The 48,293-nt window shown below is 69.6% G+C and carries 45 protein-coding genes and 7 tRNA genes (1 of these 52 only partly in view); 18 read left to right on the top strand and 34 right to left on the bottom strand.

Annotated elements, in window-relative coordinates; genetic code table 11:
• On the top strand, window positions 1-1,221 hold a 1,221-nt coding region (locus tag Q9R47_RS10855; RefSeq protein ID WP_311233215.1), incomplete at its 5' end, for a hypothetical protein.
• 36 nt (window positions 1,222-1,257) lie between these two features.
• Window positions 1,258-2,472 (top strand): DUF72 domain-containing protein, encoded by a 1,215-nt coding sequence (locus tag Q9R47_RS10850; RefSeq protein WP_311233214.1) that lies wholly within the window; start codon window positions 1,258-1,260, stop codon window positions 2,470-2,472.
• A 22-nt stretch (window positions 2,473-2,494) separates the two neighbouring features.
• On the opposite strand, the gene Q9R47_RS10845 is transcribed toward Q9R47_RS10850, so the two are convergent.
• The 15 genes from Q9R47_RS10845 to folC form a co-directional block, all read right to left on the bottom strand.
• A complete protein-coding gene (locus tag Q9R47_RS10845; RefSeq protein WP_311233213.1) occupies window positions 2,495-4,009 on the bottom strand; it encodes an MFS transporter in 1,515 nt (504 codons plus the stop codon).
• Entirely contained in the window at window positions 4,006-5,226 is a 1,221-nt protein-coding gene (locus Q9R47_RS10840) for a multidrug effflux MFS transporter (RefSeq protein WP_311233212.1), read from the bottom strand. The genes Q9R47_RS10845 and Q9R47_RS10840 overlap by 4 nt, the downstream gene beginning before the upstream one ends.
• A 75-nt stretch (window positions 5,227-5,301) precedes the next feature.
• Window positions 5,302-6,495 (bottom strand): heparan-alpha-glucosaminide N-acetyltransferase domain-containing protein, encoded by a 1,194-nt coding sequence (locus tag Q9R47_RS10835; RefSeq protein WP_311233211.1) that lies wholly within the window; start codon window positions 6,493-6,495, stop codon window positions 5,302-5,304.
• A gap of 103 nt (window positions 6,496-6,598) precedes the next feature.
• Window positions 6,599-6,675: transfer RNA gene (locus Q9R47_RS10830), tRNA-Asp, on the bottom strand.
• A gap of 51 nt (window positions 6,676-6,726) precedes the next feature.
• A tRNA-Glu gene (locus Q9R47_RS10825) sits at window positions 6,727-6,802 on the bottom strand.
• A gap of 33 nt (window positions 6,803-6,835) precedes the next feature.
• Window positions 6,836-6,911, bottom strand: a tRNA-Ala gene (locus tag Q9R47_RS10820).
• 72 nt (window positions 6,912-6,983) lie between these two features.
• Window positions 6,984-7,060: transfer RNA gene (locus Q9R47_RS10815), tRNA-Asp, on the bottom strand.
• A 52-nt stretch (window positions 7,061-7,112) separates the two neighbouring features.
• Window positions 7,113-7,188: transfer RNA gene (locus tag Q9R47_RS10810), tRNA-Glu, on the bottom strand.
• Between the two features lie 32 nt (window positions 7,189-7,220).
• Window positions 7,221-7,296 (bottom strand) — tRNA-Ala (locus Q9R47_RS10805).
• A gap of 66 nt (window positions 7,297-7,362) precedes the next feature.
• Window positions 7,363-8,811, bottom strand: coding sequence for a glutamate--tRNA ligase (gene gltX / locus Q9R47_RS10800; protein WP_311233210.1), 1,449 nt, complete (start codon window positions 8,809-8,811; stop codon window positions 7,363-7,365).
• A complete protein-coding gene (locus Q9R47_RS10795) occupies window positions 8,808-10,043 on the bottom strand; it encodes an O-succinylhomoserine sulfhydrylase (protein WP_311233209.1) in 1,236 nt (411 codons plus the stop codon). The genes gltX and Q9R47_RS10795 overlap by 4 nt, the downstream gene beginning before the upstream one ends.
• A gap of 15 nt (window positions 10,044-10,058) precedes the next feature.
• Window positions 10,059-11,567, bottom strand: coding sequence for an amidophosphoribosyltransferase (purF, locus tag Q9R47_RS10790; protein WP_311233208.1), 1,509 nt, complete (start codon window positions 11,565-11,567; stop codon window positions 10,059-10,061).
• A gap of 100 nt (window positions 11,568-11,667) precedes the next feature.
• Entirely contained in the window at window positions 11,668-12,156 is a 489-nt protein-coding gene (locus Q9R47_RS10785; protein ID WP_311233207.1) for a CvpA family protein, read from the bottom strand.
• Window positions 12,157-12,183: 27 nt separating this feature from the next.
• Window positions 12,184-13,101, bottom strand: coding sequence for an SPOR domain-containing protein (locus Q9R47_RS10780; protein ID WP_311233206.1), 918 nt, complete (start codon window positions 13,099-13,101; stop codon window positions 12,184-12,186).
• Window positions 13,102-13,134: 33 nt separating this feature from the next.
• Window positions 13,135-14,460: a bifunctional tetrahydrofolate synthase/dihydrofolate synthase gene (gene folC / locus Q9R47_RS10775; RefSeq protein ID WP_311233205.1), complete on the bottom strand. Its 1,326-nt coding sequence runs from the start codon at window positions 14,458-14,460 to the stop codon at window positions 13,135-13,137.
• A gap of 47 nt (window positions 14,461-14,507) precedes the next feature.
• Here folC and Q9R47_RS10770 point away from each other — a divergent pair, with 47 nt between their 5' ends.
• The 4 genes from Q9R47_RS10770 to argG all read left to right on the top strand — a co-directional run bounded on the left by Q9R47_RS10770 (window position 14,508) and on the right by argG (window position 17,612).
• On the top strand, window positions 14,508-14,894 hold the full coding sequence (locus Q9R47_RS10770) for an arsenate reductase (RefSeq protein WP_311233204.1): 387 nt from the start codon (window positions 14,508-14,510) through the stop codon (window positions 14,892-14,894).
• A gap of 132 nt (window positions 14,895-15,026) precedes the next feature.
• The gene (locus Q9R47_RS10765) at window positions 15,027-15,680 is read left to right on the top strand and encodes a glycine zipper 2TM domain-containing protein (RefSeq protein ID WP_311233203.1); all 654 of its coding nucleotides are present in this window, start codon (window positions 15,027-15,029) and stop codon (window positions 15,678-15,680) included.
• Between the two features lie 202 nt (window positions 15,681-15,882).
• Window positions 15,883-16,200, top strand: coding sequence for a pyrimidine/purine nucleoside phosphorylase (locus tag Q9R47_RS10760; RefSeq protein WP_311233202.1), 318 nt, complete (start codon window positions 15,883-15,885; stop codon window positions 16,198-16,200).
• A 68-nt stretch (window positions 16,201-16,268) separates the two neighbouring features.
• A complete protein-coding gene (gene argG / locus Q9R47_RS10755) occupies window positions 16,269-17,612 on the top strand; it encodes an argininosuccinate synthase (RefSeq protein ID WP_311233201.1) in 1,344 nt (447 codons plus the stop codon).
• Between the two features lie 108 nt (window positions 17,613-17,720).
• Here the strand turns inward: argG and murB are convergent, their stop codons facing one another.
• Window positions 17,721-18,800, bottom strand: coding sequence for a UDP-N-acetylmuramate dehydrogenase (murB, locus tag Q9R47_RS10750; RefSeq protein WP_311233200.1), 1,080 nt, complete (start codon window positions 18,798-18,800; stop codon window positions 17,721-17,723).
• Window positions 18,801-18,865: 65 nt separating this feature from the next.
• Between murB and Q9R47_RS10745 the strand changes: the two genes are divergently transcribed.
• The 3 genes from Q9R47_RS10745 to Q9R47_RS10735 are packed head-to-tail and all read left to right on the top strand — an operon-like array spanning window position 18,866 to window position 21,118.
• Window positions 18,866-19,351 carry a YajQ family cyclic di-GMP-binding protein gene (locus Q9R47_RS10745; RefSeq protein ID WP_311233199.1) on the top strand — a complete coding sequence of 162 codons (486 nt, stop codon included), beginning with the start codon at window positions 18,866-18,868 and terminating at the stop codon, window positions 19,349-19,351.
• Window positions 19,352-19,386: 35 nt separating this feature from the next.
• Window positions 19,387-20,067, top strand: coding sequence for a TIGR02281 family clan AA aspartic protease (locus tag Q9R47_RS10740; RefSeq protein ID WP_311233198.1), 681 nt, complete (start codon window positions 19,387-19,389; stop codon window positions 20,065-20,067).
• Between the two features lie 4 nt (window positions 20,068-20,071).
• On the top strand, window positions 20,072-21,118 hold the full coding sequence (locus Q9R47_RS10735) for an HD domain-containing phosphohydrolase (protein ID WP_311233197.1): 1,047 nt from the start codon (window positions 20,072-20,074) through the stop codon (window positions 21,116-21,118).
• On the opposite strand, the gene plsY is transcribed toward Q9R47_RS10735, so the two are convergent.
• The 3 genes from plsY to Q9R47_RS10720 form a co-directional block, all read right to left on the bottom strand.
• Window positions 21,119-21,754, bottom strand: a complete 636-nt coding sequence (plsY, locus tag Q9R47_RS10730) for a glycerol-3-phosphate 1-O-acyltransferase PlsY (RefSeq protein WP_311233196.1) — start codon at window positions 21,752-21,754, stop codon at window positions 21,119-21,121.
• A gap of 81 nt (window positions 21,755-21,835) precedes the next feature.
• Complete coding sequence (ybaK, locus tag Q9R47_RS10725; protein WP_311233195.1) at window positions 21,836-22,339, bottom strand: Cys-tRNA(Pro) deacylase; 504 nt, start codon at window positions 22,337-22,339, stop codon at window positions 21,836-21,838.
• Window positions 22,336-23,397 carry an aldo/keto reductase gene (locus tag Q9R47_RS10720; protein WP_311233194.1) on the bottom strand — a complete coding sequence of 354 codons (1,062 nt, stop codon included), beginning with the start codon at window positions 23,395-23,397 and terminating at the stop codon, window positions 22,336-22,338. The genes ybaK and Q9R47_RS10720 overlap by 4 nt, the downstream gene beginning before the upstream one ends.
• A gap of 74 nt (window positions 23,398-23,471) precedes the next feature.
• Here Q9R47_RS10720 and Q9R47_RS10715 point away from each other — a divergent pair, with 74 nt between their 5' ends.
• The 6 genes from Q9R47_RS10715 (at window position 23,472) to Q9R47_RS10690 (ending at window position 30,374) form a co-directional block, all read left to right on the top strand.
• Window positions 23,472-24,221: a DNA-formamidopyrimidine glycosylase family protein gene (locus tag Q9R47_RS10715; protein ID WP_311233193.1), complete on the top strand. Its 750-nt coding sequence runs from the start codon at window positions 23,472-23,474 to the stop codon at window positions 24,219-24,221.
• Window positions 24,222-24,300: 79 nt separating this feature from the next.
• Window positions 24,301-25,230: an alpha/beta hydrolase gene (locus Q9R47_RS10710; protein WP_311233192.1), complete on the top strand. Its 930-nt coding sequence runs from the start codon at window positions 24,301-24,303 to the stop codon at window positions 25,228-25,230.
• Window positions 25,231-25,365: 135 nt separating this feature from the next.
• Window positions 25,366-26,470, top strand: a protein-coding gene (prfB, locus tag Q9R47_RS10705) for a peptide chain release factor 2 (RefSeq protein ID WP_311233191.1) whose coding sequence is annotated in 2 segments (ribosomal slippage) — window positions 25,366-25,446 and window positions 25,448-26,470 — 1,104 coding nt in all. Because the reading frame shifts where the segments join, the coding sequence is not laid out codon by codon here.
• A 27-nt stretch (window positions 26,471-26,497) separates the two neighbouring features.
• Window positions 26,498-29,209, top strand: coding sequence for an aminopeptidase N (gene pepN / locus Q9R47_RS10700; RefSeq protein WP_311233224.1), 2,712 nt, complete (start codon window positions 26,498-26,500; stop codon window positions 29,207-29,209).
• A gap of 70 nt (window positions 29,210-29,279) precedes the next feature.
• On the top strand, window positions 29,280-30,287 hold the full coding sequence (locus Q9R47_RS10695) for a class 1 fructose-bisphosphatase (RefSeq protein ID WP_311233190.1): 1,008 nt from the start codon (window positions 29,280-29,282) through the stop codon (window positions 30,285-30,287).
• Window positions 30,288-30,298: 11 nt separating this feature from the next.
• A tRNA-Thr gene (locus Q9R47_RS10690) sits at window positions 30,299-30,374 on the top strand.
• Between the two features lie 62 nt (window positions 30,375-30,436).
• Here the strand turns inward: Q9R47_RS10690 and Q9R47_RS10685 are convergent.
• On the bottom strand, window positions 30,437-31,348 hold the full coding sequence (locus Q9R47_RS10685; RefSeq protein ID WP_311233189.1) for a LysR family transcriptional regulator: 912 nt from the start codon (window positions 31,346-31,348) through the stop codon (window positions 30,437-30,439).
• Between the two features lie 99 nt (window positions 31,349-31,447).
• Between Q9R47_RS10685 and Q9R47_RS10680 the strand changes: the two genes are divergently transcribed.
• From Q9R47_RS10680 to Q9R47_RS10670, 3 genes are read left to right on the top strand one after another with little or no spacing between them, the layout of a single operon-like run.
• Window positions 31,448-33,166: an acyl-CoA dehydrogenase family protein gene (locus tag Q9R47_RS10680; RefSeq protein WP_311233188.1), complete on the top strand. Its 1,719-nt coding sequence runs from the start codon at window positions 31,448-31,450 to the stop codon at window positions 33,164-33,166.
• Window positions 33,167-33,204: 38 nt separating this feature from the next.
• Window positions 33,205-34,185 carry a tripartite tricarboxylate transporter substrate binding protein gene (locus Q9R47_RS10675; protein ID WP_311233187.1) on the top strand — a complete coding sequence of 327 codons (981 nt, stop codon included), beginning with the start codon at window positions 33,205-33,207 and terminating at the stop codon, window positions 34,183-34,185.
• Window positions 34,178-35,311, top strand: a complete 1,134-nt coding sequence (locus tag Q9R47_RS10670) for a CoA transferase (protein WP_311233186.1) — start codon at window positions 34,178-34,180, stop codon at window positions 35,309-35,311. Before Q9R47_RS10675 ends, Q9R47_RS10670 begins: the two co-directional genes overlap by 8 nt.
• 27 nt (window positions 35,312-35,338) lie before the next feature.
• On the opposite strand, the gene Q9R47_RS10665 is transcribed toward Q9R47_RS10670, so the two are convergent.
• The 14 genes in view from Q9R47_RS10665 to pyrH are tightly spaced (at most 52 nt apart) and all read right to left on the bottom strand, a layout consistent with a single transcriptional unit that may run on beyond the window.
• A complete protein-coding gene (locus Q9R47_RS10665) occupies window positions 35,339-36,184 on the bottom strand; it encodes an RNA methyltransferase (RefSeq protein ID WP_311233185.1) in 846 nt (281 codons plus the stop codon).
• Window positions 36,181-36,918: a ribonuclease HII gene (gene rnhB, locus Q9R47_RS10660; RefSeq protein ID WP_311233184.1), complete on the bottom strand. Its 738-nt coding sequence runs from the start codon at window positions 36,916-36,918 to the stop codon at window positions 36,181-36,183. The genes Q9R47_RS10665 and rnhB overlap by 4 nt, the downstream gene beginning before the upstream one ends.
• On the bottom strand, window positions 36,887-38,068 hold the full coding sequence (lpxB, locus tag Q9R47_RS10655; RefSeq protein WP_311233223.1) for a lipid-A-disaccharide synthase: 1,182 nt from the start codon (window positions 38,066-38,068) through the stop codon (window positions 36,887-36,889). Before lpxB ends, rnhB begins: the two co-directional genes overlap by 32 nt.
• 52 nt (window positions 38,069-38,120) lie before the next feature.
• Window positions 38,121-38,948, bottom strand: a complete 828-nt coding sequence (gene lpxA, locus Q9R47_RS10650) for an acyl-ACP--UDP-N-acetylglucosamine O-acyltransferase (RefSeq protein ID WP_311233183.1) — start codon at window positions 38,946-38,948, stop codon at window positions 38,121-38,123.
• 50 nt (window positions 38,949-38,998) lie between these two features.
• The gene (gene fabZ, locus Q9R47_RS10645) at window positions 38,999-39,439 is read right to left on the bottom strand and encodes a 3-hydroxyacyl-ACP dehydratase FabZ (protein ID WP_311233182.1); all 441 of its coding nucleotides are present in this window, start codon (window positions 39,437-39,439) and stop codon (window positions 38,999-39,001) included.
• Window positions 39,436-40,437, bottom strand: coding sequence for a UDP-3-O-(3-hydroxymyristoyl)glucosamine N-acyltransferase (gene lpxD / locus Q9R47_RS10640; protein WP_311233181.1), 1,002 nt, complete (start codon window positions 40,435-40,437; stop codon window positions 39,436-39,438). Before lpxD ends, fabZ begins: the two co-directional genes overlap by 4 nt.
• A gap of 39 nt (window positions 40,438-40,476) precedes the next feature.
• Window positions 40,477-41,004, bottom strand: a complete 528-nt coding sequence (locus Q9R47_RS10635; protein WP_311233180.1) for an OmpH family outer membrane protein — start codon at window positions 41,002-41,004, stop codon at window positions 40,477-40,479.
• Window positions 41,004-43,301, bottom strand: a complete 2,298-nt coding sequence (gene bamA / locus Q9R47_RS10630) for an outer membrane protein assembly factor BamA (protein ID WP_311233179.1) — start codon at window positions 43,299-43,301, stop codon at window positions 41,004-41,006. The genes Q9R47_RS10635 and bamA overlap by 1 nt, the downstream gene beginning before the upstream one ends.
• 44 nt (window positions 43,302-43,345) lie before the next feature.
• Complete coding sequence (gene rseP, locus Q9R47_RS10625; RefSeq protein ID WP_311233178.1) at window positions 43,346-44,713, bottom strand: RIP metalloprotease RseP; 1,368 nt, start codon at window positions 44,711-44,713, stop codon at window positions 43,346-43,348.
• A gap of 36 nt (window positions 44,714-44,749) precedes the next feature.
• Window positions 44,750-45,928 carry a 1-deoxy-D-xylulose-5-phosphate reductoisomerase gene (gene ispC, locus Q9R47_RS10620; protein WP_311233177.1) on the bottom strand — a complete coding sequence of 393 codons (1,179 nt, stop codon included), beginning with the start codon at window positions 45,926-45,928 and terminating at the stop codon, window positions 44,750-44,752.
• 44 nt (window positions 45,929-45,972) lie between these two features.
• Entirely contained in the window at window positions 45,973-46,827 is an 855-nt protein-coding gene (locus tag Q9R47_RS10615; protein WP_311233176.1) for a phosphatidate cytidylyltransferase, read from the bottom strand.
• Between the two features lie 10 nt (window positions 46,828-46,837).
• On the bottom strand, window positions 46,838-47,572 hold the full coding sequence (uppS, locus tag Q9R47_RS10610) for a polyprenyl diphosphate synthase (RefSeq protein WP_311233175.1): 735 nt from the start codon (window positions 47,570-47,572) through the stop codon (window positions 46,838-46,840).
• A 39-nt stretch (window positions 47,573-47,611) separates the two neighbouring features.
• Window positions 47,612-48,172 (bottom strand): ribosome recycling factor, encoded by a 561-nt coding sequence (frr, locus tag Q9R47_RS10605; protein ID WP_311233174.1) that lies wholly within the window; start codon window positions 48,170-48,172, stop codon window positions 47,612-47,614.
• Between the two features lie 23 nt (window positions 48,173-48,195).
• Window positions 48,196-48,293 carry the 3' end of a UMP kinase gene (gene pyrH / locus Q9R47_RS10600; RefSeq protein WP_311233173.1) on the bottom strand. 625 nt of this gene lie beyond the right edge of the window, so the window shows 98 of its 723 coding nt (coding positions 626-723); its start codon lies beyond the right edge, outside the window; its stop codon occupies window positions 48,196-48,198.

The raw sequence follows: 48,293 nt of genomic DNA, 5'->3' as shown, positions 1-48,293 counted from the left end.
ATCCTGCCTACGTGGAACACGTTGAAAGTGCGCAAGACTTCTGACATGGACGCTGCAGCCGCCAAATCCTACGTGTCGCTGATCACACGACTTGTCTTGACGCTAGCGGTCACAGCATCGTTCGGGGCATGCTCCCGCGCCACCGATGCACCGGAACCTCAGACTATGCCCTCCGCGCAGGCTCCGACGTCCATGGTGATCCCGAACACGGCCCCCCCAGGCATTGCGCCGGAGTCCGCAGAGTCTCCCACGGACAGCGCTCTCGACAGTCAATCGTATTACCGCTACCTCTATGCGGTGTACTGCAACGGAGTAGTCGATCGCATCGATCTTGAACAACGTAAAAAAGTAGCGTCCTTCCACCTTGCTGAGCGGAGCGGCACTCCAGCCGCGGTAGCAGCCGAATCTTCGCCAGGCGCACGTCCAGACAGCTGCCTTGCGCGTCCGGTATCCCAGCAAAACACCAGCGAGGTGGCCACCAGACGCGCATACGTGGTTGCGACGGATCAGTTTTATCGCGTGGGCGACGAATCCAAAAAGCGCTACCAGCTGCTGACATTTTTGTTACCCAAATGGCAACTGGAAAAAGCCGTCGATCTGGGTCTGTTCGACGTGTTGAACAGCACTCCGCCACGCGTCGTCAGCGACAGTCGGGGTGGCTGGGTTGTGCTGCCGCAAGGCCAAAGCAATGGCCCGGTGGAAGCGAACCTCAAAAACTACCTGAGCATGGACAACGTCACGTCGCCGCGGATCACAGAATGGTCGGCGTCCACTGCTCTGGTTGAATTCGCAAATACTCGGGGCCAACAACTTCCGCAAGCGGGATTGGCCGATCTGACCACGCATCGCTTCACACGTCTTGATGCCCCTCCTAACGATCTGAGCGCTGATGTGCGGCTAGCCCCGGGTGGACACTATGCCCTGCGCCGTATCGAACGCATGGAAAAACAAAACACGGGTGGCGGGCAAGTAACAGGAACGGGTGAGTTGCGCCTCTATGGAGCCGATGGCAAGACCGTAGCTACTTTCAATGAAAAGGGCATTGCCGGTCTCTGGCACACCGTAGCCCTCACGCCTCAAGGCTTAGCGGTCTACACTAATGGTTCTGGTGACTATCAATTCGTCCCTCTTGGGCGAAAATTCGAACCGGAGCCGGTTGCCAATGAGTGGACCGACGATCTTGAAGGGACCCGTCCTGGCGTGGTTTACAGCGACCGCTGACCATATGCGCGGGCTTCGATAAGATCGGCAAGGTCCATGCAAGACTCCCTCTTCGACGACCTTCCGCCCCCTCCGTCACCACCCGCGCCCGCAGCGGCCCGGTCATCGGCCATCGAAGAAAACGCCCCCGCCAAGCCCCGCCGCCCAGCCCGCTCCGGCGGCGGCGTCCATCCCATCGAGCCCGATGCAGGTCTGCTGGCCCTGGCCGCCGCCCTGCCCCCGCACTTGCGGTTCGGCGGCTCGTCCTGGAGCTACCCTGGCTGGAAGGGCCTGGTCTGGCAAGGCGAGCACTCCGAATCCACGCTCGCGCGCCAGGGCCTGGCCGCCTATGCGCGGCATCCGCTGCTGCGCACCGTGAGCATCGACCGCGGTTTCTACAAGCCGCTCACCGTGAGCCAGTACGCGGACTACGCCTCGCAGGTGCCCGACGATTTCCGCTTCATCGTGAAGGCGCCGAGCCTCGTGACCGATGCGCTGGTGCGTGCCGAGGATGGACGCGGGCGCGCGCCGAACCCGGCCTTTCTCGATCCAGCGCTGGCGCTGCAGGAATTCGTGGCGCCCGCGCTGGAAGGCCTGGGCGCCAAGATCGGGGCGCTGGTGTTCCAGCTCAGCCCCCTGCCGATGCCGCAGTTGCACCGCCTCGAAGGCACCATCGACCGACTGGGCGCCCTGCTGCGCGCGATGCCGCCGCTCGCGCCCACCGCGCCGGACGGCGTGCTGGCCGTGGAGGTGCGCGATCCCGAGTGGCTGTCGCCGGAATACGAGCCGCTGTTCGCCGAAGCCCTGCTCTCGGCCCGCGCGACCTACTGCCTGGGGCTGCACGCCAAGATGCCGCCGCTCGAAGAGCAATTGCGGCTGCTGCGCCGGCTCTGGCCGGGCCCGCTGGTGTGCCGCTGGAACCTCAACCCCGTGCACGGCGCCTACGGCTACGAAGAGGCCGAGGCGCTCTACAGCCCATTCGACCGCATCGTCCATCCCGCACCCGAGGTGCATGCGCTGCTGGCACGCACGCTGGCGGGCATCACCGCCAAGGGCCAGAACGCGTTCGTCGCGATCAGCAACCATGCGGAAGGCTGCGCGCCGATCACCATCCGCACCCTGGCGGGCGAAGTGGCCGCATTGCAGGGCCACCGTCCGCCGGCCGATACCGGCTCGGAAAGCGACGCGGACGGGAACGACGCGCAAGCAGCGGCGGAAGAAGCGGCGCAAGCACGGACCGGCAACGGATCCGGCGACGGCCCCGCGGCCTGACGGCGCGGTGCCCGACGCAGCCTCAGTGCCCTGATCCCCGCAAGCCGGCAGCCTTCGCGGGCCCCAGGCGCAGCACACTGCACACGCCCGCCACCACCGCAGCGCCCGCGGCGAGCCAGAACGCCACCGTCTCCGCATGGCCGCCATGCGTGCCCTGCATGGCGAAGATCACCGCGAGCAGCACGGCGCCCAGCGTCTGGCCCGTGAGCCGTGCCGTGCTCAGCATGCCGCCCGCGGCGCCCGAGCGCTGCAGCGGCGCGGACGTGACGATGGTGTGGTTGTTGGGCGACTGGAACAGCGCGAAGCCCACGCCGCACAGTGCCATGCGCCACACCACGCCGAAGGCGCCCGCGTCCTGCGGCATGGCGGCCAGCGCCGCCAGCCCCAGCGCCAGCACGGCCATGCCGATGCCGCCCAGCAGCCCGTCCGGCACACGCCCGATCAGCCGCCCCGCGAGCGGAGCGACGGCCACGATCGCCAGCGGCCAGGGCGTGATCAGCAGACCGGCCTCCGCATGCGAGCGGCCGTGCGCCTCCAGCAGCAGGAACGGCAGCGCGAGGAAGGCGAGCATCTGCGCGCAGAAGGCCGCGATCGATGCCCCCATCGACAGCGAGAACACCGGAATGCGCAGCAGATCCACCGGGAAGAGCGGTGTCTCGCCACGGCAGTCGGCAAGCACCTGCCTGCGGACGAACACCACCCCCACCGCCAGGCCCGCCAGCAGCGTCAATGCAGGGCCGAGCGGCAGGCCGCCCGCTCCACCGTGCACGCCCAGCTGGTCGCCGCCGATGAACACCAGCGCGAACATCAGCACGTTGAGCGCCACGTCGATCACCGAGAACCGCGCGCCGGCTTTCGCTGGGTGCGCGGGCGGCGCGGGCGGCGCGGGATTGAACGGCAGCGCGCGCCGGCCGAGCCAGAGCGTCGCCAGCCCGAGCGGCAGGTTGATCGCGAACAGCATCGGCCAGGAGGACACCGAGAGGATCGCGGCCGCCACCGAGGGCCCGGCCACCGACGAGGCCGCGACGACCAGCGAATTCAGCGCCAGGCCCTGCCCCAGCCGCGCGCGCGGATAGATCATGCGCACCAGCGCCGCGTTCACGCTCATGATGCCCGCCGCGCCCAGACCCTGCACGGCCCGCGCCGCGATCAGCATCTCCAGCGACGACGCCAGCATCGCGCCGAGCGACGACACGGCGAACAGGGACATGCCCAGCAGGTACACGCGCCGGTAGCCGATGCGCTCCCCCAGAGCGGCCAGGGGCAGCAGCATGCCGAGCGTGGCGATCTGGTAGGCGTTCACCACCCAGATGGCCTGCGGCGCGCTGGACTGCAGATCGCGCGCGATGGTGGGCAGCGCGAGGTTCATGATGCTGCCGTCGAGCACCGCGACGGCGATGCCGAGGATGATCACCAGCATCGCCCGCCCGCGCTCCGGCGGCTCCAGCCCGTCCCGCGGTGCGGCGCCCTGGCCAGCGGCGGCCGGCTGCGCGCCGGATGTCCCGCCAGGGTGCTTGTCCGGTGCCGCGCCGCTCATGCGCGTGCTCCCCGGCGGCGCTGGCCGGGCGCCGCGCGGGCGCGGCCCAGCGTGGTCCAGCACAGCGCCGTGCCGAGAAAGGCCCCCGTCGCCATGCCCGCCACCATCGGCAGCGGCCGGCCGTCGGCGAACAGCCCCACCAGCGCCATCGCCACGGCGCCCGTGAGCATCTGCAGCGTGCCCATCAGCGCGGACGCCGTGCCCGCGATCTCGCCGTGCTCCTCCAGCGCCAGCACCGAGGTGGTCGGAATCACCAGGCCCATGAGCGCGCTCGCGATGAAGTACAGGCCGATCAGCACCGCGAGCCGGTCACCGCCCAGCAGGTAGTAGCCGAGCATCGCGGCCATCACCGCCGACGATGCCGTGGCCGCCACCTTCACGATCGGCTCCAGCCCGAAGCGGGCGGCCAGCATGCCGTTGAACTGCGCCATCGCGAAGAACGCCGCGGCGTTGAATGAGAACGCCAGGCTGTACTGCGTGGGCGTGAGCCCGTAGTGGTTGATGAGCACGAAGGGCGAGCCCGCCAGGTACACGAAGAAACCCGCCATCGCGCAGCCGCCGATGAACACCAGGCCCAGGTAGTGCGAATCGCGCAGCAGCAGGCCGTAGCCACGCAGCGCACTGCCCAGGTTGCTGTGCGTCCGGTCCGTGGCAGGCCGCGTCTCGGCAAGTGCGAAGCGCACCAGCAGCAGCCCGGCCAGCGCAGCGATCGCCACGGCCCAGAACACGCCACGCCAGCCCGCGAGGGCGATCACGCCGCTGCCCGCGAGCGGCGCCAGCAGGGGCGACACGCTGAACACCAGCATCAGCAGCGACATCAGCCGCGCGGCCTCGTGGCCGGTGTGCAGATCGCGCACCACGGCACGCGGCACCACCATGCCCGCGGCCGCGCCCAGCCCCTGCAGGAAGCGCAGCACGAGCAGGGCCTCGATGCTGGTCGCCAGCGCGCAGCCCACGCTCGCCACGGTGAACAGCACCAGCCCGAAATAAAGCGGCGGCTTGCGCCCCGCCATGTCCGACAGCGGTCCGTAGAGCAATTGCCCCACGCCGAGCGAGAGGAAGAAGGCCGTCAGGCTCCACTGCACCGCGCCCACCGGCGCGCCCAGGCCGTGCCCGATCTCGGGCAGCGCAGGCAGGTACATGTCGATCGCGAAGGGGCCGATGGCGGAAAGCAGGCCCAGGACCAGGGCCATGCGCAGGAAAGGCGAAGAAGGCATCCGGCATTGTCGCCAGGATCGAAGCCCCGCGCAGGCCGTGCCGATGCACGCCCGGCCGACGCACCACGCGCTGCGCTACAGGAACCGCAGCCAGGCCAGGTCTTTGCGCCGCGCCTTGAATGCCCCGAACGCGCGCACAGGCCCATAGAGCAGCGCCGCCAGCACGGCCGTGCCGAGCCACACCTGCCACACCGCGTCGAACCCGAAGTAGCGGCCCTGGTTGAGGCCCCAGAACGCCGCGCTGCCGATGTAGAGCACCCGCAGCACGTACAGGTGCAGCACGTAGAAGAACATCGGCGCGGCACCGAAGACCAGCAGCACCCGCAGCCAGCCCGCCCGCGCCGGCACGCGCTCGAAAGCCGCGAGCAGCGCGAGGCCGATGCCCAGCGTCAGCGCCACGAAGAGCAGCGAGGGCGGGTACTTCGTCACGTTGAGGAAGCCCATCACGGTCTCCAGCGGCGTGGCGCCCGCGGCCCAGGGCCGATCGCCATAAACGTTCAGCCAGCGCAGCAGCACGAACAGCACCAGCGCCCCCGCCGACCAGGCCATCAGCCGGCGGCGCCGCTGCCCCACGTCCGCCCCGGAGGTGAACCAGGGGCCCGCGGCATACCCCAGCGCGATCACGCCGATCCACGGCAGCAGCGGATAGGACGTGCGCATCCGCAGGCCCTCGCCCACGGCGAGCCATCCCCGGTCGTGCAGGATGGCCCACGGCACATGCAGCACGTGCCCCGCGGGGAAGTGCACGCCGTCGAGCAGGTTGTGGCCCGCCACCAGCAGCAGGCCCACCACCACGAGCACGCCGCGCGGCAGCCACAGCAGCAGGGCCAGCGCCAGCATGCTGAGGCCGATCACCCAGATCACCTGCAGGTACACGACCTGCGGCGGCCACTGGAAGGTCCACGCGAAATTCACCACCGTGAGCTCCAGCACCACCAGGAAAAGCCCGCGCTGCACGAGGAACACGGTGGCGGCCCGGCGGCCGTCCGGCTGGCGACTGCCGTAGAGGAAGGCGGACAACCCCGCAAGGAAGATGAATACCGGCGCGCACAAATGCGCGAGCACGCGGTTGAAGAACAGGGCCGTCGGCGTGTCCGCCAGCACCAGCGGATCCATGACCGGGTGGTGCATGAAGAACGTCTCGCGCACGTGGTCCAGCAGCATGAAGAGGATCACCAGCCCGCGCAGTGCGTCGATGGAGACGAGGCGGGGCGTGGCGGATGCCACGGGCGCTGCGGACGGCGCGGAGAACAGCGGAGGAGCGGGCACGGGCGACACTGGGCAGGACGGGTCAGGAACAAGAAAAAAGCCGCAACGATGGCTCGCTGCGGCTTCTATTCATTCAGGCGCGGCACAGGCCGACCCGGTTGACTGGCGGAGTGGACGGGACTCGAACCCGCGACCCCCGGCGTGACAGGCCGGTATTCTAACCAACTGAACTACCACTCCTGGCAGACAGCGTTTCGCCCGCAACTGCATGCGGGCCAAGTGCCGTGAACTTGGCGACCCTACGGGGATTCGAACCCCGGTACTCACCGTGAAAGGGTGATGTCCTAGGCCTCTAGACGATAGGGTCAAAACCTGGGAACTTCCGTTCTCAAAAATGGTTTGGTGGAGGTAAACGGGATCGAACCGATGACCTCTTGCATGCCATGCAAGCGCTCTCCCAGCTGAGCTATACCCCCGAATCCTGGCAACGCCATGCGGCATTGTCAAAATGTCGGCCTTTGCGCGAACCACCTGCAAAGGCATGAATCTGGCGGAGTGGACGGGACTCGAACCCGCGACCCCCGGCGTGACAGGCCGGTATTCTAACCAACTGAACTACCACTCCTGGCAGGCGGCTGTTGTGCTTGCACATACGTGCAAGCCAAGTGCCACAAACTTGGCGACCCTACGGGGATTCGAACCCCGGTACTCACCGTGAAAGGGTGATGTCCTAGGCCTCTAGACGATAGGGTCAAAACCTGGGAACTTCCGTTCTCTGACTTCAGTGGTGGAGGTAAACGGGATCGAACCGATGACCTCTTGCATGCCATGCAAGCGCTCTCCCAGCTGAGCTATACCCCCACTTTCGATGCCGCCGATAATTACTTATCGTTGTCATCATCAGAGCCTCGAATTATAGACAGGTTTTCAGGCCTCTCGCAATCTCGCTGCAATTTTTTCGCGTCCGAGCAGTTCGAGCACCGCATCGACCGACGGCGTGTGCGCCGTGCCCACGGTGAGCACGCGCACCGGCATGGCCAGCTGCGGCATCTTGAGCCCCTGGGCGGCGAGCACTTCCTTGAACGCGGCGGCGATGCTGGCCTTGTCCCAGGCGCACTGCGCGAGCGCATCCGAGAGTGCGGCGATGGCGGGCTTCACCGCATCGACCACGTGCTTGGCGCGTTCTTCTTCATTGGGCGTCACGTCGCCGTAGAACACCTGCGCCCAGTCGGCCAGCGCCACCAGCGTGTCGCAGCGGTCCTTGAAGAGCGCGCAGATGCGCGGCAGCCGGCCATCCTGCAGATCCGCCTGCGCGATGCCGCGGGCCACGAGGAGCGGCGCCACCCGTTCGGCGAGCTGCTCGTCGGGCATGGCCTTCAGGTGCTGGGCGTTCACCCAGCGCAGCTTGGCCTCGTCGAACTGCGCGGCGCTGCGGCCCAGGTGATCGAGGTTGAACCACGCGAGGAACTGCTCGCGCGAGAAGATCTCGTCGTCGCCATGGCTCCAGCCCAGGCGCGCGAGGTAGTTCACCATGGCTTCGGGCAGGTAGCCTTCGTCGCGGTACTGCGTGACGGGCTTGGCGCCGTTGCGCTTGCTCATCTTCTCGCCCTGCTCGTTCAGCACGGTGGGCAGGTGGGCGTACACGGGCGGCTCCTTGCCGAGCGCGCGGAAGATGTTGATCTGGCGGGGCGTGTTGTTCACATGGTCGTCGCCGCGGATCACGTGGGTGATGGCCATGTCGATGTCGTCCACCACCACGCAGAAGTTGTACGTGGGCGTGCCGTCCGGGCGCGCGATGACGAGGTCGTCCAGCTCGTCGTTCTGGATCTCGATGCGGCCCTTGACCTTGTCCTCCCACGCCACCGCGCCGCCCACGGGGTTGCGGAAGCGCAGCACCGGCTGCACGCCTTCCGGCACCGGCGGCAGCGTTTTGCCTTCTTCCGGGCGCCAGGTGCCGTCGTAGCGCGGCTTTTCCTTGGCCTGCATCTGGCGCTCGCGCAGCGCGTCGAGTTCCGCCACGCTCATGTAGCACGGGTAGACCAGGCCCTGCGCCTGCATCTGCGCCAGCACTTCCTTGTAGCGGTCCATGCGCTGCATCTGGTAGAACGGGCCCTCGTCCGGGTCCATGCCGAGCCACTGCATGCCTTCCAGGATGACGTCGACGGCGGCCTGGCTCGAACGCTCGAGGTCGGTGTCTTCGATGCGCAGGATGAAGTCTCCGCCCGTGGCGCGCGCGAACGCCCAGGGGTAGAGCGCCGAGCGGATGTTGCCCAGGTGGATGAAGCCCGTGGGCGACGGCGCGAAACGGGTGCGCACGCGCTGCTGCGCGCTATCCGAAGAAGGGGAAGAAGAAGCAGGGGAAAGGCTTTGGCTCATTGCAGGGTGTCCAGGCCGCGCGCGAGGTCGGCCTTCAGGTCGTCGATGTGTTCCAGGCCCACGGCCACGCGGATCAGCCCCTGGCCGATGCCGGCCGCCTGGCGCTGCGCCTCGGTGAGGCGCCCGTGCGAGGTGCTCGCGGGATGGGTGATGGTGGTCTTCACGTCGCCCAGGTTGGCGGTGATGCTGCACACGCGCGTGCTGTCGATCACGTGGAAGGCGGCGCGGCGCGCGGCCTCGGCACCCTCCTGCGACTTCACGTCGAAGGACAGCACCGCGCCGCCCATGCCCGATTGCTGGCGCATCGCCAGCGCATGCTGCGGATGCGAGGCGAGGCCGGGATAGTGGACGCGCGCCACGCGGGGGTGCGCCTCCAGCCACTGTGCGAGGCGCAGGGCATTGTCGGCCTGGGCACGAACGCGGATGGACAGCGTCTCCAGGCCCTTGAGCACCACCCAGGCGTTGAACGGCGAGAGGTTCATGCCGGCGCTGCGGATCATGGGCCCCAGCTTGTCGTCGATGAGCGAGCGCGGGCCGCACACGGCACCGGCCATGACGCGGCCCTGGCCGTCGAGGAACTTGGTGCCGGAATGGATGACGAGGTCGGCGCCCCACTTCGCGGGCTGCTGCAGCGCGGGCGATGCGAAGCAGTTGTCCACGGCCAGCAGCACGCCGGCCTCGCGCGCGATCGCCGACAGCGCGGCGATGTCGCACAGGTCGGTCAGCGGGTTGGTGGGCGTCTCGGCGAACATCAGGCGGGTCTCGGGCCGCAGGGCCGCCTTCCAGGCGGCGGCATCCGTCTGCGGCACGAAGGTGGTCTCGACACCGAAGCGCGAGAGTTCGCCGCCGATCAGCTTGATGGTGGAGCCGAACATCGACTGCGAGCACACCACGTGGTCGCCGGCCTTCAGCAGCGCGAGGCACATCAGCAGGATCGCCGACATGCCGGTCGCCGTGCCGATCGCCGTCTCGGTGCCTTCCATGGCGGCGAGCCGGCGCTCGAAGGCCGTCACCGTGGGATTGCCGGTGCGGGTGTAGGTGTAGCCGTCCTCCTCGCCCGCGAAGCGCCGCGCGGCGGTCTCCGCGTCGGGCTGCACGAAGCTGCTGCTCAGGTAGAGCGCTTCGGAGTGCTCGCCGTACTGGCTGCGGGGAATGGACTCCCGCACGGCCAGCGTGTCGGGATGCAGGCCTTCGGGGAGTCCCCCGGCGCCGTTCGATCGGTCTTGGGCCATGGCGTCGCGTCTCCTTCAGGCGTCCTGGGCGTTCGGCAGGGCCAGGCGGGAGGTATCTTCCTCCTGCTGTTCCTCCTTGCCGATGCGGCCTTCGTTCAGGCGGGCGATGTCCTGGGCGGTGATGTCGCCCGTCACGTACACGCCGTCGAAGCACGAGGCATCGAAGCCTTCGATGGCGCCGTTGAGCGAGCCCACGGCCTTCTTCATGGCGTTCACGTCCTGGTAGATCAGCGCGTCGCAGCCGATCGCCTGGCGGATCTCCTCCACCGTGCGGCCATGGGCGACCAGCTCGTTGCTGGTCGGCATGTCGATGCCGTACACGTTGGGAAAGCGCACCGGCGGCGCGGCGCTGGCGAGGTACACCTTGCGCGCGCCGGCGTCACGCGCCATCTGCACGATCTCGCGCGAGGTCGTGCCGCGCACGATGGAGTCGTCCACCAGCAGCACGTTGCGGCCCTTGAACTCGCTGGCGATCACGTTGAGCTTCTGGCGCACCGACTTCTTGCGCACGCCCTGCCCCGGCATGATGAAGGTGCGGCCCACGTAGCGGTTCTTGACGAAGCCCTCGCGGTACGGAATGCCCAGCAGGTGCGCGAGCTGCGTGGCGCTCGGGCGGCTGGACTCGGGGATCGGGATGATCACGTCGATCTCGTTGGGCGGCACCGTGGACACCACGCGCTTGGCCAGGGCCTCGCCGAGGTTCAGGCGCGCCTGGTAGACGGAGATGCCGTCCAGCACGGAGTCGGGCCGCGCCAGATACACGAATTCGAAGATGCAGGGGTTGAGCTGCGGCGCCTGCGCGCACTGGCGGGCATGCACGGTGCCGTCGGGCGTGATGAACACGGCCTCGCCGGGCTGCACGTCGCGCTCGAACACGTGGTTGGTGCCCTCCAGCGCCACCGATTCGCTGCCCACCATCACGGTGCCGTCGGCGCTGCGGCCGAGGCACATCGGGCGGATGCCGTGCGGATCGCGGAACGCCAGCAGGCCGTGGCCCGCGATCAGCGCGATGACGGCGTACGAGCCCTTCACGCGCCGGTGCACCGCGGCCACCGCGTTGAACACGTCCTCGACCTGCAGCGGCACGCCGCGCGTGGCGCGCTCGAGCTCGTGCGCGAACACGTTCAGCAGCACCTCGGAGTCGCTCTCGGTGTTGGTGTGGCGGTGGTCGGTGGAGAACAGCTCGGCCCGCAGCGACTGCGCGTTGGTGAGGTTGCCGTTGTGCACCAGCACGATGCCGAACGGCGCGTTCACGTAGAAGGGCTGCGCCTCTTCCTCGCTGTAGGCGTTGCCGGCCGTGGGATAGCGCACCTGGCCCAGGCCCACCGTGCCCGGCAGCGCGCGCATGTTGCGGGTGCGGAAGACGTCGCGCACCATGCCCTTGGCCTTGTGCATGAAGAACTTGCGCTCCTGCTGCGTGACGATGCCCGCGGCGTCCTGCCCCCGGTGCTGCAGCAGCAGCAAGGCGTCATAGATCAGCTGGTTGACGGGAGCCGTGCTGACCACACCGACGATTCCACACATAGTTAACGTTCCATCCAGATGCGGGCCCCGCCCGCGATACCACACACATTCGCCGCGGCGCCCTTCCCGGGATGGCCGCCGCGCACGACAACGAAATCCTTCACCCGGGCAGGTGCCGCCCGAGCGCTTCCGGCAATGCCGGCTTGAGTACCGCCAGCATCTCGGTCCATATGGGGACCGTGGCCGACTCTTTCCACCATGCGGCCTCGTGCACCGGCGTCCACAGGGCCACCAGCGTGGCGGCCAGCAGCAGCACCAGTCCGCGCAGCAGGCCGAACGCGGCCCCCAGGGTCCGGTCCGCCGGCCGCAGGCCCACCGCCTCGATCAGCTTCTTGGCCAGCCACGCGACGAACCCGCAGGCGAACACCGTGGCGATGAAGACGAGCAGGAACCCCGCCGCATGCCGGACCGAACCGGCCGACTCGGACAGGGGCAGCAGCGCCGCCGCGTCCGCCGCCCACCACTGCGCCACGAAGAATGCGGCCACCCAGCCGGCGAGCGACAGCACCTCGTAGACCAGGCCGCGCCAGGCGCCCAGCAGCAGGGACGCCAGCAGCGCCGCCACGAAGATCCAGTCCAGTGCCGACATGCCGCCCGCCGCTTGCTGCCGCCGGGGCTACAGCGGGATCACCGAGGCCGACAGCCCCAGGCCCTTGACGCGCGCGGCCGCCTTGTCGGCCTCGGCCTTGGTGGCGAACGGCCCGACGCGGACCCGCGTGCGCTTGCCGTCCTTGGTGTCCACCACCTGGGTATACGTCTTGAGCCCCGCCCGCTCGAGCGACTGGCGCACCTCGCTCGCCTTGGCGGCATCGGCGAACGCGCCCACCTGCACGATGACGCGGGCACTGCCCTCGTCCGCCTTCGGCGCGGCGGCAGGGGCCGCTGCGGCGGACGTGTCGCGCCCTTCGAGCAGCGCCCGGGCGCGGGCCGCGTCGTCGCGGGACGGCGCGGCCGGAGCCGGAGCCGGGGTGGCCACGCGCGTTTCGGGGGCGGGCTTGCTCTCGGGCCTGGACTCGTGGACGGGCCTGGCCGGCTTGGTTTCCGGCTTGGACGCTGCCGCGTGGGCCTCGGCGTGGCGGGTTTCCTGCCGGGGCGCGGGGGCCGCGGGAGCGGCGGAACTGCGCGATGGCTGGATCACCTCTTCCCCGTCGGAGAGGCCTGCGGTGGCCGAGGGGGCCGAAGGCGCCGCCGCCGGCCTGGAAGCCGGAACCGGAGCCGCCGTGGCGGCAGCCTGTGCGGCCGGCGTCTGGCTCGCCGGACCCGCATCGGGCACGACCAGCGGCGCGACCTTGTTGCGGTCGGGGATGTCGATCGGGATGTCCACCGGAACGGGCCGCGGCTGGGTGTCGAACAGCATGGGGAAGCCCACGATGCCGGCCAGCACGAGCACGGCGGCGCCGATCAGGCGATGGCGGGCACGCCGCCGCATCGCCTCGACGCTCTCGGCCTGGGCCCCGGCGCCGCCACGCGAACGCCTGGCCGGCTTTTCGGGCTGCTCCTTGCTGCCGGGCCAACGAAACTTGAAAAATGCCATGGATGCAGTGCGGGGACGTGCGCTGTGGAATGCTCAGGCGCCCAGGTGCTTGGCCTGCAGGCGGGGCGTTCCGTGGTGCAGCACACCGCCTACCGTGTAGAAGGAGCCAAAGACGACGATTCTATCAGTCGGCTCCGCCGCGGCGACGGCCGCCTCGAGCGCCTGCCACGGGTTCTCGTGCAGGCTGGTGCGCACCTCGCGCCGGCCCCCGGCCACGATCTGCAGCGCGTTCCACTTCTGCTGGAGCGCGGCGGCCGTTTCGGCGCGGGGGGTGGGCAGATCGGTGAAGTACCAGCGGTCCACCAGCGGGCCGATGCGCGCCAGCATGGGGCCGAGGTCCTTGTCGGCCATGGCTCCGAACACCGCGTGCGTCGTCGGGAAGAAGCCCATGGCGTCGAGGTTGGCGGTGAGCGCGGCCACCGAGTGCGGGTTGTGCGCCACGTCCAGCACCAGCGTGGGCTGGCCGGGCACGATCTGGAAGCGTCCCGGCAGCTCGACCATCGCCAGGCCCGTGCGCACGGCCTGCGCGGTGATCGGCAGGCGGTCGCGCAGCGCCTCGAGCGCCGCCAGCGCGCCGGAGGCATTCACCAGCTGGTTCGCGCCGCGCAGCGCCGGATACGCCAGGCCCGCATAGCGCCGCCCGCGGCCCGCCCAGCCCCACTGCTGCTTGTCGCCCGAGAAGTTGAAGTCCTCGCCGAAGCGCCACAGGTCGGCGCCGATCGCCCGCGCATGGTCCAGCACGCTCTGCGGTGCCGCAGGATCGCTCACCACGGCGGGCCGGCCGGGCCGCATGATGCCCGCCTTCTCGCGGCCGATGGTCTCGCGGTCGGGACCCAGGAATTCCGTGTGGTCGATGTCGATGCTGGTGATCACCGCGCAATCGGTATCGACGACGTTGGTGGCGTCGAGCCGCCCGCCCAGGCCGACTTCCAGGATCGCGACGTCCAGCCCCGCCCGGCTCATGAGGCGCAGGATGGCCAGGGTGGTGAACTCGAAGTAGGAGAGCGACACCTCCTGCCCGTCCTGCGTCCGCGCCGCCTCCACCGCGGCGAAGTGCGGAACCAGCTCCGTCCCCTCGACGCTCTCGCCGCGCACGCGGCAGCGCTCCTCGAAGCGCACGAGGTGCGGCGAGGTATAGACCCCGGTACGGTAGCCCGACTGCAGGGCCACGGCCTCCAGCATGGCGCAGGTCGAGCCCTTGCCGTTCGTGCCGGCCACCGTGATCACGGGGCAGTCGAAGCGCAGCCCGAGGCGGCGCGCCACCTCGCCGACGCGCTCCAGCCCCATGTCGATGGTCTTGGGGTGGATGCGTTCGCAGTGGGCCAGCCAGCCGTCCAGGGTGTCGAAAGTGGTGTGCATAGAACGTGCGATTGTCGCCGAGGCGGGCATGCCGCATCATCGCGCGCATGAGTACCCCCACCCCCATCGTCTACGGCATCCCGAACTGCGACACCGTCAAGAAGGCGCGCGCATGGCTCGCGGCGCACGGCATCGACCACCGCTTCCACGATTTCAAGAAACAGGGCGTTCCGGCCGAACGGCTGGCGGCCTGGATGGCATCGCTGGGCTGGGAGCCGCTGGTCAACCGCCAGGGCACGACGTGGCGCAGGCTCGACCCGGCCGCCCAGGCCGGCGTGCACGATGCCGCCACCGCGGCCGCGCTGCTGCAGGAGCACCCGAGCGCCATCAAGCGGCCCGTGGTCGAGTGGACGGGCGAGGCCTCCGCCGAGGTGACCGTGGGCTTCCAGGAAGCGCGATGGAACGAACGCCGGTCCGGCAGCTCCAAGGGATGACAGGCCGGCCGCCCGGGCCGGAGGGCGGCGAACTTTACGGAGTTTTACGCGGCCTCCCCACCCGATTCACGGCCCGGCCATAAACTTTTTTGCAGGCCGGAGCGTTGTATGCCGACCGAAAGGAGCCTCTCCATGAAAAAGACCCTCGTCTGGACCGCCCTCGCCGCCCTGGCGGCCACCGCGGCGACGGGCGCCAGCGCCCAGGAACAGGGCCGCGTGCTCTCCGCCACGCCGGTCACCCAGCAGGTCGCGATCCCGCAGCAGGTGTGCGGCAACGAAACCATCTATTCCGAATCCCGCCCCACGGGCGCCGGCGCCGTGCTGGGCGCGGTGGCCGGCGGTGCCGCGGGCAATGCGATCGGACACGGCGGCGGCAGGGTCGCCGCGACGGCGATCGGCCTGATCGGCGGCGCGCTGCTGGGCAACAACATCGAGGGCACCCGCCCCGAATACCAGAACGTCACCCGGTGCAGCAACCAGACGCACTACGAGAACCGCGTCGTGGGCTACGACGTGCTGTACGAATACGCAGGCCGGCAGTACACCACGCGCACGCAGCACGACCCGGGCGCCTGGATACCGCTGAGCGTGCAGCCACTGGCGAGCGCGCCGCAGCGCGCGCCGGTCTACAGCACCACCACGACCACCTACGTGCAGCCCGGCGTGGTCGTTTCCACCCAGCCCGGCCCTCCCGCCTACATCTCGCCCCCCGCCGCCACGGTGATCGAGTACCGCGACGCCTACGGCCGCCCGTACGGCCCGCCGCCCGACCCGTATTGGCGCTGAGCCGGCGGCGCGCACGGCACGCCGTGCCGTGCAGGGAGCCGTGCCGCGACGAGGAGCCTCCGGGCTCCTTTTTCATGCCCGGGCGGAGAACCGGGAGCCCTTGCTGGCGCCCGCGCTGTAGGACGCGGCCGGACACGCTCTAGAATCTTCGGCTTCCGCCCTCTTCCTTCCCCCTTTTTCTCTTTCAGAAAACAGCGCATCCATGACGACCGAAAAGATCGACGGCGTGTCCGTCACCACCCGAGCCAACGTGTACTTCGACGGCAAGTGCGTGAGCCACGGCATCACCTTCCCCGACGGCACGAAGAAGTCGGTCGGCGTGATCCTGCCCGCCACCCTCACCTTCAACACGGGCGCGCCGGAGATCATGGAATGCGTGGGCGGCGCCTGCGAATACAAGCTGGACGGCACCGACGCGTGGGTGAAATCCGGCGAGGGCGAGAAGTTCAGCGTGCCCGGCAACTCGAAGTTCGAGATCCGCGTGGCCGAGGCCTACCACTACATCTGCCACTTCGGCTGATCCGCGGCCGAGCCCCCCCGGCCCCTTCCGCTGCCGCAACGACGCACCCGACAAGACCCGAGATTTCCATGGCGACCATCCTCCAGAACCTCCCCGCCGGCCAGAAGGTCGGCATCGCCTTCTCCGGCGGCCTCGACACCAGCGCGGCCCTGCGCTGGATGAAGAACAAGGGCGCCCTGCCCTACGCCTACACCGCCAACCTCGGCCAGCCCGACGAGCCCGACTACGACGCCATTCCGCGCAAGGCGATGGAGTACGGCGCCGAGAAGGCCCGCCTGGTCGACTGCCGCACGCAGCTGGCCCATGAAGGGATCGCCGCCCTGCAGGCCGGCGCCTTCCACGTGCGCACCGCCGGCGCCACCTACTTCAACACCACGCCGCTGGGCCGCGCCGTCACCGGCACGATGCTGGTGGCCGCCATGAAGGAAGACGACGTCCACATCTGGGGCGACGGTTCCACCTTCAAGGGCAACGACATCGAGCGCTTCTACCGCTACGGCCTGCTCACCAACCCGTCGCTCAAGATCTACAAGCCCTGGCTCGACCAGCTGTTCATCGACGAGCTGGGCGGCCGCGCGGAGATGTCGGCCTTCATGACGAAGGAAGGCTTCGGCTACAAGATGAGCGCCGAGAAGGCCTACTCCACCGACAGCAACATGCTGGGCGCCACGCACGAGGCCAAGGATCTCGAGTTCCTGAACAGCGGCATGCGCATCGTGAACCCGATCATGGGCGTCGCGTTCTGGAAGGACGACGTGGTCGTCCGGGCCGAGGAAGTCTCGGTGCGCTTCGAGGAGGGCCAGCCCGTGGCCCTGAACGGCATCGAGTTCAACGACCCGGTGGAGCTGTTCCTGGAAGCCAACCGCATCGGCGGCCGCCATGGCCTGGGCATGTGCGACCAGATCGAGAACCGCATCATCGAGGCCAAGAGCCGCGGCATCTACGAAGCCCCGGGCCTCGCGCTGCTGCACATCGCCTACGAACGCCTGGTGAGCGGCATCCACAACGAGGACACGATCGAACAGTACCGCATGAACGGCCTGAAGCTCGGCCGCCTGCTCTACCAGGGCCGCTGGTTCGACCCGCAGGCCATCATGCTGCGCGAGACCGCCCAGCGCTGGGTGGCCCGCGCCGTCACCGGCACCGTGACGCTCGAGCTGCGCCGCGGCAACGACTACTCCATCCTGAACACCGAATCGCCCAACCTGACGTATGCGCCCGAGCGCCTGTCGATGGAAAAGGTGGAGGACGCGCCGTTCAGCCCCGCCGACCGCATCGGCCAGCTGACCATGCGCAACCTGGACATCGTCGATACGCGCGCCAAGCTCGGCGTGTATGCGCAGGCCGGCCTGCTGTCGCTGGGCGGCAATGCCGCGCTGGCGCAGCTGGGCGACGACAGCGACAGGAAGTAATGCAGCGGCCCTGCCGTCCGCGGCAGGCATGGCGCCTACTGGAGAAACCGCCCCGCCGCAAGGCCGGGCGGTTTTTTCATGTCCGGCAACGCGGGCCCCGCGGCCGCGTCAGACCACCACCGGCTCGGGTTCGAGCCGGATGCCGAAGCGCTCGTAGACGCTCGTCTGGATGGCCTTGGCGAGCGTCATCACCTCGCCGCCCGTGACGCTGTCGCCGCCGCGGCCGCGGTTCACCAGCACCAGGGCCTGCTTCTCGTACACGCCGGCCTTGCCGACGGTCTTGCCCTTCCAGCCGCAGGCATCGATGAGCCAGCCGGCCGCGAGCTTGATGGTGCCGTCGGGCATCGGGTAGTGCACGATCTTCGGATCGCGCGCGATGATGTCCGAGCACTGCTCGGGCGTGACGGTGGGGTTCTTGAAGAAACTGCCCGCATTGCCGAGCACGGCGGGATCGGGCAGCTTGGCCCGGCGCACCTCGCACACCCAGTCGAAGATCTGCCGCGCGGTGGGATGCTCCACGCCGGCCTCCTGGCGCTTGCGCTCCAGGTCGAGGTAGCCGAGCTCGGGCGCCCAGGGCTTGGGCAGGCGAAAGCGCACGTGGGTGATGGCGGCACGCCCCGCCAGGCCCATGCCGCGCGGCAGGCCGGCGGCATCATCGGGGCCCGCGCCGGCCGGCGCATGCTTGAACACCGAGTCGCGGTAGCCGAACGCGCACTGCGAGGCATCGAGCGTGAAGGAGCGCCCCGTGGCGAGGTCGATCGCATCCAGCGAATCGAAGCGGTCCTGCAGCTCGACGCCATAGGCGCCGATGTTCTGCACGGGCGCGGCGCCCACGGTGCCGGGGATGAGGGCCAGGTTCTCCAGGCCCGGGAAGCCGTGCTCGACCGTCCAGGCGACGGCATCGTGCCAGCGTTCGCCGGCGCCGGCCTCCACGATCCAGGCACGCGGGGTCTCTTCGACGAGGCGGATTCCGGGGATCTCCATCTTGAGCACGGTGGGCTTCACGTCGCCCGTGAGCACGACGTTGCTGCCGCCGCCCAGCACGAACACCGGGCTGCCGCCGAGCCGCGTATCGGCCACCAGCGCGCGCACGTCATCGGCCGAGCGCGCGCGCACGAGCGTGTGCGCCCGGGCGACGATGCCGAAGGTGTTGCAGGCCTGCAGGGGGACGTTTTTCTCGACTAACATCCACCGGATTGTCGCATCCGGGCTTCCGGAGCGCTGCCCCCAACCGAGATACCGAGAGCGAAGCCATGCCTTCTTTTGATACCGTCTGTGAAGCCAATCTTGTGGAAGTGAAGAATGCCGTGGAGAACACGGCCAAGGAAATCGGCACCCGCTTCGATTTCAAGGGCACCTCCGCCGCCATCGAGATCAAGGACAAGGAAATCACGATGTTCGGCGACGCCGAATTCCAGCTCCAGCAGGTGGAGGACATCCTGCGCAACAAGCTCACCAAGCGCAACGTGGACGTGCGCTTCCTCGACAAGGGCGACGTGCAGAAGATCGGCGGCGACAAGGTCAAGCAGGTCATCAAGGTGCGCAACGGCATCGAGAGCGAGCTGGCCAAGAAGATCCAGAAGCTGATCAAGGAAAGCAAGATGAAGGTGCAGGCCGCGATCCAGGAAGAGAAGGTGCGCGTGACCGGCGCCAAGCGCGACGACCTGCAGGCCGCGATGGCGCTGATCCGCAAGGACATCACCGACGTGCCGCTGTCGTTCGACAACTTCCGCGACTGACCGCCCGCGGCTCTGGTTCTGGCCCTCGCTCTCCCATGTCCGCGCAGCCCCCGCACCCTCCCCTCTGGCGGCGCACGGCACGCTGCTGCGGGCTGGCGGCGGCCCTGCTGATCGCTCCAGCCGTGGCCGGTGCCCAGGCGGTGGCGGTCACGGGCATCCTGGGCACGAAGGCGCTGCTGGTGATCGACGGCGGCGCACCGCGCGCGTTAAGCGCCGGCGAGTCGCACGCGGGCGTGAAGGTGGTGTCCGTCGGCCGCGACGACGCGGTGGTGGAGACGGCCGCCGGCCGCCGCACGGTCGCGCTGGGCGACGCTCCGGTGAGCGTCGGCAGCCGCGGCGCGGGCACCGGCCGGCGCGTCGTGCTGATCGCCGACGGGCGCGGGCACTTCGTGAACTCCGGCACCATCAACGGGCGCACCATGCAGTACCTGGTGGATACCGGCGCGAGCGTGGTCGCCATCGGCCAGCCCGATGCCGACCGCATGGGCCTCGACTACCGCGGCGGCCAGCCCGTGATGCTCGGCACGGCCAACGGCACGGCGCGCGGCTGGCGCATCCGGCTCGACACGCTCCGCCTGGGCGACGTGGAGGTGTTCGGCGTGGATGCCGTCGTCACGCCGCAGGCCATGCCGTACGTTCTGCTGGGCAACAGCGTGCTGAACGAGTTCCAGATGACGCGCACGGGCGACCGGCTGGTGCTGGAAAAGCGGCACTGACGCCATGGCTCCGACCGGCCCGGCCACGCGCGCCTCCGCGCTTTCCGCGGAAACGCCCGACAGCGAGTACGAGGACCTGCTCGGCCTCTGGTCCGACCTGGAATCCGCGCTGTCGGTGCTGCTGGCACGCCCCGGCAGCGCGCTCGATTTCGCCGCCAAGATGCGGCAGTGCGACGCCTGGCTGCAGGATCTGGTCGCGCACGACACCGATGCCGCGCTCTACCTGATGTTCCAGCTCGCGGCCACTTCCAGCGTGGGCTACAGCGCCTCGCACGCGCTGGTCTGCGGCACCCTCTGCCACATCCTCGCGCACGATCTGCAGCTGCCGGCGCCCGAGCGCGACAGCCTGGTGCGGGCGGCGATGACGATGAACATCGGCATGACGGCCCTGCAGGACGAGCTGGCCAACCAGCGCGGGCGGCCCACGGCCGAGCAGCAGAGATCGATCGACGAGCACCCGCGCCGCAGCCGCGCCCTGCTGGAGCAGCAGGGCATCCGCGACCCTCTGTGGCTCGACGTGGTGGGCCACCACCACGCCCCGCCCCCGGAAGGCGACACGCGCCCGCTGGCGACGCTGCCGGCCGCGCGGCGGCTCACCCGCATCCTCGGCACGATCGACCGCTACGCCGCGATGATCAGTCCGCGCCAGTCGCGCGCGGGCCGCAGCGCCACCGATTCGGTGCGCGCCATCGTGGGCCACGAGGACGAACGCCGCGACGAGGTGACCTATGCCCTCGTGCGCTCGGTGGGCCTGTGCCCGCCCGGCACCTTCGTGCGGCTGGACAACGGCGAGACGGCGCTGGTGCTGCGCCGCAGCGAGAAAATCAACTCGCCGCTGGTGGCCAGCGTGCTCGACCGCCACGGCGGGCACCGCCGGCAGCCCGCGCTGCACCAGACGGCCACCGGCAAGCCGCGCATCCAGTCGGCGCTGGCGCGCTCGGCGGTGCAGGTCGAGCTGGACCACCGCATGCTCGTGCGGCTGGGGCTCTACGCGGCCCGGCAGTACCGCGGCATGGCGGGCCTGGCGGGCGCGGCCGGCACGCCCCGCTGATCACGGCTTCTTCTGCTTGCTGCCCAGGCGCGATTCCGTCCCTTTGATCAGCCGGCGGATGTTCTCGCGGTGGCGCCAGACCAGCAGCGCCGACATCACCGTGATCGCGAGGCCCACGGACGGCTCGGCATACCAGGCCACGCCGCCGCCCAGCACGTAGTAGAGCGGCGCGAACGCGGCAGCCACGAGCGATGCCAGCGAAGAATAGCGGAAGAAGAACGCGATGAGGATCCAGGTGAGCAGCGTGGCGAGCCCCAGCCAGCCGCTCACGCCCAGCAGCACGCCCAGCGCCGTGGCCACGCCCTTGCCGCCCTCGAAGCGGAAGAACACCGGCCACAGATGGCCCAGGAAGGCCGCGAGGCCGACCAGCGCCACCGTGCCCTCGCCGAGGCCATAGGGCGCGCCGAAGGCGCGCACCAGCACCACCGGCAGCCAGCCCTTGAGCGCATCGAACAGCAGAGTGACCACGGCCGCGGCCTTGCTGCCGGAGCGCAGCACGTTCGTCGCGCCCGGGTTCTTGCTGCCGTAGGTGCGCGGATCGTTCAGGCCCATGGCGCGGCTCACGATCACGGCGAAGGACAGCGAACCCAGCAGGTAGGCGGCCACGGTGGCCAGGAGGGAGTACACGGTGCTCAAGATCTTCGGTCCTTGTGGGTCAAACGGCGACGGGGGCGGTGCGGCCGGGGCGGGTGCCTGCGGCCGCCGCGCGCGGGCCGGCTATTCTGCCAGCGCGCACTGCACCGGCTTCGCGCCGAGCCACTGCACGCAGGCCTGCGGATCGAGCTGCACCAGGAAGCCGCGGCGCCCGCCGTTGATCGCGATGCGCGGCAGCGCGAGGATGCTCTCCTCGATGTACACCGGCATCTCGCGCCGCGTGCCGAACGGCGAGGTGCCGCCCACGAGGTAGCCGCTGTGGCGGTTCGCCACTTCGGGCCTGCAGGGCTCCACCGACTTCGCGCCGATCTGGCGCGCGAGGTTCTTGGTGGACACCTTGCGGTCGCCGTGCATGAGCACGATCAGCGGCCGGGCGTCCTGGTCCTGCATCACCAGCGTCTTGACCACGGTGTGCTCGTCCAGCCCGAGCTGGCGCGCCGACTCGGCCGTGCCGCCGTGCTCCACGTATTCGTACGGGTGCTCGGTGAACGCCACGCCGTGGCGCCGAAGGAACTGCGTGGCCGGCGTCTCGCTGACGTGGGCGGCGGCGCGGTCCTTGCGGCTCACAGCGCCGGGTCCCGGATGTCCCAGCGGATCGCGTCGATGGCCGCCAGCAGCTCGGGCGAGAGCGTGGTGTTCCACGCGGCGATGTCTTCCTCCAGCTGCGCCAGCGAGGTCACGCCGATGATCGTGCTGGCCACGCGCCAGTTGCGGTAGCAGAACGCCAGCGCCATCTGCGTGGGCGTGAGGCCGTTGTCGCGGGCGAGCTGGTTGTAGCGGCGCGACGCCTCCAGCGCCTCGGGGCGGCCCCAGCGCTGCTTGCGCACCGATTCGTAGCGCGCGATGCGCGCATCCTGCGGCGCTCCCGGGTCGGTGGGCGCATGCTGGTCGTACTTACCGGTCAGCAGGCCGAAAGCCAGCGGCGAATAGGCCAGCAGCGACACGCCCAGGCGATGGCAGCTCTCGTCCATCGCGTTCTCCCAGGTGCGGTTGACGAGGCAGTACGGGTTCTGCACCGTCGCCACGCGCGGCAGGCCGTGCGCTTCGGCGAGCCGCACGAATTCGTGCACGCCGTACGGCGTCTCGTTGGACAGGCCCACGTACCGCACCTTGCCGGCCTGCACCAGCTTCGCCAGCGCCTCGAGCTGCTCGCGGATCGGCGTCGCGGAGGTCTCCTTGGCCGGGTCGTAGGTCATGTTGCCGAAGGCCGGCACATGGCGCTCGGGCCAGTGGATCTGGTAGAGATCGATCACGTCGATCTGCAGCCGCCGCAGGCTGCCTTCGCAGGAAGCCTGGATGTCGGCCGCCGTCATCCCCTTGCCCTCACGCACCCAGGGCATGCCGCGCGAGGGGCCCGCCACCTTGGTGGCGAGCACGACCTTGTGGCGGGCGCCCGGGTTCTTCGCGAACCAGCGGCCGATGATGGTTTCGGTCGCGCCATAGGTTTCGGCGCGCGCGGGCACGGCGTACATCTCGGCCGTGTCGATGAAGTCGATGCCGGCATCCAGCGACCGGTCGAGGATGGCGTGGGCATCGGCTTCGGCTACCTGCTCGCCGAACGTCATCGTGCCGAGGCAGATGGGCGAGACCTGGAGCGCGCTCGCGCCCAACGTGACTTTTTGCATGGAATAAGGCCTACAAGCTGCGAAAGTGGCTGGGGAGAATAATGGATTTTCACGAACGCCGCAGACTCCATCCGATGCCCGAAGGTCCCTCCCTCGTCCTGCTCAAGGAAGCCGCCCGCCCGCTGGCCGAGGGCCGCAGGATCACACGGGCGTCCGGCAACACCACCGCCATCGACACCGCCGCCCTGCGCGGGTGCCGCATCGTCTCCGTGCGCACCTGGGGCAAGCACTTCCTGCTCGAGCTGGACAGCGGCTGCACGGTACGCGTGCACTTCCTGCTCTTCGGCTCCTGGCGCATCGATGACCCGAAGGACACGCCCGCCCGGCTCAGCCTGGGCCTCGAAGGCGGGCACGCGATCGACTTCTATGCCTGCTCGGTGCAGCCGGTCGATGGCCCGCTGGACGATGCCTACGACTGGCGCGCGGACGTCATGTCCGACGCCTGGGACGCCGCGCTCGCGCGCCGGCGGCTGCGCGCCCACCCGGACGTGCTCGCCTGCGACGCGCTGCTCGACCAGGACGTGTTCGCGGGCGTGGGCAACATCATCAAGAACGAAGTGCTCTTCCGCATCCGGGTGCATCCGCTCTCGCCCGTGGGTGCCCTGCCCGCCGCGCGGCTGCGCGAACTCGTGGCGCAGGCCCGGGAATACGCATTCGAGTTCCTGGAGTGGAAGCGCCAGGGCGTGCTGAAGCGCCATTGGCTCGCCCACCGGCAGTCCGAGTGCCCGCGCTGCCACATCCCTTTCGAAAAGCACAAGCTGGGACACACGGCGCGCGTGGCCTACTACTGCGAGCGCTGCCAGAAGCGTTACGGCGAGAAATAGGCCGCGGCCCTTGCCTCTCTCGTCCCCCTTGTCCCACCCTTGACTGCCGCCGCGGACCGCCGCGGAAAATAATCTCCGGATGTACCAGCCCCTCCGAGCCTCGCGCAGCGAACGCCTGCCCATCCGCACCCTCGACTACCACGTCCGCCTCTGGGAGCCAGCCGGCGGCGCCGCGGCCGGGGCCCCGCCCCTCGTGATGGTGCACGGCTGGATGGACGTGGGCGCCTCCTACCAGTTCGTGGTGGACGCCTTCGGCGAGGATTTCGCGCGGGCCCGGCGCATCATCGCGCCCGACTGGCGGGGCTTCGGCCACAGCATGCCGCCCTCGCGCTGCGACCACTACGCCTTCGCCGACTACCTGGCCGACCTCGACCGGCTGCTGGACCACTACGCGCCCCATGGCCCGGTCGACCTCGTCGGCCACAGCATGGGCGGCAACATCGCGATGTCGTATGCCGGCGTGCGGCCCGCCCGCATCCGCCGGCTGGTCAACCTCGAAGGCTTCGGCCTGCCGGCGACCGAGCCCGCCCAGGCGCCCGCGCGCTACGCCCAATGGCTGGACGAACTCCGCACGCTCGATGCCGGCGGCATGGACCTGAAGGCCTACGAGAACGCGGAGGCCGTCGCCGGGCGGCTCATGAAGACCAATCCGCGGCTGGGCCGCGACCAGGCCGAATGGCTGGCCCGCGAGTGGGCGCAGCCGGATGGCCAGGGCCGCTGGCGCATCCTGGGCGATGCCGCGCACAAGGTGGTGAACCCGCAGCTCTACCGCGTCGAGGAGGCGCTGGCGCTGTATGCGGGCATCACCGCCCCGGTGCTCGCGGTGGAGGCGAGCGACGACAGCATGGGCCAGTGGTGGAAGGGCCGCTATTCGCTGGATGAATATCACCAGCGCCTGCAGCGCGTGCCCGACTGCCGCATCGGGCGCGTGCAGGATGCCGGCCACATGCTGCACCACGACCAGCCGCAGGCGGTGGCGCGGCTCATCGAGGACTTCCTGCAGGGCTGAGGCGGGGCGGAAATCCCTGCCTGCCGCCGGATTCCGGTGCCCCGTTCCGTCGCCCGGAGGGGCATTGCGGAGGCCGCCCCTGCGCCCATGACAAAATCGCCGGTTACTTCACACGAACCGCACACAGGACACACCATGGACGCAGAACGCATCAACCTCATCGGCACCACCCTCGAAGACCTCTCGCAGCGCACGCAAGAGTTACGGAGGTATCTTTGACTTCGATGCCAAATTCGAACGCCTGCGCACGGTAAACGCCTCCCTCGAAGACCCGTCCGTCTGGAACGATCCCAAGAAGGCCCAGGAACTCGGCAAGGAGCAGAAGTCGCTCTCCGCGGTGGTCGTCACGCTCGACAAGCTCACGCGCGAGCTGGCGGACAACACCGAGCTGTATGAGATGAGCAAGGAGGAAGGCGACGAGCCCGGCCTCCTGACCATCGAGGCCGAAGCGGCCAAGCTGCGCCCGCTCATCGAGGAGCTGGAGTTCCGCCGCATGTTCGGCAACGAGGCCGATCCGCTGAACTGCTTCGTCGACATCCAGGCCGGCGCCGGCGGCACCGAGGCCTGCGACTGGGCCGGCATGCTGCTGCGCCAGTACCTGAAGTACGCCGAGCGCAAGGGCTTCAAGGCCAGCGTGGAAGAAGAGACCCCGGGCGACGTCGCCGGCATCAAGAGCGCCACGATCAAGATCGAGGGCGAGTACGCCTACGGCCTGCTGCGCACCGAGACCGGCGTGCACCGCCTGGTGCGCAAGAGCCCGTTCGACTCCTCCGGCGGCCGCCACACGAGCTTCGCATCGCTCTTCGTCTATCCGGAGATCGACGACTCGATCGAGATCAACATCAACCCGGCCGACGTGCGCACGGATACCTACCGCGCATCGGGCGCGGGCGGCCAGCACATCAACAAGACCGATTCGGCCGTGCGCCTCACGCACATCCCGACCGGCATCGTCGTGCAGTGCCAGGACGGCCGCAGCCAGCACAGCAACCGCGACGTCGCCTGGCAGCGCCTGCGCTCGCGCCTCTACGACTTCGAAATGCGCAAGCGCATGGAGGAGCAGCAGAAGCTGGAAGACACGAAGACCGACGTGGGCTGGGGCCACCAGATCCGCAGCTACGTGCTCGACAACAGCCGCATCAAGGACCTGCGCACCAACGTCGAAGTCTCCGCCACCCAGAAGGTGCTGGACGGCGACCTCGACGTGTTCATCGAAGCCTCCCTCAAGCAGGGCGTCTGACCACGCCCGGAAAGCAGCCAAGCCATGATGAGAGAAGGACAGGCCGCCACGGCCATCCACCGTGCCGACTACACCGCCCCCGCGTTCTGGATCGACAGCGTGGACCTCACGTTCGACCTGGACCCCGCCAAGACCCGCGTGCTCAGCCGCCTGCGCGTGCGCCGCAACGGCGACGTGCCGCCGGCGCCGCTGCGCCTGGACGGCGAGGAGCTGAACCTCGCGCGGGTGCTGGTCAACGGGGCGGGCACGTCCTTCAAGCTCGAAGGCAGCCAGCTCGTGCTGGAGAACCTCCCCGAAGGCGAAGAGCCCTTCGACCTGGAGATCTTCACCACCTGCGCGCCCGTGAAGAACACCCAGCTCTCGGGCCTCTACGTGAGCCAGGGCACGTTCTTCACGCAGTGCGAGGCCGAGGGCTTCCGCCGCATCACCTACTTCCTCGACCGCCCGGACGTGATGGCGAGCTACACCGTCACGCTGCGCGCCGACAAGGCCGAGTACCCGGTGCTGCTGTCCAACGGCAACCTGGTGGACCAGGGTGCTCTGGACGACGGCCGGCACTTCGCCAAGTGGGTCGATCCGCACAGGAAGCCCTGCTACCTGTTCGCGCTGGTGGCCGGCAAGCTGGTGGCGCGCGAGCAGCGCATCCGCGCACGTTCGGGCAACGACCATCTGCTGCAGATCTTCGTGCGCCCGGGCGACCTGGAGAAGACCGAGCACGCGATGAACTCGCTCATGGCCAGCATCGCCTGGGACGAGGCGCGCTTCGGCCTGCCGCTCGACCTGGAGCGCTTCATGATCGTCGCCACCAGCGACTTCAACATGGGCGCGATGGAGAACAAGGGCCTGAACGTCTTCAACACGAAGTACGTGCTGGCGAGCCAGTCCACGGCGACGGACGCCGATTTCGGGAACATCGAATCGGTGGTGGGCCATGAATACTTCCACAACTGGACCGGCAACCGCGTGACCTGCCGCGACTGGTTCCAGCTGTCGCTCAAGGAAGGCCTCACCGTCTTCCGCGACCAGGAATTCAGCCAGGACCTCTCGGGCAGCCCGTCGGCCCGCGCCGTGAAGCGCATCGAGGACGTGCGCGTGCTGCGCACCGTGCAGTTCCCCGAGGATGCCGGCCCGATGGCGCACCCGGTGCGCCCGGACAGCTACGTCGAGATCAACAACTTCTACACCGTCACCATCTACGAGAAGGGTGCCGAGGTCGTGCGCATGATGCACACGCTCGTCGGCCGCGACGGTTTCGCCGCGGGCATGAAGCTCTACTTCGAGCGCCACGACGGCCAGGCCGTGACCTGCGACGATTTCGCGCAGGCGATCGCCGACGCCAACCCGGACAGCGAACTCGCGCGCCTGCTGCCGCAGTTCAAGCGCTGGTACGCCCAGGCCGGCACGCCGCGCGTGCGCGCCTCCGGCAGCTACGACGCCGCGGCCCGCACCTACACGCTCACGCTGGCGCAGAGCATCGCCCCGACGCCCGGCCAGGCCGAGAAGGAGCCGATGGTGATCCCCGTGGCGCTGGGCCTGCTCGGCGCGGACGGCCGCCCCCTGCCCCTGCAGCTCGAAGGCGAGGCCGGGGCCGGCGCGCCGGACCGCACCGTGGTGCTGACCGAGCCGAGCCACAGCTATACGTTCGTGAACGTGGATGCGGAACCCGTGCCCTCGCTGCTGCGCGGCTTCAGCGCGCCCGTGCTGCTGGACATCGACGCCACCGACGCGCAGCTGCTCACGCTGCTCGCGCACGACACCGATCCGTTCAACCGCTGGGAAGCCGGCCAGCGCCTCGCGCTGCGCATCGCCATCCAGGCAGTGAACGATGCATCGGTGACCGTAGCGGACGGCGGCACGCCGGACCACGAACTGCTGCCCGCGAGCTTCGTGGCCGCCATGCACGACGTGCTGCGCCACCCCGCGCTGGACGCCGCCTTCAAGGAACTGGTGCTCTCCCTGCCCTCCGAGGGCTACATCGCCGAGCAGCTCGACGTGGTCGATCCGCAGCGCGTGCATGCGGTGCGCGAAGCCATGCGCCTGCAGCTGGCCCTGGCCCTGCAGGCGGACTGGGAGTGGATCTGGGAGCAGCACCACGACACCGGCGCCTACCGGCCCGACGCGGTCTCCTCCGGCCGCCGCGCGCTGGCGGGCATGGCGCTGTCGATGCTGTGCCTGGCCGCGCGCCGCACGGGCGACACCGTGTGGCCCGGCCGCGCCTACCAGCGCTTCAAGGACGCCGGCAACATGACCGACCGCTTCAACGCGCTCGGCGCGCTGGTGGCGAGCGGCCAGCCCCTGGCAGCGCAGGCCCTGGCGCGGTTCTATGCGATGTTCAAGGACGAGGCCCTGGTGCTGGACAAGTGGTTCGCGCTGCAGGCCGGCACGCCCGACCGCGGCGGCGACGTGCTGCCCGCGGTGAAGCAGCTCATGAAGCACCCGGATTTCAGCCTCAAGAACCCGAACCGCGCGCGCAGCCTGATCTTCAGCTACTGCAGCGCCAACCCCGGAGCCTTCCACCGGCCCGATGCCGCGGGCTACGTGTTCTGGGCGGACCGGGTGCTCGAACTCGACGCGCTGAACCCGCAGGTGGCGGCGCGCCTGGCGCGCGCCCTCGACCGCTGGAGCAAGCTCGCCGAGCCCTACCGCACCGCCGCGCGCGAGGCGATCGCCCGCGTGGCCGCCAAGCCCGATTTGTCCAACGACGTGCGCGAGGTGGTGAGCCGCGCGCTCGCCGGCTGACGCGCGCTGCCCGCAGCCTTTCCAGCACCGCACCGCACCGCATCGAAAGAAAGACCGAGAGACCCCACCCATGGCACAACGCATCAGCCTGACCCGCTACCTCGTCGAGCAGCAACGCGTCGACGGACTCATCCCCTCGCAGCTGCGGCTGCTGCTCGAAATCGTCGCGCGCGCCTGCAAGGGCATCAGCCAGGCCGTGAACAAGGGTGCGCTCGGCGGCGTGCTCGGTTCGGCCGACAGCGAGAACGTGCAGGGCGAAGTGCAGAAGAAGCTCGACATCATCGCCAACGAGGTGCTGATCGAGGCGAACGAATGGGGCGGCCACCTCGCGGCGATGGCGTCCGAGGAGATGGACAGCATCTACGTGGTGCCCAACCGTTACCCGCAGGGCGAATACCTGCTGCTGTTCGATCCCCTGGACGGCTCGTCCAACATCGACGTGAACGTGAGCATCGGCACCATCTTCAGCGTGCTGAAGAAGCCGGAAGGCCACCCGGGCGTGACCACCGAGGACTTCCTGCAGGCCGGCAGCAGGCAGGTCGCCGCGGGCTACTGCATCTACGGCCCGCAGACCACGCTGGTGCTCACCGTGGGCGACGGCGTGGCGATGTTCACGCTCGACCGCGAACAGGGCTCCTTCGTGCTCGTGCAGGAGAACGTGCGCATTCCCGCCGACACCAAGGAATTCGCGATCAACATGAGCAACATGCGCCACTGGGACACCCCGGTGAAGCGCTACGTCGACGAGTGCCTCGCCGGCGTCGAAGGCCCGCGCGAGAAGGACTTCAACATGCGCTGGATCGCCAGCATGGTGGCGGACGTGCACCGCATCCTCACGCGCGGCGGCATCTTCCTCTACCCCTGGGACAAGCGCGAGCCGAACAAGCCCGGCAAACTGCGCCTGATGTACGAGGCCAACCCCATGGCCTGGCTGGTCGAACAGGCCGGCGGCGCCGCGACCAACGGCCGGGAACGCATCCTCGACATCCCCCCGAAACAGTTGCACGAACGCGTCAGCGTGATCCTCGGATCGAAAAATGAAGTGGAACGCGTGACACGCTACCATTCCGGTATATAATTCAATTCTTCGCCGGTGTAGCTCAGTCGGTAGAGCAGCTCATTCGTAATGAGAAGGTCGGGTGTTCGATTCATCTCTCCGGCACCAAACAAGAAAGCCCCTGATTCGCAAGAGTCAGGGGCTTTTTTCATGGGCGCCGCCGCGCCGCGCTACCGGCGCCCGGTGAGGCCCGGGGCGCCTGCCGGCACGCCGGCCACCAGGATCGCCATCAGATCGCCCACCAGCGGATTCTCCGGCGCCGCCGGCCACACGGCATAGGCCTCGGATTGCGCCACTGCGGCGCCCACCGGACGGAACACCGCACCCGGCAGGCGCGAATGCGCCATGGCCTGAGGCACCAGGGCCACGCCCAGGCCCTGCGAGACCAGCGAAACCACCGCCAGCCAGTGCCGCACCTCATGCACGATCTCCGGCTGGAAGCCGGCGCTCGCGCAGATCGACAGGATGCGCGCGTGGTAATCGGGCGAGACCGCCCGCGCGAACAGCACGAACGGTTCGCCCGCGAGATCGCGCAGACCGATCGTTGTCCTGCGCGCCAGGCGGTGCCCCGTGGGCAGGCAGCACAGGAAGGGCTCCGCCACCAGCAGACGCTGCCGCAGCGTCGCCGGGATGCGGCTCGTGTGGACGAAGCCCAGGTCCAGCCGGTCGTGCAGCAGCTCGCCGAGCTGCTCGCCGGAGTTCAATTCCTGCAGCGAAACGCGCACTCCCGGATGGCGCTGCTGGAACACGCCCAGCGCCTGCGGCAGCCCGCGATACAGCATGGCGCCCACGAAGCCGATGCGCAGCCGGCCCGCGATCCCGGCCGCCACGTCGCGTGCCTCGGACACCGCCTCCTCCGCCTGGGCCAGCAGACGCCGCGCCGAGGCCCGGAGCGCCCGCCCGGCGGGGGTCAGGCGCACCTCCTTGGGGGTGCGCTCGAAGAGCTGCGCCCCGACGCGCTCCTCCAGTTGCCGGATGGCCACGGAGAGCGGCGGCTGCGACATGTTCAACCGGGCCGCGGCGCGCCCGAAATGCAGCTCGTCCGCGAGTACCGCGAAGTAGCGCAGGTGCCTCAATTCCATGGCAGCGTGGCGATAGGTGATTCGAATGGCGCAAGACCGATTCGATATTAGACACGAATGGCGAACGACCGAAGAATGGGGAGCACACAAGGAGACACCATGACGACCCCGCCCTCGCATGCGCCCGGGAACCATCCGGTTCCGGACGGCCACGGCCGCAACCTGTTCGAGACCGACGCCGAACTGCAATCGCTGCTGGCGCTCTATCTGCCGGACGACCTCCACACGCACATGCGGCCGCATTTCGTGCGCCTGGGCGGCCTCGCGGGCGGCCTGCTGGACGACCTGGCCGGAACCGCCGACCGGAATCCCCCGACGCTCGAACACCGCACGCGCACCGGCCTGGACATGCAGCGCATCGTCAAGCATCCGGCGTACGTCGCGATGGAACGGCTGGCGCTCAGCGAGTTCGGCCTGGGGGCCATGTCCCACCGCGAGGAAACGCTGGGCTGGCGCGGCCCCATGCCGGCACTCGTCAAGTACGCGCTGACCTATCTCTTCGTGCAGGCCGAGTTCGGCCTGTGCTGCCCGGTATCCATGACCGATTCGCTGACGCGCACGCTGCGCAAGTTCGGCAGCCCGGAGCTGCTGGCCCGCTATCTGCCCACGCTCACGTCGCTCGATTTCGACGAGCTGTCGCAAGGCGCGATGTTCATGACCGAACAGGGTGCCGGCTCCGACATCGCCGCCACCGCCACGCGGGCACTGCCTGCCGGCGACGGCAGCTGGCGCCTGACCGGCGACAAGTGGTTCTGCTCGAATCCCGACGCGGGGTTCGCGATGGTGCTGGCCCGCATCGACGGCGCACCGGAGGGCCTGAAGGGCGTCTCGCTCTTCCTGCTGCCGCGCCGCCTGGAAGACGGCAGCCTCAACCACTACCGCATCGTCCGCCTGAAGGACAAGCTGGGCACGCGCTCCATGGCCAGCGGCGAGATCCAGCTCATGGGCGCGGTGGCCTATCTCGTGGGCGAGGAAGGCCGCGGCTTCGTGCAGATGGCCGACATGGTAAACAACTCGCGGCTGTCGAACGGCGTGCGCGCCGCCGGGCTGATGCGGCGGGCGGTGTCCGAGGCGGAATTCGTCGCCGCCGAGCGCCGGGCCTTCGGCCGTGCGCTGCAGGACATGCCGCTCATGCGCCGCCAGCTCGACAAGCTGCGCGTGCCGGCCGAGCAGGCCCGGACCATGGTGTTCCAGACCGCTCGCGCGCTCGCGCGCTCGGACGCCGGCGAGAAGGATGCCTACGCCCTGCTGCGCATCCTCACGCCGCTCATCAAGTTCCGCGCCTGCCGCGACGCCCGCAAGGTGACCGGCGATGCGATGGAGGTGCGCGGCGGCTGCGGCTACATCGAGGAGTTCAGCGATGCCCGCCTCGTGCGCGACGCCCACCTGGGCTCGATCTGGGAAGGCACGAGCAACATCGTCGCCCTGGACGTGCTGCGCGCGATCCGCCGCGAAGGCTCGCTGCCGGTGCTGGCCGCCCACAACACCGCGCTGCTCGAAGACGCGGCCCTGCCGCCGGCCTTCGCCGCCGCCCTCGCGCACAGTTTCGGGCGTGCCTGCGCGCTGGCCGAAACCGCGCTGCAGGAGGGCGGCGGCGAGGTGCTGGCCCGCCAGGCCGCATCCGCGCTCTACCACTGCACCAGCGCCATCGCCATGGCCTGGGAGGCGGGCAGGACCGGCTCCGCCGAGCGCATGCACTGGGCCCGCATGGTGCTGTGGCACCGCGTGCTGCCGCGCGATCCGCTGCGGCCCGACGTGCCGCCTGCGCAGTGGCAAGCCCTCCCGAGCGTGCCCTCGGCGGCCACCGCCACGGCCTGACCCGTCCAGGCCCCCCACTACAACGGAGACAAAGAACGATGAAGAAACGCACCCTGATGTCCGCCGCCTGCGCCCTGCTGGCGGCCACGCTCCTGGCACCCGCGGGCGCTGCGGACGCCTTCCCGGCGAAGCCCATCACCCTGGTGATCCCCTACCCGCCCGGCGGGCCGACCGATGCCATGGCGCGCACCCTGGCCGCCGAGATCAAGGACCGGATCGGCCAGCCGATGATCGTGGAGAACCGCGCGGGGGCCAACGGCAACATCGGCGCCGAATACGTCGCCCGGGCGGAGCCCGACGGCTACACGCTGATGTTCGGCACCTCGGGGCCCCTGGCCATCAACGCGAGCCTCTACGCCAAGATCGGCTACGACCCGGTCAAGAGCTATGCGCCGGTGATCCGCGTGGGCTACCTGCCCAACGTGCTGGTGGTGCATCCCAGCGTGCCGGCGCAGACCGTGAAGGAACTCGTCGCGTACGGCCGGGCCCATCCGGGCAAGCTGGCCTATGCCTCCTCGGGCAGCGGCGCGTCGTCGCACCTCGCGGGCGTGCTGTTCAACTCCGTGGCGGGAACCGACTTCCTGCACATCCCCTACAAGGGCACCGGCCCTGCGCTCAACGATCTGCTGGGGGGCCAGGTCGCCATGAGCTTCACCGACGTGCTGACCGCCCAGCCCTACGTCAAGGCCGGCAGGCTGCGCGCGCTGGGGGTGACGACCGCGAAGCGCTCGCAGGCCCTGCCCGACGTGCCCACGGTGGCCGAACAGGGATACCCGGGCTACGACGTCAGCGTGTTCTTCGGCGTCGTGGCGCCCGCGGGCACGCCGGCCGACCGCATCGCCCTTCTCAACAAGGCATTCACGGAAGCGCTATCGACCGCCAAGGTCAAGACGCTGTTCGCCTCGCAGGGGCTGGAAGCCGCTACCGATACCCGCCCGCAGGCGCTGGGGCGCTTCATCGCCGACGAGACGGCCAAGTGGGGACAGGTGGTCAAACAATCGGGAGTGAGCCTTGACTGACCGCGCCGCCACCGGCGCACTGGCCGGCATCCGCGTGCTCGATCTCTCGCGCATCCTCGGCGGGCCGTACTGCGGCCAGATCCTGGGCGACCACGGCGCGGACGTGCTCAAGGTGGAGCCGCCCGAGGGCGACGACACGCGCACCTGGGGCCCGCCGTTCCAGGGTGGCGTGGCTTCCTACTACATGGGGCTGAACCGCAACAAGCGGGTGCAGCACCTCGACCTGTCCGGCGAGGAAGGCCGGGCCCGCCTGCTGGAGCTGGTGGCCCAGGCCGACGTGCTGGTGGAGAACTTCAAGTCCGGCACCATGGAGCGCTGGGGCATCGGCTACGAAGCGCTGTCGCAGCGCTTTCCGCGGCTGGTCTGGTGCCGCGTGAGCGGCTTCGGCAGCGACGGCCCGCTGGGCGGCCTGCCGGGCTACGACGCGGCGGTGCAGGCAATGGCCGGCATCATGAGCGTCAATGGCGAATCGGGCGGCGGCGCGCTGCGCGTCGGGCTGCCGGTGGTGGACATGGTGACCGGTCTGCATGCCGTCATCGGCGTGCTGCTCGCCCTGCAGGAGCGCCAGCGCAGCGGCCGGGGCCAGCTGGTGGAGGCGGCGCTCTACGACAGCGGCCTCTCGCTGCTGCATCCGCATGCGGCGAACTGGTTCATGGACGGACGGGTGCCGGGCCGTACCGGCAACGCCCATCCCAACATCTATCCGTACGACACGCTGCGCACCGCCAGCGAGCCGGTCTTCGTCACGGTGGGCAACGACCGGCAGTTCGCGGCCTTCTGCCGCTGCATCGGCCTGCCCGAGCTGGCCGACGATCCGCGCTTCGCGCGCGCAGGGGAGCGTTCACGCCACCGTGCGGCACTGAAACCGCTGCTGGAGGGCGCCACGCAGACCCTGCAGGCGGCCACGCTGGTCGAACGGCTGATGGCTGCCGGTGTACCGGCGGCGCCCGTGCTCGACGTGGACGCGGCGCTGGAGCATCCGCACACCGTGCACCGGAAGATGGTGGTGGAGATGGAATCGGGCTACCGCGGCCTGGGAAGCCCGGTGGTGCTGGGCCGCACGCCGGCGACCTACCGGCATCCGCCGCTCACGGCCGGAGCGACGTTCCTGCCTCCCGAAGCCTGAGAACGCACCTGGCAGGCTGGCAGCCGATCAGCCGGGCCCTGCAGCGTCCGCATGCGCCGCGCTCGCGTGCAGGCAGATGGCTGCCGCCGCGCCCACGTTGAGCGACTCTTCGCCGCCCGGCTGCGCGATGCGGATCAGGTGCGTGGCGCGCTGCTGCAGCGCGTCGGACACGCCCTGCCCTTCGTGGCCGAGGATCCAGCCGCAGGGCCAGGGCAGCTGCGCGCGGTGCAGCAGATCGCCGCCGTGCGAACTGGTGGCCAGCAGCGGCACCGCGAGCGCGTCGATGTCCTCGGCGGCGAGCCCTTCGACGAGGTGCAGCGCGAAATGCGCGCCCATGCCGGCCCGCAGCACCTTGGGGCTCCAGAGGCCCGCCGTGCCCTTCAGCGCCGCGATCTGGCGGAAACCGAAAGCCGAGGCGCTGCGCAGGATCGAGCCGACGTTGCCGGCGTCCTGCAGCCGGTCCAGCACCACCGTCGGCAGGCCGGCCCGCAGTGCGGGCGCCTCGGGCGCCGTCACCACGAAGCCCATGCGCGCCGGCGATTCGAGGCCGCTCACGTCGGCCCAGAGCGCATCGGCGAGCACCACGTTGCGCGCCGCGTGGCCGCCCCAGGCGTGCTCCCACGCGGGCCAGGCAGACTCGGCATACACCCCGATCGCCGGGCGTACGCCGCGTTCCAGCGCGGCGCGGCACAGGTGGTCGCCTTCGAGCCAGACGCGGCCCTGGCGCCGGTAGGCGCCGCTGTCCTGCGCGAGGCGGCGCAGGTCCTTCACGAACGCGTTGTCGCGCGACTGGATGAACGTCGCCGAGGCAGCCGGTGAGCCGGTGGTATCGGCACCGGCGCCGGTCCCGGCAAGATGGCGGGGCCCGGTCATGCGCGCATGCCCTGGAACGTCGCGGAGCCCGCGAGGACCGCCGGGCCCACGGTCAACGCCGTCGTGGTGATCGTGGTGATGGACGGGGCCGCCGCGCCGCGCAGCATCGCAGAGCGCTGCACCGCTGCCGCCACGGGCGCGAAGGAGCGGCGGTGTTCGGGGCAGGCGCCGTGGGCCTGCAGCGCGGCCATGTGTTCCGCCGTGCCGTAGCCCTTGTGGCCGGCGAAGCCGTAATGGGGGTAGGCCTCGTGCAGGCGCGCGCACCAGCGGTCGCGCGTCACCTTCGCGAGGATGGAGGCCGCGGAGATCGACTGCACCAGCGCGTCGCCCTTCACGATGGCATCGGCCGGCACGTCGAGCGGCGGCAGGCGGTTGCCGTCCACCAGCACGCGCACGGGCTTGAGCCGCAGGCCGGCCACGGCGCGGCGCATCGCCAGCATCGTGGCCTGCAGGATGTTCAGCGTGTCGATCTCTTCCACCGTGGCCTCGGCCACGCTGCAGCACAGGGCCTTCGCGCGGATCTCGTCGAACAGCGCTTCGCGGCGGGCGGCCGTCAGCGCCTTGGAATCGGCCAGGCCGGCGATCGGCTGCAGGTCGTCGAGGATCACGGCCGCGGCCACCACGGGCCCGGCCAGCGGCCCGCGGCCGGCCTCGTCCACGCCCGCGACGAGTCCGGGCGGGTGCCAAGGAAGTTGGGCCTGGTCAGCCTGCGGCAAGGATTTTCTGGATCGCATCGGCGGCCAATCGCGGAGTGTCGCGGCGCAGTTCTTCGTGGAGCGCGGTGAAGCGCCGCTCCAGCGCCTCCCGCTCGGCGGCCGGGGCCTCCAGCCACCGCAGCACGGCGGCGGCCAGCGCCTCGGGCGTGGCGGCGTCCTGGAGCAGCTCGGGCACGACGAATTCGCCGCTGAGGATGTTCGGCAGCCCCACCCAGGGCTGCAGCTGCTTGCGGCGCATGAGCCGCCAGCTGATCGAATGCATATGGTAGGCGATCACCATCGGCCGCTTGAAGAGCGCGGCTTCCAGCGTCGCGGTACCGCTCGCGATGAGCGTGCAGTCGCAGGCCGCCAGCACCGCGTGGGACTGTCCGGCCACCACCGTCACGGCGTCCTGCAGGCCGGCCTCGCGCACCGCCGCTTCGATGCGTGCATGCAGCGCCGGCACGGCCGGCACGACCATGCGGATATGGGGATGCGCCTTGCGGATCAGCGCAGCGGCCTGGAAGAACGGCCGGGCGATGTAGGCGACCTCGGCCGAGCGGCTGCCCGGCAGGATGGCCAGCACCTCGTCATCCGCCCCCAGGCCCAGCTGCGCGCGCGCGGCCTGCCGGTCGGGCACCAGCGGAATCACGTTGGCGAGCGGATGGCCGACGTAGGTGGCGGCTATGCCATGGCGGGCCAGCAGCGCCGGCTCGAACGGGAAGATGCACAGCACGTGGCCCGCGCTGCGGCGGATCTTCTCGACGCGGTCGGCGCGCCAGGCCCAGATCGACGGGCACACGAAATGCACCGTGGGAATGCCCGCGGCGCGCAGGTCGGCCTCCAGGCCCAGGTTGAAGTCGGGGGCGTCCACGCCGACGAAGACGTCGGGGCGGTCCTGCAGCAGCCGCTCGCGCAGTTGCCGGCGGATGCGCACGATGCCCAGCAGCTTGCGCACCAGCTCCAGGCTGTAGCCGTGTACGGCCAGCCGCTCGCTGGGCCACCAGGCATCGAAGCCGCGGCGCTGCATCTGCGCGCCGCCGATGCCCAGGCTCTGCACGCCCGGCCAGCGCTCCTGCAGTCCGTCCAGCAGCAAACCCGCCAGCAGGTCGCCGGAGGTCTCGCCGGCCACCATGGCGATGCGGGGCGACTGCGCGGGCTGCGGCACGGGCACGGGCGGCTGCGGCATGCCGGGCATGCCGGCTGCGTGGCCGGATTGCAGGGAACGAACCATCGCAGGATCAGCGGGCCAGCCCGCGCGTGGACGAGGCGATGAAGTCGAGCAGCAGCGCGACGTCGGCCACCGCTTCCGGGTGCGCGGCGGGCAGCTCGGCGATCGCGGCGCGCGCGGCCTCGAGCGTGAGGCCCTGCCGGTACAGCAGGCGGTGCGCCTGCTTCAGCGCGGCCAGCCGGTCCGCGGAGAATCCGCGGCGGCGCAGGCCTTCGAGGTTGAGCCCGCGCACGGCCAGCGGGTTGCCGTCCACCATCATGAAGGGCGGCACGTCCTGCGAGATGTGGCTCGCGAAGCCCGCCATCGCGTGGGCGCCGACCTGGGTGAACTGGTGGATGCCCGTCAGGCCGCCGATGATCGCCTGGTCGCCCACGCGCACGTGGCCGGCCAGCGTGGCATTGTTGGCGAGGATCGTCTGGTTTCCCACCACGCAGTCGTGCGCGATGTGCACATAGGCCATGATCCAGTTGTCGTCGCCGACGGTGGTCACGCCGCGGTCCTGCACCGTGCCGGTGTTGAACGTGCAGAACTCGCGGATGGTGTTGCGGTCGCCGATCTCCAGCCGCGTCGGCTCGCCCGCGTACTTCTTGTCCTGCGGGGCGGCGCCCAGCGAGGCGAACTGGAAGATGCGGTTGTCGCGGCCGATGGTGGTGAGGCCCTCGATCACGCAGTGCGCGCCCACGGTGGTGCCCGCGCCGATGCGCACGCCCGGCCCGATGACCGCGTACGGGCCGACCGACACCGATGCGTCGATCTGCGCCCCGGGCGACACGATGGCCGTGGGATGGATGCCCCCCGGCCCCGCGCCCTGCTCCGCCGTCTGGATGCTCGCCGTCATCGCCTGCCGTCCCGCCTGGTTGGGTTCTGCTGCTGCACGCCGGGCGGCCCTCAGGCCACCGTGCGCATGGTGCACATGATCTCGGCCTCGCAGGCGATGCTGTCGCCCACGCGGGCCACGCCGCCGAACTTGTAGATGCCGCCCTTGATGCGGTCGAGCTTCACGTCGAGGATCAGCTGGTCGCCCGGCTCCACGGGGCGCTTGAAGCGCGCGCCGTCGATGCCGACGAAATAGAACACCTTGTCGTCGCCGGGCGCCTCGCCCATCATGTCGAAGGACAGCAGGCCGGCGGCCTGGGCCAGCGCTTCGAGGATCAGCACGCCGGGCATCACCGGGCGGCTCGGGAAGTGGCCCGTGAAGAACGGCTCGTTGATCGTGACGTTCTTGATCGCCCGGATGCGCTGCCCCCGTTCGAGTTCGACGACCCGGTCCACCAGCAGGAAGGGATAGCGGTGCGGCAGGAGCTTGAGGATTTGGTGGATGTCCATCATTGGATGTGAGCGGTCGGACCGTTTTTTCGTATCTGTTCTTCGAGGGCCATGATGCGCGTGCGCAGTGCATGGAGCTGCCGGAGCGTGGCCGCGTTCTTTTCCCACTTCGCATTCTCGTCGAAGGGGAACATGCCGGAGTAGAGGCCGGGCCGCAGGACCGAGCGCGTGATGGCCGTGCCGGGCGACACCTGCACGCCGTCGGCGATCTCCAGATGCCCCAGGATCATCGCCGCGCCGCCGATCATGCAGTGCGCGCCGATGCGCGTGCTGCCGGACACGCCCGTGCATCCGGCCACCGCCGTGTGCCGGCCGATGCGGACGTTGTGGCCGATCTGCACGAGGTTGTCGAGCTTCACGCCGTCCTCGATGACGGTGTCGTCCAGCGCGCCACGGTCGATGCAGGTGTTGGCACCGATCTCCACGTCGTCGCCGATGCGCACCGCGCCGAGCTGTTCGATCTTGGTCCAGGCGCCGCCGTCGGGCGCGAAGCCGAAGCCGTCCGCGCCGATCACCACGCCGGGGTGCAGCAGGCAGCGCTCGCCGATGCGGCAGTCCTCGCCCACCGTGATGCGCGAGGTCAGCACCGTGCCGGCGCCGATGTGCGCGCCGCGCTCGACCACGCAGAGCGGGCCGATGCGCGCCGAGGGATCGACGACGGCCTCCGGATCGACCACCGCGGACGGATGGATGCCCGCCGCCGGCGCGCGGCCGTGCAGGCGCTTCCAGAGCTGCGTCGCGCGCGCGAAATAGGCGTAGGGATCCTCCGCCACGATGCACGCACCGCGCGCCAGAGCTTCCTCGCGCATCGCGGGCGCCACAATGACACAGGCCGCCCGGGAGGCGGCCAGTTGTTGGCGGTAGCGCGGATTGCTCAGGAAAGCCAGGTCGCCCGGTTCCGCTGAGTCGAGCGGCGCGATGCGAAGGATCTCGACGTCGCCGTCGCCTCCTTCGATCGTTCCGCCCAGCGCCTCAACAATCTGCCTGAGTCGCACGCTCACGCGGGGTGCCCCGCACGTGCGGCCCGGCAGCGGCTGCGATCACTTCGCACCGCCGCCCGCGCCCGCGTTCAGCGCCTTGATCACCTTGTCGGTGATGTCGTGCTTCGGGTTGATGTAGACGGCTTCCTGCAGGACGACGTCGTACTTCTCGGCCTCGGCCACCTGCTTGACGGCCTTGTTGGCACGTTCGAGCACCTGGCCCAGTTCCTCGTTCTTGCGCGCGGCCAGGTCGTCCTGGAATTCGCGGCGCTTGCGCTGGAAGTCGCGGTCCTGGTCCGCCAGCTGGCGCTGGCGGGCGGTACGCTGGCTTTCAGCCATGGTGGGGGCCTCGCGCTCGAACTTGTCGCTGGCAGCCTTCAGTGCGTTGCCCTGGTCGACAAGATCCTTCTCGCGCTTGGAGAACTCCTGCTCCAGCTTGGCCTGCGCGGCCTTGGCCGTGCTGGCTTCGCGGAAGATGCGGTCGGTGTTGACGAAGCCGGCCTTGAACTCCTGTGCCTGCGCAGGCACGGCGGCGCCGAGCGTGCCGAGCAGAAGGACCAGGGGAATATGGCGGGAAAGGGATTTCATTAGAAGGACGTTCCGATCTGGAATTGCAGTTTCTGGATTCTATCGCCGGCGAACTTGCGCACCGGTTGCGCGAAAGCGAGGCGAAGCGGACCGAGCGGAGAGATCCAGCTCAGGCCCAGGCCCGCAGAGACACGCATGTCGCTGAAGGAGACCTTCTCGTCTTCGCCGAACACGTTGCCGGCATCCACGAACGTGAATATCCGCAGCGTGCGGTCGTTGCCCGCGCCTGGGAACGGCGCGATCAGCTCCGCGTTGAGCGTGACCTTCTTCGGGCCGCCCAGCGATGCGCCCGTGACGTCGCGCGGGCCCAGGGTGCCCTGGTCGAAGCCGCGCACCGAGCCCAGGCCACCGGAGTAGAAATTCTTGAACACCGGGAACGGGCGGCCGTTCAGGCCCTTGCCCCAGCCGAGTTCCGAGTTGAAGGCCACGGTGAACTTCTTGTTCAGCGGCACGTACTGCTGGAACTGGTAGTTGGCACGCACGTAGCGCGCATCGCCCGCCACCGACCAGTCGGAATTCAGGCGCTGGTAGCGGCCCGAGTTCGGCGCCAGGGCGCTGTCGCGGTCGTCGCGCGACCAGCCCAGCGTGAGCGGGAGCGCCATGCTGCTGCTGCCGTAGGTGTTGGCGTACGACAGGTAGGCCGCGGGGATGTTCGTGCCCAGCTTGATGCGGGTGTTCTCGATGCCGCCGCCGAAGAACACGGTGTCGGTCTCGCTGAACGGGATGCCGAAGCGCACGCTCGTGCCCGCGGTGATCAGCTGGTAGTTGCCGCCCTGCTCCTCGTAGGGCTTGTCGGTGCGGTAGTAGAAGTCCAGCGTGCGGGAGATGCCGTCCTGCGTGAAGTACGGGTCCGTGGTGCTCACCACCAGGGTGCGGCGGTACTTGCTGGTGTTCACGTCCACGCCCAGGTAGTTGCCCGAGCCGAAGACGTTCTCCTGCTTGATGCTGAACGAGAGCGACACCTTCTCGGCGCTGGAGAAGCCCGCGCCCAGCTGCAGCGAGCCGGTGGGCTTCTCGGCCACGTTCACCACGAGGTCGACCTGGTCGGGCGAGCCCGGCACCTCCTGGGTCTCGACGTTCACTTCGGTGAAGTAGCCCAGGCGGTCCACGCGGTCGCGCGACAGCTTGATCTTGTCGCCGTCGTACCAGGAGGCCTCGTACTGGCGGAATTCGCGGCGGACCACCTCGTCGCGCGTGCGGTTGTTGCCGCTCACGGCGATGCGGCGCACGTAGGCGCGGCGCGAGGGCTCGGCGCGCAGCACGATCGCCACGCGGTTGTTCTCGCGGTCGATCTCGGGCACGGCCTCGACGCGGGCGAAGGCATAGCCGAAGTTGCCGAAGTGGTCGGTGAAGGCCTTCGTCGTCTCCGTGACCTTGTCGGCGTTGTAGGGCTCACCGGGCTGGATCGTGATGAGCGACTTGAACTCGTTGTCGCGCTCCAGGTAGTTGCCTTCGAGCTTCACGCCGGAGACCACGTAGCGCTGGCCTTCCGTGACGTTCACCGTGATGGTGATGTCCTGCTTGTCCGGCGAGATCGCGACCTGCGTGGAGTCGATGCGGAACTCGAGGTAGCCGCGCGCGAGGTAGTAGGAGCGCAGCGTCTCCAGGTCGGCGTTCAGCTTGGTGCGCGAATAGCGGTCGGACTTGGTGTACCAGCTGAGCCAGCCGCCGGTGTCCTGGTCGAACAGGCCCTTGAGCGTGGATTCGCTGAAGGCCTGCGCGCCGTTGATGTGGATTTCCTTGATCTTGGCGGGCTCGCCCTCGGTCACCGTGAAGGTCAGGTTTACGCGGTTGCGCTCGATCGGCGTGACCGTGGTCACGACCTCGGCGCCGTACAGGCTCTTGTTGATGTACTGGCGCTTGAGCTCCTGCTCGGCGCGGTCCGTCAGGGCCTTGTCGTAGGGGCGGCCTTCGGTGAGGCCCACGTCCCGCATGGCCTTCTTGAGGGCGTCCTTGTCGAACTCCTTGGCGCCGGCGAAATCGACGTCGGCGATCGTGGGGCGCTCCTCGACCACCACCACCAGCACGTTGCCACTGGCCTCCAGGCGCACGTCCTTGAACAGACCCAGCGCGAACAGCGAGCGGATGGCGGCCGCGCCCTTCTCGTCGTTGTACTCGTCGCCCACGCGCAGCGGCATCGATGCGAAGATCGTGCCCGGCTCCACGCGCTGCAGGCCTTCCACCCGGATGTCCTGGACCCTGAAGGGCTCGAGGGCCCATGCCGCCTGCGCGACGAAGACCATGGCGGCAACGGCGCATGCCGTGCGCACGCCCAGGCGATTGATGTGTTTTTTCATGAGTGAACTGGTGCCGACATGGCGGGATTCATGCGGCGAAAGGTTTAGCCAAAGAGCCGGGTGACGTCGTTGAAGAGGGCGATGGACATCATCACGAGGAGCAGTGCCACGCCGCCCCGCTGCAAACGCTCCATCCAGGCGTCGGACACGCCCCTGCCGGTCACGCCTTCCCAAAGATAATACATCAGGTGCCCTCCATCGAGGACCGGCAGAGGCAGCAGATTCAGCACCCCCAGGCTCACGCTGATGAGGGCCAGGAACACGAGGTACTGGGTGAATCCGAGGCTCGCCGAACGGCCGGCGTAGTCCGCGATGGTGAGCGGACCGCTCAGGTTCTTGAGCGAGGCTTCGCCCACCACCATGCGGCCCATCATGCGCAGCGTGAGCGCCGAGACCTCCCAGGTGCGGGTCACGCCGTTCCAGAGGCCCTCCAGCGGGCCGTGGCGCACGGTGACCATCTCGGGCTGCGCGCCCACGTAGGCGCCGATGCGGCCCGCGGGCGGCGCGCCGTCCTGGCGCACCACGTCGGGCGTCACCTGCAGGTCCACCGCGCGCCCTGCCCGGTCGATGCGCCAGGCCTGCGTGGCGGCCTTGCCATCCTGCACCGAGCCGCGGATCAGTTCGCGCAGCTGCTGGCCATCCACCACCGGCGTGGCGCCCACCTGGAGCACCGTGTCGCCTTCGCGCAGGCCCGAGCGCTGCGCCGCGCCGCCGGCCACCACCTCGCCGATCACCGGGCGGGTCCAGGGGCCGAGCACGCCGATCTTGCGGAACATCTGCGCATCGGCCTCGCGCGCATCGAAATCGTGCAGTTCCACCACCAGCTCGCGGCGCGGGGCGCCCGGCCCGCTCTCGACCTGCAGGCGCACGTCCTGTCCGTCGAGGGCGCCGCGCGTGAGCGCCCAGCGCAGATCCTCGAAGGAGCGCACCGGCTCGGATTCCTCGCCGCCGATGGCGGCACCCACCACGAGTTCGCCGCCGCGCAGCCCGGCGTCGTAGGCCGCGGAGCCGGCGGCGGGGCTCGCGAGGACCGCGCGCGGCTCCTGCACGCCGATCCAGTTCACGGCCGCGTAGAGCACCACGGCGAGCAGCAGGTTGGCGATCGGGCCGGCGGCGACGATGGCCGCACGCGCGCGCAGGGGCTTGTTGTTGAAGGCGAGGTGGCGTTCCGCCGCGTCCACCGGCGCCTCGCGCTCGTCGAGCATGCGCACGTAGCCCCCGAGCGGGAACGCGCCGATCACGAATTCGGTGGACGAGCCACGCGGCTGCCAGCGCAGCAGCGGCTTGCCGAAGCCCACGGAAAAGCGCAGGACCTTGACGCCGCACGCCACGGCGACGCGGTAGTGCCCGTATTCATGGACCGCGATGAGCAGGCCCAGGGCGACGACGAAAGCGGCGATGGTGAGAAGCATGGTGCACTCCCGTGCGATGAAGGAGGGGCCCGGCGGTCAGGCCGCGAGGCGCTCTGCCCCGTGCCGCGCGGCCGAGCGCGCGCGGGCGTCCAGCTCCAGCAGGGCGCCCAGCGAATCCGGGTTGGAGGGCGATACCGCCTCCAGAGTTTCAAGATTCAGACGATGAATCTGATCGAAACGGATGCGGCGCTCCAGGAACGAAGCCACGGCGACCTCGTTGGCGGCGTTGAGCACCGCCGTGGTGCCGGGCGCGGCGCGCAGCGCGTGCCACGACAGGTGCAGGCCCGGAAAGCGCACGGCGTCGGCCTCCTCGAAGGTGAGCGCGGCCAGCCGGCTGAAATCGAGCGCGGGCGTGCCGCTCTCGATGCGCTCGGGCCAGGCGAGGCCGCAGGCGATCGGCACGCGCATGTCGGGCGTGCCCAATTGCGCGAGCACCGACGCATCCTTGAACTGCACCATCGAGTGGATGATCTGCTGCGGATGGATCACCACGCGGATCTGCTCGGGCGACAGGTTGAACAGCCAGCGGGCCTCGATGACCTCCAGCGCCTTGTTCATCATGGTCGCGGAATCGACAGAAATCTTGCGGCCCATCGAGAAGTTGGGGTGGGCGCAGGCCTGCTCGGGCGTGACTTCGCGCAGCGAGGCGGGCTCGCGCGTGCGGAACGGTCCGCCGGACGCGGTGAGCAGGATGTGGTCCACGCGCCGCGGCCAGGAGGCGGCGTCTTCCGGCAGGCACTGGAAGATGGCGGAATGCTCGCTGTCGATCGGCAGCAGCGTGGCACCGCCGTCGCGCACCGCGGACATGAACACCTCGCCGCCCACCACGAGCGCTTCCTTGTTGGCCAGCAGCAGGCGCTTGCCCGCGCGCGCGGCGGCCAGGCACGGGGCAAGGCCGGCGGCGCCGACGATGGCGGCCATCACCGCGTCCACGTCGGGGTGCGAGGCGATCGCCTCCAGCGCATCCGGCGTGTCCAGCACTTCGGTGGCCGAGCCTTGCGCGGCCAGCGCATCGCGCAGCGCGCGCGCATGGGCGGGACTGGCCATGGTGGCGAACCGGGGGCGGAAGCGCGCGCACTGCGCCGCGATCGCGTCCACCTGCGTGGCGGCGCTCAGGGCGAAGATCTCGTAGCGGTCCGGATGCCGGGCGACCACGTCCAGGGTGCTGGTTCCGATGGAGCCGGTGGAACCCAGGACGGTCAGGCGTTGTTTCATGGGGGATGCGGTCACGGGGCAGCGAGCGGGCGGGAGTGCCGTGCTCAGGGCGCGGCGAAATGGGTGAGCATCATGGCCAGCGGCAGCGTGGGCAGGAGCGCGTCCACGCGGTCGAGCACGCCGCCGTGGCCGGGCAGCAGCCGGCTGCTGTCCTTGGCGCCGGCGCTGCGCTTGACGAGGGATTCGGCGAGGTCGCCGACGACGCTCATGGCCGCCATGAACACCGCGCCGATGGCCAGCAGCCACCAGCCCTGGGCGGCCAGACGGGTGTAGAAGCTGGGGACCGCCGCCTGCCAGGCGGCGTCCGCCATCGTCCAGGCGACGGCCAGCACGACGACCCCGGCCATGCCGCCCCACACGCCTTCCCAGCTCTTGCCGGGACTGATGGAGGGCGCGAGCTTGGAGCGCGTGAACCGCAGGCCGAAGGCCCGGCCGGCGAAATAGGCGAATACGTCCGCGACCCAGACCAGGACCAGGACGGACAGCAGGAAGTTGATGCCGATGGTGCGCGCCTGCACGGCGGCCAGCCAGGCCAGCCACAGCGCCAGCACGCCGCCCACGAGGCGCACGGCCCGGGGGATGTGCGGCCAGCCCTGCACGCCCTGGCGCAGCAGCCCGGCGCCGCAGAGCACCCAGGCGGCGCCGGCGACGGCCCAGAGCCACGGCAGCGGGCGCTGCGTCCAGCCGCCGGCCCAGCTGGCGGCGCAGAGCGCCACGCAGGCCGCGCCCACGCCCACGGACGCCGCCTGGCCGCAGCCCTGCAGGCGGCCCCACTCCCAGCCCGCCGCGGCCATCAGTACCAGCACTACGGCGGCGAAGGGCACGACCGAGGAGGCGAAGAGCGCCGGCAGCAGGATGGCCAGGAGCACGATGGCCGTGAGGATGCGCGTCTTCAGCATGGGAAATCCTTCAGGCGCACGCCGACGTGGTCGGGGTTGCCAGCAACTGTTCGGAGGTCTTGCCGAAGCGGCGCTCGCGCGCCCCGTAGGCGGCGATGGCCTGGTCGAGCGCTCCGCCGTCGAAGTCGGGCCAGAGGCGGTCGCTGAAGTACAGCTCGGAATACGCGCACTGCCACAGCAGGAAGTTGCTGATGCGCATCTCTCCGCCGGTGCGGATCACGAGGTCCGGGTCGGGCACGTGGGCCAGGCCCATGGCGGTGTGCAGGCTGGCCTCGGTGATGGGCTCGCCGCGCGCGGCGAGCGCGGAGGCCGCCTGCGCGATGTCCCAGCGGCCGCCGTAGTTGAAGCAGACGTTGAGCACCAGCCGCGTGTTGTGCGCGGTGACGGCCTCGGCCTGCGCGAGGCCCGCGCGCACCTTCTCCGAGAGCGAGGTTTTCTCGCCCACGAAGTGCAGGCGCACGCCGTCCTTCTGCAGCTGCGGCACCTCGCGCGAGAGCGCGCGGGCCAGCAGGTCCATCAGGCCGGAGACTTCCTCGGCGGGGCGGTTCCAGTTCTCGGAGGAGAAGGCGAACACCGTCAGCACGGAGACGCCGCGCTGCACGCAGTCGCGGGCACAGCGCTTGAGCGCCTCCACGCCCTGCTTGTGCCCGGCCAGCCGCGGCAGGAAGCGGCGCGTGGCCCACCGGCCATTGCCATCCATGACGATGGCGATGTGGTGGGGAATGGAAGATGAACCGGAAGACATGGAAGGGATCGATCGGGACCCGTGCGCGACGGGGCGCGATCAGACCGCCATGATCTCCTGTTCCTTGGCGGCCACGAGCGCATCGACTTCGGCGATGTGCTTGTCGGTCACCTTCTGGATGTCGGCTTCGGCGCGCTTCTGGTCGTCCTCGGAGGCGGCCTTGTCCTTCACGAGCTTCTTGACCGATTCGTTGGCGTCGCGGCGCAGGTTGCGCACGGCCACCTTCGCGCTCTCGCCTTCGTTGCGCGCGAGCTTGGTCATCTCCTTGCGGCGCTCTTCGCTCATCGGCGGCATCGGCACGCGGATGAGGTCGCCCATGGAGGCGGGGTTCAGGCCCAGGTCGCTTTCGCGGATGGCCTTCTCGATCTTGGCGCCCATGCCCTTTTCCCAGGGCTGCACGCTGATGGTGCGCGCGTCGATCAGCGACACGTTGGCGACCTGCGAGAGCGGCACCATCGAGCCGTAGTACTCGACCTGCACGGAATCGAGCAGCGCGGGGTTGGCGCGGCCGGTACGGATCTTGGAGAGGTTGTTCTTGAACGCCACGATGGACTGGTCCATCTTGGATTCGGCGTTTTTCTTGATGTCGGCAATCGTCATGTGTTCTCCTGTGCCAGCGGGCGTCAAGCGTACACCAGCGTACCTTCGTCCTCGCCCATGACCACGCGCTTCAGGGCGCCGTGCTTCACGATCGAGAAGACGCGGATGGGCAGCTTCTGGT

It is taken from the genome of Acidovorax sp. PRC11 (genome assembly GCF_031844105.1).
Lineage (GTDB): Bacteria > Pseudomonadota > Gammaproteobacteria > Burkholderiales > Burkholderiaceae_C > Paracidovorax.
Note: the sequence above shows the minus strand (reverse complement) of the source record. Positions and strands in the feature narration are given on the sequence as shown.

Bases quoted from the DNA above. Each gene is read 5' to 3' on its own strand.
- Q9R47_RS10850 (WP_311233214.1), top strand. From the start codon at position 1,258: ATGCAAGACTCCCTCTTCGACGACCTTCCGCCCCCTCCGTCACCACCC.
- Q9R47_RS10845 (WP_311233213.1), bottom strand. From the start codon at position 4,009: ATGAGCGGCGCGGCACCGGACAAGCACCCTGGCGGGACATCCGGCGCG.
- Q9R47_RS10840 (WP_311233212.1), bottom strand. From the start codon at position 5,226: ATGCCTTCTTCGCCTTTCCTGCGCATGGCCCTGGTCCTGGGCCTGCTT.
- gltX (WP_311233210.1), bottom strand. From the start codon at position 8,811: ATGAGCCAAAGCCTTTCCCCTGCTTCTTCTTCCCCTTCTTCGGATAGC.
- Q9R47_RS10795 (WP_311233209.1), bottom strand. From the start codon at position 10,043: ATGGCCCAAGACCGATCGAACGGCGCCGGGGGACTCCCCGAAGGCCTG.
- purF (WP_311233208.1), bottom strand. From the start codon at position 11,567: ATGTGTGGAATCGTCGGTGTGGTCAGCACGGCTCCCGTCAACCAGCTG.
- Q9R47_RS10785 (WP_311233207.1), bottom strand. From the start codon at position 12,156: ATGTCGGCACTGGACTGGATCTTCGTGGCGGCGCTGCTGGCGTCCCTG.
- Q9R47_RS10780 (WP_311233206.1), bottom strand. From the start codon at position 13,101: ATGGCATTTTTCAAGTTTCGTTGGCCCGGCAGCAAGGAGCAGCCCGAA.
- folC (WP_311233205.1), bottom strand. From the start codon at position 14,460: ATGCACACCACTTTCGACACCCTGGACGGCTGGCTGGCCCACTGCGAA.
- Q9R47_RS10770 (WP_311233204.1), top strand. From the start codon at position 14,508: ATGAGTACCCCCACCCCCATCGTCTACGGCATCCCGAACTGCGACACC.
- Q9R47_RS10765 (WP_311233203.1), top strand. From the start codon at position 15,027: ATGAAAAAGACCCTCGTCTGGACCGCCCTCGCCGCCCTGGCGGCCACC.
- Q9R47_RS10760 (WP_311233202.1), top strand. From the start codon at position 15,883: ATGACGACCGAAAAGATCGACGGCGTGTCCGTCACCACCCGAGCCAAC.
- argG (WP_311233201.1), top strand. From the start codon at position 16,269: ATGGCGACCATCCTCCAGAACCTCCCCGCCGGCCAGAAGGTCGGCATC.
- murB (WP_311233200.1), bottom strand. From the start codon at position 18,800: ATGTTAGTCGAGAAAAACGTCCCCCTGCAGGCCTGCAACACCTTCGGC.
- Q9R47_RS10745 (WP_311233199.1), top strand. From the start codon at position 18,866: ATGCCTTCTTTTGATACCGTCTGTGAAGCCAATCTTGTGGAAGTGAAG.
- Q9R47_RS10740 (WP_311233198.1), top strand. From the start codon at position 19,387: ATGTCCGCGCAGCCCCCGCACCCTCCCCTCTGGCGGCGCACGGCACGC.
- Q9R47_RS10735 (WP_311233197.1), top strand. From the start codon at position 20,072: ATGGCTCCGACCGGCCCGGCCACGCGCGCCTCCGCGCTTTCCGCGGAA.
- Q9R47_RS10720 (WP_311233194.1), bottom strand. From the start codon at position 23,397: ATGCAAAAAGTCACGTTGGGCGCGAGCGCGCTCCAGGTCTCGCCCATC.
- Q9R47_RS10715 (WP_311233193.1), top strand. From the start codon at position 23,472: ATGCCCGAAGGTCCCTCCCTCGTCCTGCTCAAGGAAGCCGCCCGCCCG.
- Q9R47_RS10710 (WP_311233192.1), top strand. From the start codon at position 24,301: ATGTACCAGCCCCTCCGAGCCTCGCGCAGCGAACGCCTGCCCATCCGC.
- pepN (WP_311233224.1), top strand. From the start codon at position 26,498: ATGAGAGAAGGACAGGCCGCCACGGCCATCCACCGTGCCGACTACACC.
- Q9R47_RS10695 (WP_311233190.1), top strand. From the start codon at position 29,280: ATGGCACAACGCATCAGCCTGACCCGCTACCTCGTCGAGCAGCAACGC.
- Q9R47_RS10685 (WP_311233189.1), bottom strand. From the start codon at position 31,348: ATGGAATTGAGGCACCTGCGCTACTTCGCGGTACTCGCGGACGAGCTG.
- Q9R47_RS10680 (WP_311233188.1), top strand. From the start codon at position 31,448: ATGACGACCCCGCCCTCGCATGCGCCCGGGAACCATCCGGTTCCGGAC.
- Q9R47_RS10675 (WP_311233187.1), top strand. From the start codon at position 33,205: ATGAAGAAACGCACCCTGATGTCCGCCGCCTGCGCCCTGCTGGCGGCC.
- Q9R47_RS10665 (WP_311233185.1), bottom strand. From the start codon at position 36,184: ATGACCGGGCCCCGCCATCTTGCCGGGACCGGCGCCGGTGCCGATACC.
- rnhB (WP_311233184.1), bottom strand. From the start codon at position 36,918: ATGCGATCCAGAAAATCCTTGCCGCAGGCTGACCAGGCCCAACTTCCT.
- lpxB (WP_311233223.1), bottom strand. From the start codon at position 38,068: ATGCCGCAGCCGCCCGTGCCCGTGCCGCAGCCCGCGCAGTCGCCCCGC.
- lpxA (WP_311233183.1), bottom strand. From the start codon at position 38,948: ATGACGGCGAGCATCCAGACGGCGGAGCAGGGCGCGGGGCCGGGGGGC.
- fabZ (WP_311233182.1), bottom strand. From the start codon at position 39,439: ATGATGGACATCCACCAAATCCTCAAGCTCCTGCCGCACCGCTATCCC.
- Q9R47_RS10635 (WP_311233180.1), bottom strand. From the start codon at position 41,004: ATGAAATCCCTTTCCCGCCATATTCCCCTGGTCCTTCTGCTCGGCACG.
- bamA (WP_311233179.1), bottom strand. From the start codon at position 43,301: ATGAAAAAACACATCAATCGCCTGGGCGTGCGCACGGCATGCGCCGTT.
- rseP (WP_311233178.1), bottom strand. From the start codon at position 44,713: ATGCTTCTCACCATCGCCGCTTTCGTCGTCGCCCTGGGCCTGCTCATC.
- ispC (WP_311233177.1), bottom strand. From the start codon at position 45,928: ATGAAACAACGCCTGACCGTCCTGGGTTCCACCGGCTCCATCGGAACC.
- Q9R47_RS10615 (WP_311233176.1), bottom strand. From the start codon at position 46,827: ATGCTGAAGACGCGCATCCTCACGGCCATCGTGCTCCTGGCCATCCTG.
- uppS (WP_311233175.1), bottom strand. From the start codon at position 47,572: ATGTCTTCCGGTTCATCTTCCATTCCCCACCACATCGCCATCGTCATG.
- frr (WP_311233174.1), bottom strand. From the start codon at position 48,172: ATGACGATTGCCGACATCAAGAAAAACGCCGAATCCAAGATGGACCAG.